Origin of the sequence: Accumulibacter sp. (assembly GCF_023806565.1) — a bacterium.
In the GTDB taxonomy this organism is placed as follows: Bacteria; Pseudomonadota; Gammaproteobacteria; order Burkholderiales; family Rhodocyclaceae; genus Accumulibacter.
On the sequence record NZ_JAMTDV010000020.1, the window covers coordinates 1 to 41,513 of the forward strand.

Here is a 41,513-nt window from a genome sequence, read left to right on the forward strand (position 1 = left end):
CATCCCAACAACCTGTATGCCCCAAAGTAAGGAAATAAAATCAGCGTTTCCCTAGGAAACTTACGACCCCCGATTACTCGGACGCCGCTTCCCGGTGCTAGAAAGGCGTACGGACAACTCCTTTCACGGGACTTGAACCCGCTGGATATACCGCCGATCACGGCGAACAACCGGTACCCTTTTGATGGACGCCAAGAGGCGAGGAGCGTTATCCACGGCCGGCCGGTTCGGTCGCTTGCGACGAACCGGAATCCGGCCGGCGGTGGATAACGCGGCGCTGCGAACTGATGTTGCCCGAGAGCTTGGCGCCTGACCTGCGCGAACAACTGGCGCGTGCCCGGGCATGGTGGCTGAAGGACCAAGCCGAAGGACGCAGCGGCGTTGCGCTTCCCGACGCTGTGGAGCGGACCGTCGCCGGGCCATCAAGGGCCCACATTGTTCGCGAAGGCCGGGTACCGGCACGCGGCCGCGCGCATTCGACGCGTACGCGGGCAAGCCCGATATAATGGCGGGCATTTGCCCTTTCCGTCGGACGCCCTGTTGCCTACTGCCCTCCGCTGGCTGATCTACCCGTTTGTCGTCCTCCTCGGACTGGCCGCCATGGTCGTCGCGATGGTGGTCATCGTTCTCAGCCTGACCTATCCGAACCTGCCGTCGCTCGAAATACTGACCGACTATCGGCCGAAGATCCCGCTGCGCGTTTTCACCGCCGACGGCCATCTGCTCGGCGAATTCGGCGAGGAGCGGCGCGCGGTGGTGAGCATCCAGGACGTGCCGGCGATCATGAAGCAGGCCATTCTCGCCGCCGAGGACGAGCGCTTCTATCAGCACGGCGGAATCGACACGCTGGGAGTACTGCGTGCCGTCTACACCAACCTGCTGAGTGGCGGCAAGCGCCAGGGAGCCTCGACGATCACCCAGCAGGTAGCCAAGAACTTCTTCCTCTCGTCCGAGAAAACCTACACGCGCAAACTCTACGAGGCGCTGCTGGCCTTCAAGATCGAAAACAACCTCAGCAAGGACCAGATCTTCGAGCTGTACATCAACCAGATCTTTCTCGGGCAGCGCGCCTACGGTTTCGCGGCTGCCGCGCACATTTATTTCGGCAAGCCGCTGGCCGATCTGACGATCGCCGAAGCCGCCATGCTCGCCGGTCTGCCGAAAGCGCCCTCCGCCTACAACCCGGTGGTCAACCCGAAGCGCGCCCGCATCCGCCAGCAGTATGTCCTGCGGCGCATGAACGAGCTCGGATACATCAACGACCAGCAGTACAAGGCGGCACTGGAACAGGCGCTGGTGATCCGGCGCGACGTCAATGAAACGCCCATGCACGCCGAGTTCGTCACCGAAATGGCGCGTCAGATGACCGTCGAGCGTTTCCCGGAGGACGCCTATACGCGCGGACTGCGAGTGTACACGACGATCCTCCGGGACGATCAGGAAGCGGCCTACCAAAGCGTGCGGCGTGGCGTTTTCGACTACGATCGCCGGCACGGTTACCGCGGTGCCGAGGCTTACGTTGACCTGGGCGAAATCAACTCGGAACAGGACGAGACGCTCGACGAGCTGTTGGCCGATTTCCCGGATAGCGAAGACCTGCATCCGGCGATCGTGCTGCAGGCGGACAGCAAGAAGGTTCGCGCCTACCGTCGCGGCGGCGACATCGTCACCGTCAGCGGCGACGGCCTCAAGTTCGCGGCCCGCATGATCGACGACAAGGCGCCGCCGAACAAGCGCCTGCGTCGCGGCGCGGTCATTCGCGTGCAGAGCGAAGACAAGAGCAACTGGCGGATCGTGCAGATGCCCGAAGTCGAGGCGGCATTCCTCGCCGCAGACCCGCACGACGGCGCGATCCGTGCGCTGGTCGGCGGTTTCGATTTCAACCGCAGCAAGTTCAACCACGTGACGCAGGCGTGGCGGCAGCCGGGATCGAGCTTCAAGCCCTTCATCTATTCGGCGGCGCTGGAGAGGGGATTCACCCCGGCATCGGTGATCAACGACGAACCGATCAGCTTCCCGGCAACGGTGACCGGCAGCCAGGCGTGGGAGCCGAAGAACTACGACGGCAAGTACGAAGGCCCGATGCGCATGCGAACGGCCCTCGCCAAGTCCAAGAACATGGTCTCGATCCGCCTGCTGCAGGCGAGCGGAGTGCACTTCGTGCAGGACTACATCACCCGTTTCGGCTTCCAGGCCAGCCGGCATCCGCCCTACCTGACAATGGCCCTCGGCGCCGGTTCGGTCACGCTGTGGGAGATGGTCACGGCCTACGCCGTCTTTGCCAACGGCGGCTATCGCGTACGCCCGTACATCGTGCGCGAAATCCAGGACGAGAAGAAGCAGGTGCTGGCACGTGCCGAGCCGCTCACCGCCGGTGACGAGAGCCTGCGTGCGATCGATCCGCGCAACGCTTTCCTGATGGACAGCATGCTGCGCGATGTGACGATCTACGGCACGGCGGCACGCGCTTCGGCGACGCTGAAGCGCAAGGATCTTGCCGGCAAGACCGGAACCACCAACGAGCACGTCGACGCCTGGTTCTGTGGCTACCAGCAGACGGTCGTCGGCTGCTCGTGGATAGGCTTCGATCAGCCACGCAATCTTGGCAACGGCGAGACCGGCGGCACCGCGGCGCTGCCTACGTGGATCGGCTACATGGCGAGAGTGCTGAAGGATGCTCCCGAAGCTTTCCTGCCGACGCCGGAGGGAATCGTCGCCATCGATTCGCAGACAAGCGGCAAGGGTCCTGCGCAGGAGCTGTTCTACAAGGAGAACGCCCCGAGCGAACTGGAACCGGAACCACCGGTGGATAACAGCAAACCCGAGGACTGAGCTGCAGGCGGCGTATGACCCGGCGCGGCAGACCGGAATGACCGCGGGTGTGCACTAGTTCCTTTTCCCGGCAGCACGGAATCGACGACACTGCCTCCATAGGTCAGTCGCCCTTTGACCTTCCGCCTTGACGTGAGCAGCGGGCGCCAAGACGGCTTCGAGCCGCTGGGAATCTGGCCCGTCTGTCGGTTGCCGGAGGCGGGCAACATGGAGGTCGAAATGAAAGTGATGATGGCTGTGGAAGGCGACGATTGCGCACTGTTGATCGAGCCGGAGGATGCCGAGGGCCGCGCTCTGCTGGCGGCCTTGGGTGTCCGTGGAGATTTCCGCAAGACCCTGGCAAGCTCGAAGGGAACGGCGGAAGTGACTGCGACCCCGGTCGCTGCCGTCTGCGCGGAGCTTGCCCCCGAAGTCGGCTGAAAGACGCTCGGGAGCTTGCGCCCGGCTGGCGGATCGCTCGCTCCGGCGCGGCCTGCCCGCGGGCGATGTTGTCGTCGGTGTGCCACTGCCGGGGCCGCTCGCAGCGCTCGCTGCGGCAGAAAGGGTGGAGGGGGGCGCGTGTTACACTCCGCGCCTTGAGAATTTCCGGTAGCGCCGACGAATGCCTCCTGCGACCACTCGTCCCGTCTCCTCGCTGCGCATCTATTTCCGGCTGCTCGGCTATCTGCGCCCTTTCGTCGGCCTCTTCCTGATCAGCCTGCTTGGTTATCTGATTTTCGCCTCGTCGCCGCCAATGCTGGCGGCCATCCTGAAATACTTCGTCGATGGACTGAACGCGCCGCGCGGCGCGATGCCACTGCCGCTTCCGCTGCTCGGGCAGGTCGACATGATCTATGGCGTGCCGCTGTTGCTGGTGCTGGTCGTCACCTGGCAAGGGATAGGATCGTATCTCGGCTTCTACTATCTGACACGGGTTTCGCTCGGACTGATCGACGACTTGCGGCGCGCGCTCTTCGACAGTCTGCTGTGCATGCCGAATGCCTACTTCGATCAGCGCAATTCGGGGCACCTGATCTCGCGCATCACCTACGACGTGACGATGGTGACGGGCGCTGCGACCGAGGCGATCAAGGTCGTGCTCCGGGAAGGGATGACCGTGATCTTCCTCTTCGGTTATCTGCTCTGGATGAACTGGAAGCTGACGATGGTGATGGTCGCGGTTCTCCCGATCATCGGCGTGATGGTAAGCCACGCCAGCCGGAAGTTCCGCCGACAGAGCCGCAAGATTCAGGCCGCGATGGGCGACCTCACGCACGTCGCATCGGAGACCATCCAGGGCTACCGGGTCGTACGCAGCTTCGGCGGCGAGGACTACGAATCGGCGCGCTATCGCGCGGCGAGTGCCGACAACACGGCCAAACAGTTGCGCATGGTGAAGACCGTCGCCAGCTACACGCCGGCCCTCCAGCTCGTCACCTTCGCCACGATGGCAGCGCTGCTGACGCTGGTGCTGCTGCTGCGCGGAGATTCCTCGGCCGGCGATCTGGTCGCCTACATTACCGCGGCTGGCATGCTGCCGAAACCGATTCGCCAGATCTCCGAGGTCAGCGCGACGATCCAGAAAGGACTGGCGGGGGCCGAGAGCATCTTCGCCCAGCTCGACGAAGAGCCCGAACCCGACCGCGGCACTGTCGAGAAGGAGCGTGTCAGCGGCCTCCTGGAAGTGATTGACCTCTCCTTCGTCTATCCCGGCAGCACCCAGCGCGTGCTCGACCACGTCAGCTTCTCGATCGAACCCGGACAGATGGTGGCGCTGGTCGGACGCTCGGGAAGCGGCAAGTCGACGCTGGCAAGCCTGATCCCGCGCTTCTACAACCACGACTCGGGCCAGATTCTGATCGACGGAGTGGACGTCGAAGACTACAGGCTGCGCAACCTGCGCCGGCATATCGCGCTGGTCACACAACAGGTCGTCCTCTTCAACGACACGGTCACGCGCAACATCGCCTACGGCGATCTCGCCAGCGCGCCGCGGGCGGCGATCGAGAAAGCGGCCGAAGCGGCTTTTGCCCGCGAATTCATCGATCGGCTGCCGAATGGCTTCGACACGCTGATCGGCGAGAACGGCGTGATGTTGTCTGGCGGGCAACGCCAGCGGCTGGCGATCGCCCGCGCCTTGCTCAAGGATGCACCGATCCTGATTCTCGATGAGGCGACTTCGGCGCTCGATACCGAATCGGAGCGCCACATCCAGAATGCGCTCGACCAGGTGATGGCCGGCAGGACGACGCTGGTCATCGCGCACCGCCTGTCGACCATCGAAAGAGCCGACTTGATCCTGGTGATGGAACACGGGCGGATCGTCGAGCGGGGCAGTCACGCCGATCTGCTCGCCGCCAACGGGCACTACACGCGCCTGCACGCCATGCAGTTCAACGAGGAAGCGGCGAAGGAAGCGGCGAACGAAGTCGCCTGAACGAGAGCCTCGCGGACTTCAGGCCGCCGGCAGGCGATCGTCCAACCAGCGATGGAGCGCCGACCCCGGCGACCAGTTGCGCAACAGGCGCGCACGGTCGCGCCGCCAGGCGCGCGCATGCGCGGCAGCCGTGCGATGCTGGACGACCGCGTCAAGATCGATGAGCAGCACACGGTTATCGTGCCACAGCAGATTCGTCGCCTTGAGGTCGCCATGACTGATGCGCTGTTGGCACAGGGACTCGAACAGGTCGAGAATCGCCCGCGCCTCTGCGGAAGGCGGCGCGCAGTCCGGAGACAGGTGCGTCAGCAGGTTCGGCCCCCGGCAGTACTCGCAGATCAGCCAGGCGCGGCGGCGCAATGGTCCGGCGCGTTCCTCGATCAGGGCGAGCGGCGCCGGCGTCGAAATGCCGAGAAACTGCAGGCGCTGCCCTTCCCGCCACGAGTGCCAGGCCCTGCTCGGACGCCACAGACGGCCCAGCGCATGGCGCAGGCTCTTGAGGTTGTAGCGCTTGATCACCAGTTCGCGGCGGTCGACCAGCACGCGGGCAACAGTACAGGTCGCACCGTCCTTGAGCAGCTCGCCGCCGTCGATCACAGCATCCGGCGAAGCGAGCACGACCGCCAGCGCCGCGGCCTCCTGACGCAGTACGGCGCGAAAACAGGTGGTGCTCTGCTCGACCGCGAACAGGGTGCAGTCGCGAACGGTCTTGGCGAGATAGTCGCGCAGGCGCCAGGCCCGGAAGCGAGCGATTTCCTCGCGTAGCCCGGCGAGTTCGCTCTCATCGGCGCCCGCCGCTGCGGCATACGCCGGCAGCAGCTCGCTCAGCCGGTCATCCCAGGCCGGCGGCAACTGCGCCAGCAGCATGGCCAGATTGGCACGAGCGCGCGCTGCCGGCAACGAACGCCGAGCGCTGACCTGCTGCACGGCATCGCCGTCGACGACCCACAAGTGACCGGCGTGGCACAGGAAATTGCCCAGATGCGGGTCTTCGTGCACCAGACCGGCGGCGTGCAGGCGCCCGTAAGCGGCCAGCAGCGGCACCAGGAGGGACAGTGCTTCACGCTCGTCCGCTGACCGCCCGGCGACCCGCGCCCACGCCTCGGCCAGACTCTCGACCGGTTCGAGAAAGGTGGTGAGCAGCGCGTAACCACCGCCAGCGATCGTCTTCGCGGCGATCAAGGCCGGGGTCGGAATGCCGGCCCGGGCGAGTGCATCGAGACCCGCTCGTTCCTGTTGCCAGCGCTTCCCGCCATGGCGATCGATGAACAGCTTGGCGAGCACGCGGCTGTCGTCGAGTTCCGCCTCGCCGACCAGCCGCTTGCCCGGCAGCACGCGCAACAGGCGGCGCATCGTCAGTTCGCGGCCGTCGTCCAGCGCGATGCGGAAAGGCAATTGCGGAGCGCGTCCGGCTGCCCGCAGGGCGCCGACCCCGGTCAGTGCGGGCTGGCTCACCGGCATTCGATCGGGCAAGCGTACCCCCACCCCATCAGCGCGCATCCCGGTTGGCGAACTTGCGGACATATCGCTCCTGCAGGCGCGGCACCGCCCGCGCCAAACGGGCGAGCAGCGGCGCCTCGTCCCGCAGGATCGAGCGCAGCGGGCGGGTGAAATACACTGCCAGAAAGCGCAGCAGGTCACGCTGCGTCAGACCGATGCCGAGCGCGGAAAAATGGAGCGCGGCGAGATCCTTGTCGCGCCAGCGGGCAGGCGTGCGGGCACGGACCTGGGCGCGATGCAGATCGATCAGCGACAGCCGGAGCCGGGCTGCCGTCGGCGTCGGATCGAGATGGAGAAGAAAGTGGCAGAGGTAGAAGTCACGGTGGTTGACACCGCCCGAGTGCAATTTGCGCGCCATCTCGGCGACGCGACGGATGAGCGCGCGCTTCAGGCGAACGGGCGGCGGCGTCTTCGCCCAGTCGCGGCAAAAATCTTCGAGGCTGATGGTCGGCGCCAGTTCTTCGGTAATCAGGAACGAACGCTGCCGCGCCGGGTTTTCGCCGCGCTGGCCAAAGGCGACAGCGCGCATGGTGTCGACACCGAGTTCGCCGAGGCGACGGATTGCTCGCCACTCGTTCTCGGCGCCGAGAACCGGCAGGCGCAGCGTGAGCAGATTCTTGGCGATTTCCGCCCAGCCAACGCCGCGATGAATCTTCACGAAATAGCCCTTTCCCGCCACTTCGGTGCGCAGGGTACGCCGCCCCTCGAGTTCACGGAAGATCTTGCCCTGGAGAGACTCGACCGCGACGAAGGGATCGCTTCCGGCCCACAGCGAGCGAAACGGTTCTTCGAGAAAGCCTTCGGGAGCGCTCACCGGCAACCCTTCACGATCACGTCGGCGGCACGTTCGGCGTTGCCGTAGATGTCGGCGTGCCGGGCGTAGGCCAGGCCATTGGCTTGCCAGCGCAAGCGCGCCTCGTCGTCGGCAAGCATTCGCGCCAGTGCCTGGTCGAGGTCCGCCTGTGAAAAAGGCTCGGGAACGACCAGACCCGCGTCGGCTTCGCCGATGTAATGCGCGTAGCCACAAACGGCGGTGGTCAGCACCGGCAGGCCGGCGACGACAGCTTCGAGGAGGACCGTACCAGTGTTCTCGCTGTACGCGGGATGCACCAGCAGGTCGGCGCCGAGCAGAAAGCGCGGGATGTCGCCACGTCCCGGCAGGATGCGCACGCGATCGGCGAGCGCCAGGGCTCGCGCCTGCACCTGGAAAGGCTTCGGATCGTCGTCACCGATGGCAAACAGCCGGCAGCGCTCGCGCAAGGCCGGGGGCAGCGCGGCCAGCGCCCGCAGGCTGCGATCGAGCCCCTTGGTCTTGAAACCGGATCCGAGCTGCAGCAGCAGCAGGTCGTTCGCCGCGAGCCCGAACTCGCGGCGAAACGCGGCCCGGATGGCCGGCGCGTCGACCGGCGCCCGCCGATCGGGCGAGATACCCGGTGGCAGCAGGTGGAAGCGATCATCCGGCGTGCCGTAATAGCGTTGAAACAGCGGCTTCTGCACAGGCGAGAGCAGCAGGATCTCGGTCCGGCTGTTCACCCCGAATACCGCCAGCTCATACTCGGAAAAATGGCGGTAGCGTGCCGACAGGCGGTACCAGCGGCTGCGCAGCGTGCGAGCCTTGTCTTCGTAGCAGGGGTCCGCGGCAAAATAGACGTCGAGGCCGGGCATCTTGTTGAATCCGACGACACGCTCGACCGGATGTCCGGCGAGATGATCCGCGACCCATCGGGAGAACTTCGCGTAGCGGACGTGATTGCTCAGCGCGCGAACCGGCACCCGCAGCAGTTCGAAGCCCTCGGGAACCTCGCCGCGCCATTCCAGCGTGTATACCCGCACGGCGTGGCCACGCGCCTGACAAGCCAGCGCAATGCGCAGGAAATCCCGCTGCAGGCCGCCGAAGGGAAAATACTTGTACAGACAGAAGGCGATGTGCATCATTGCCCGCCGCCACCGGCAACGGCGGGCCGCCGTTCAGTTGCCGCTGACATAGTGATAGCGCGTCTTGCCATAGTCGATCTGTGCTTCATCGCGGACCCTGGCGCGATCCACCAGCGCGGCTTCATCGAGCAGGACCACGGTATCGGGCGCTGCCGCCAGCGCCTGCTGCAGAGCCTTTTCGCCGACGAGGACCGGCACTTCGCGCTGCAAATAGAACGAGACCGCGCCCTCGATCCGTTCGGTCGGCTGATACAGCGCGATCGGCCGACCCGATGCTGCAAAATCGGCCAGTCGCTCGATCACCCGTCTCACCGACTTGCCCTGGTCGTCGTGCGGAACGACGAAGCTGAAATAGGCGACATAGGCCGTGCCGAGGATGCCGACGCAGGCTGCGGCAAAGGGAAAGATCCGCAACCGCACCGCCGATCGCCAGAGCACGAACAGCAGCGGCAGCGCCACCACGGCGCACAGCCCGGCGACCAAGGGAGCGTCGACTTTCACCAGACGAAAGACGACGTACAAGGGGATCGCCGAAACGATCATCGCCTGGATCCCCGCCAGCCAACGGGCTTTTCGCAGGCCGCTTGCGGAGACGCCGGCGGCAAATGTCTGCACGACGAAATGCGCGAGCAAGGCCGCCGCCGCCGGATAGAGCATCAGCAAATAGGAAGGACGCTTGCCCGCGGAAATGGAGAGCAGGACATACGGGGCGACCATCCAGCAGAACAGGAACAGCATCCGCCGATTCTTGCGGAGGAGCCTGATCGACTGCCAGATGGCCACATACAAGAGCACAGACCAGGGCTGGAAGGTTTCCGGCAATCTTTTCAGATAAAAGTAGAACGGCTCGGCATGCGCACCCTGCGAATACTCGCCTTCGAATCTTCCGACGCTGTTGGTCCACACGACTTCCCTGACCGCGTCGAAACCCTGCGCGGCGAACAGCGTCCAGAGCCAGGCGAGGATCGGCAACAAACCCAGCAGGGCGAAAGCCGCCGGATACAGCCAGTTGGCAACGACCAAGCGCCGGTCGAAACAGATCGATTCCGCCAGCAGATACACCAGGATGACCACGCCCGGGATCGCCAGCCCAACCACTCCTTTCGTCAGGGTGGCGATGGCGATGCCCGCCGAATAGAGCAGCCACAAGCCCGGCGAGCGGTCTTCACGGGTGAAATAAAACGACAGCAAAGCCAGTGAAACGCCAAAAGCGAGCATCGCATCCTGGCCGGCCGTTCGCGCGTACTCCACGAACGACGCCATGGTGATCAGCAGGCAGCCACTGAGCAGGGTCAGCCAGTCCTTCTCCGGTGACTTCCGGAAAAAGAAGACGAACAGCAGGACGGTGGCGATTCCCGCCAGCGCCGAAGGCAGGCGCGGCGCAAACGCCTCGTAGCCGAACAGCCAGATCGCCGCGCCCTGCAGCCAGTAACTGAGCGGCGGCTTCTCGAGAAATGGACGACCATTGAGCGTTGGCACCAGGAACTGGCCCTGCTGCAGCATGTCGGCGGCAATCCCCGCCTCACGCGGCTCGGTCGATTCCCGCAGATCCAGACGGTTCAAACCGCTGAAGGTCAGCAAGCACGCCAGCAGAAGCAAGACCAGTCCCGGCCTCAGCCAACCGGGTAAGCGAAAATCCATTGAAGATGATTCCACAGAACTCCTTGGGCCTTTACTAGTGTCGTTTACTCTTCAAAGGTTGGGGTGAAATCCTTCCTTTTGCCTCTTCTCTTGCGGAGAAAAGAAAGACCCGACCCGCTGCGCGCGCGCCAGCTCTTCTGGCCCGGCTTGCTATGGGTTATCACGTCTATAGCAAGGCAGTTTTCGCTATTCTCTGACAGGTCCTTCTGCTCCATCGGTCACTCAGGGGAACACCGTAGACAGTGCGAATCGGGAGCGTTCCTAGGGCTAGGCAAATCCGTAAGAGTTGCACACCTCCGCTGTAGCTAACGCGTAACACTGCCACCGAGCAATAAACCGAAAAATATGTTTGCCAAGCTGGCGTGGCAAACTATTTCTTCAACAAGGACCTACCCTTGATTTTGGAAAGCCTATGACGGCTTACTGATCCTTGAACTGTTACGATTGTAGACAATGCATTTCTCCAAGACGGATTCACCAAAAGTCTGGATGGCTCTTTCGCTACTGAGCAAATAGTAAGCAGCGCTTCGAGCGTTACCAACCCACTGGCCGTCTTCTACTTCCAGCGAAACGCCGGGATTTCGGCATTGATTGATCGCCGTAACCAAGTTTTCTGGTAGGTCAGACAGCAAACCACTCCCATGAGCAAATGAGTTTCTGAAGCTCTTAAGATCAACAAGCGTATTGCGGGTTTGTTGGCTATTAAATAAAGGCAGCCCTATCTGATCGCGGGTATATATTTCAGCGGATTTGATAAAATCTTTTCGCGGTAGGATTCTAAATTCGGCCGAGTGCCCAACGGTGGCTTGCCAATGCTTGAGAGTCCTCTTCACCCCATACTCGAATGCCGCGAATACCGATACTAATATGCCACCCCAAATAAGTCGAGGTAGAACCGTTGAGCCATCGCGAGTAACCGCCTCCAACTCTGCCTCCATTTCTGCAACTGACACAGGGTCTGACGCACGCTTGATACGAGCGGTGATCCTTACACCTTGTTGAGCGGTGACATGAGGAATGAAATCATTGGCGGCGCGAATATATCTTCGCAATTGTGCGAATGTATCGATAGCGAAGGGAAATTCGCAGATGAGATCAAACTCGGCGAATGGATCGACAATCGGAATGTTTGAACCGGGCATCGTGAGCGAACTGGATGAGAGGTCTAACAATTGCAAATGTCTTCGAGATTGAAATTAGTAGCGTATTGCAGCGCCGATTATTCTGCGTTCGGTGGCATTCGGGCCGACTCGGACTTGTGCTTGCTTCAGGATAATCACCCCATTGGCACCCATACTTGCAGCTTCCCTTTTTAGTGCACGAACCGCAAGTGCCATGTCCTCTTTTTCGCCGGGGCCATAACTTTCATTGGCAAGGGCCGCACCGAGTTGTGAAAGTATATCCAACTGGTCAAGAAGACCGGATTTTGCCATTCCGTGGGCTTCGATGGCCCCGATTACCTTGAACGGGACATTCGGCTTAAAAGCAAAAATCTTAACCTGGCTCTCGTCAATCGGACTATACGCTTCGTCTCCTTGTAGCACATGGGTGGCTTCGGATACGTCGGCAAAACACGGAAGGGCGGCCAAAGAAAGAATGACAGCAGAGAGAATTAACGACTTTGTCGTTCGCATGATTGCTCCCTTTACAGTTGATGCGGGTTTATGAGTAAAACTATAGCATTTTGTCATTAGAGCCTCTTGCAAAATTCGCCCTGCGGGGCTGATTTTTCGGGGTTCGGGGTCAGGTCTTCCCTTTTGCCTTGAGGGAACGGTGGGAGTCAAGTCTTTCCTATTGCCTTTTGTCTTGGGAAAAAAGAAAGACCCGACCAACAGCGCGGACCCCCGGCGACCCCAGAGTGAGTCAGAAGAACTGCTTTGCGAAATTGGCAATTGGAAGCTAGGCGTCAGTTCTCGCATTGGCACACACGTGCATGGGAAACTCGGCCAAATAGAGGGTTGTCGCTTCCTGAAGGTTGGCGATTGCCTCTTCAACCGTTTCACCTTGAGTAGTCGTTCCGGTCTCGGGATTCATGGCGACGTAGCCACCTTCTTCGACAGGGGTGAGTGCTGCGGTCATTTCCATTGTCTTCTCCACGATCGAGAGCTCAATTGTCGCTCATTCCGTCGATTGTGGTGACCAAAGTGGAACTAACCGGCGCGAGCCGGCTCTCTCGCGAAGCGTCCGTGTTGGGCGAAACGTTGGACGAAGCCGCTACGCGGAGGAAACGGCTGCGCTGTAGCCGTGTTTGAGTCACGATGTCGCCTCGCCACTCATCCGGGGGATCTTCATCACGAACGCGAGGTTAGCGCAAGATGGAGGACATGTCCGCCGCCGCAGCGACAGTTGGGGGTCATTCCTCGCGTGGCTTCGGGATCAGGTCTTCCCTTTTGCCTTTTCGCTTTCGGAAGCAAGAAAGACCCGACCTCCAGCAACCCCAGACTGGGTCAGAAGAACTGCTTTGCGAAGTTGGCAATTGCCAGACCCAGCACCGCCCCAAGCATCCACTTGACCAAGGTGAGCTCGCCGGAGACTTTCGCGTCGAGATGGTCGAACCGGTTCGCCAAGTGCTCGATGTTGTGTGGAGTCGCCACCTCCGAAGTCTGCGTAGCCACCGATAACGCAACCGCCTCAGCCCTGGTGTGCGCCTCGGGTACTCACGCAGCGATGAGCTGTTCCACAGACTTCAACGTATCGAGAGTCACCGTCGCCATAATAGTGGACATAGCGCGAAGCGAGCGCGCCAAGAATGGCCGTTTGTAGAATGCACGGGCGCGCCTCTTCTCAACGCTGCGCGACCTCGCCGGCGACGGGAGGCGCCTCGCTCCCCCGAGGCCGCTTGTAGCGATTGTAGCCCCAGAGGTACTGCTCGGGGCACTGGCGGATCAGATGCTCGATTTCGTGGTTGATCTGTTGCGCACGCTCTTCGATCGTCCCGCAGATCGGCTGCGTTGGCTGCTGCAGATGGAAGTGATAGCCGGCACCGCCCGGCAGGCGCTCGGCCCAGACCATGATCACGCTGGCGCCGCTTTCGGCCAGTCGCGCCGCCAGGGTCATGGTGTAGGCCGGCTTGCCGAAGAAGTCGAGCCAGCGTCCTTCGCCCGCCTTGGGGGCCTGATCGGGCAGCATGCCGACTGCTTCGCCGCGCTTGAGCGCCTTGAGCAGGCTGCGCACCCCGGACAGGTCGGCAGCAGCGATATGCAGTTGCTCGCGCGCCCGACCGGCTTCGATCATCGCTTGCAGCCAGGCCTGCCGCGGCGGCCGGTAAAGGACCGTGATCGGGGCATGGGTGGACAGGTACTGCGCAGTGACCTCGAAGCAGCCGAGGTGCGGGGTCAGGTAGAGTATTCCCTTGCCGCGACGGGTAGCGGCCTCGACCAGATCCCAGCCCGACACCTTGACGACCCTTGCCGCGGTCTCGGCGAGCGGCCGCAGCCAGATTTTCGCCAGTTCCAGTGCGCCCTTGCCCACTTCGGCGACGGCGCGGGCGTGAACACGCCTGGCCTCGTCGTCGCCGAGCGCGAGCTGCAGGTTCTCGCGCAGGTGGCGACGGTAGGTCGGCGAAAACAGCCAGGTCAGCCAGCCGAGAAATGCGCCGAGAGCATGCAGCCAGGAAAGCGGCAGGTGGCTGAGAAGACGGAAGACGGTGAGCACGTGCTGATCCGGTCGTGACAAAGTTGGCAACAGCTGGTGCAAAGGCTTTGACCAGCCGGCAAAGGAAAAAATATAATTATCCATCCGCCGAGTTAATCAGGACAACTTGCAGGGCGGAGGAGCCGCAGGAGCGGTCACCAAATACTGCTAAAGCGTCGTCTGCTCAAACCCCGGAGCCGGCTACGCGGCCGTTTCGGGGTTTTTCATTGGGAGCAGACCTAGCGTGAGCAAAGAGTACCTTTTCACTTCGGAATCGGTTTCCGAAGGGCATCCGGACAAGGTTGCCGATCAGATTTCCGATTCCGTCCTTGACGCCATTCTGGCCGAAGATCCCCCCGCGCGGGTCGCCTGCGAGACTCTGGTGTCGACCGGCCTGGTCGTCATCTCGGGCGAGATCACCACCAAGGCGCACATCAACTACCGTGAAATCGCACAGGATACGGTTCGTCGCATCGGCTACGACAACTCCGAGATCGGTTTCGACTACAAGAGCTGCGCCATTCTCACGGCAATCAACCGGCAGTCGCCGGATATCGCGCAAGGGGTCAATGAGGGACAGGGAATCGATCTCGACCAGGGCGCCGGCGACCAGGGACTGATGTTCGGCTATGCGTGCAACGAAACGGCAACGCTGATGCCGCTGCCCATCCATTACGCGCACCGCATCATGCAGCGGCAAGCCGAGGTACGCCGGGACGGTCGTCTGCCCTGGTTGCGCCCCGACGCCAAGAGCCAGCTGACCGTGCGCTACGTCGACGGCAAACCGACGTCGATCGACACCATCGTCGTGTCGACGCAGCACGATCCCGACGTCTCGCATGCGCAAATCTCCGAGGCAGTGATCGAGGAAGTCATCAAGCCGGTCCTGCCAAAGGAACTGCTGACCGCCAACACCCGCTATCTGGTCAACCCGACCGGGCGTTTCGTCGTCGGCGGCCCGCACGGTGACTGTGGCCTGACCGGGCGCAAGATCATCGTCGATACCTACGGCGGTGCCGCTCGCCACGGCGGCGGTGCGTTTTCCGGCAAGGACCCGTCCAAGGTCGATCGCTCGGCAGCCTACGCCGCACGCTACGTGGCGAAGAATGTCGTCGCCGCGGGTCTCGCCGAACGTTGCGAAGTTCAGGTCGCCTACGCAATCGGCGTCGCGCGCCCCGTCTCGCTGATGGTCAATACCTTCGGCACCGGCCGGATCAGCGACGAACGGATCGTCGAACTGATCAGCAGAAACTTCGACCTGCGCCCGAAAGGCATCATCCAGTCGCTCAACCTGTTGCGCCCGATCTACCGAAAGACCGCGGCGTATGGTCACTTCGGTCGCGAGGAACCCGAGTTCACCTGGGAAGCGACCGACAAGGCGGCGACTTTGCGCGCGGAAGCTGGCCTCTAAGGCAGCAAGGCGCACACCAGAGGGGCCGACGGCCCCTCGTTTTGCGGCCGAACGCGGAGCGGTGTAGACTGGCCGTCCGCAAATCTGCTGCGCCAGTCACCACATCGCCATGCTCAAACGAATCCGCGTCGAACAACTCAGGGTCGGCATGTATCTCAAGGAGTTCTGCGGATCCTGGATGGAACATCCGTTCTGGCGCTCATCCTTCGTCATCACCGACGCGAAGGATATCGATGCGATCCGCGCGAGCAGCATCAAGGAAGTGTGGATAGACAGCACCAAGGGCATGGATCTGCCGACGGCCGAGAGGGCGGTTTCCATCGCCGAAGCGCAGGCACAAGTCGATGCAGAACTCGCCAGCGCAGCCAGCCAAGTGCGCGAAATCGAGCGCGTGCCGAGCTCTGTCGAGTTCGCACGCGCAGCGAAGATCGTCGCCCGCTCGCGGCAGGCGGTCAAGTCAATGTTCGAGGAAGCGCGCATGGGCAGGGCGATAGACGCTCCTGGCGTGCAGAGAATCGTCGAATCGATTTCCGACTCGGTAAGCCGCAACCCCGGTGCCCTGATCAGCCTGGCGCGCCTGAAGAATGCCGACGACTACACCTACATGCACTCGGTAGCCGTCTGCGCGCTGATGACCGCACTCGCCAGACAGCTCGGGCTCGACGACGTGCAGACCCGTTCGGCGGGCATTTCCGGCCTGCTGCACGACCTGGGCAAGGCGGCAATGCCAATCGAAGTTCTCAACAAGCCGGGGAAGCTGACCGACGAGGAATTCGCGATCATCAAGTCGCATCCCCGGGAAGGTCATCGCATGCTGCTCGAAAGCGGCAACGCCGAATCGGTGGCGCTGGACGTCGTTCTCCACCACCACGAGAAGATCGATGGCTCGGGTTACCCGGAAGGACTGCGGGGCGAGGAGATCAGCCTCTTTGCCAAAATGGGCGCGGTCTGCGACGTTTACGACGCGATCACCTCGAACCGCCCGTACAAGAGCGGCTGGGACCCCGCCGAGTCACTGCGCAAAATGGCTGAATGGAGCAATGGCCACTTCGACCCGGCCATCTTTCAGGCCTTCGTCAAGAGCATCGGTATCTACCCGATCGGGTCACTGGTCCTGTTGAGCTGTGGGCGGCTCGGCGTCGTCATCGAACAGGGCGGCAAGTCGCTGCTCACCCCGCACGTCAAGGTATTTTTCTCGACCCGTGCCCAGGTGCGCATCGTGCCGCAGGTCGTTGACCTGGCGCAACCTGCGTGCAAACTCAAGATCGTCAGTCGGGAAGACCCGACCAAATGGAACTTCCCCGATCTCGACGAAATCTGGTCGGGGCTGGCAGGCGTGCGCAACTGAATTCACACGCAGCACCGGCCGATGCATTGCGCAGGCCGGCTCCAGGCAAGTCCGGGTTCCCGCAAAAGTGTCGGACATTCTTACACCGTCGCCAACGCAGCGTCGGTTTCTCCTGATAAGCCGTTGTTTTGCATTGAAGATCCGGATCAGCACGGAAATTGCTTGAACAGTTTCGCGGGTGGCCGCAGCAGACGACGAGCTTGCTGCCACAGCCAGAAACTCTCAGATCAACGCTTGCCCATGCGCGATTCGGAGAAAACCTATGGATCTCGCAAATGACCCAACACTCGCCCTTCTCGGCCGCTTCGTAGATCATTTCTCGAATCCGGATTTTTCCGAGGCGGAGTTCCTGCGGCAACAGCTCGCCGCGATCGAGAAATACGTCGAACGCTTTCCTGCGGCGGAGCGAGACTCTCGCGCACAGGCATGGATCGACGCCAACGCTCGGCAATATCGCCAGCGCTGGCAGATTCGGGCGGCCATCGACGCCCTGGCCAATGAACGTTGTGCTGCCTGCCCGCTGAGTTGTGGCGACGAGCGGACAAGCCCGTGCACGATGCACGCACAGTGGCTGGCGCTCCTGCGACACTACGCAGCCATCGACCTGTGCAGCGACGACTCCCCGGATAACAGCCCGGCGCCATTCGCGAACCGCCTGCACTGACGCCGGCCACCCGCGCGCACCGCTGGCGCAAGCCCCCGACTTCGGCACCGCAGTAGCGCCGCACCCTTCCATTGCCCGAAGCGGCAAACAGGCACGATGACTGAGGAGATCTCATGCATCACATGAGATCTGATCGTTTGCCAGCACTCCCTCTGCCCAATATAGTTGCCACGAATTCGCGGATATCGGGAAACACGGACGGTACTCCGAAACGAAATCGGCGTGCAAACGCAGGCAAATCTCAAGCATGAGGAGCAGAAAAATGGAAACAGGCATCCCTACGACAAGCGCAGGTCTTGTGATCCTGGCGCTGGTGGTCTTCTTGTCTTCACCGGGTATCGACTGGATCGCCGATTGGCTGACGCAACATCGCAAGCAGCACCCGCCGACCGGCGCCGGAACCGGTGGGCTCGACATGCCCTGAAAGCAGTTCCCGGAATCCGATCGACCGACCCCATTCCCTCCCCACGCGTTATGGCGAAACCGCAACCGCCGGAGAAAAGGTACGTTGCCGCCGGCGCGATGGGAACATGGGGGCGCCGGCAGCAGAAACTGCGCGCAATCGATCCGCCAGACCTTCCCGGTCGCGACCTGCCAGCGGCAGTGGCCTGCAGAATCAGCGACCGAACAGGCCCTTCAGCACATTGACCGGATTCGGCATTTCGTTCGCCTGAGGTCTCCCGCTGGCGGCGGCGTCGGCCCGAGCCGGCGCTTCACCGAGCATGGTCATGAAGGTCGATTTCACTCTCACCTTCGCCTGCCACTGCGGCTCCCATGCCGCCTTCGGGTTGCTCGGACGCGGCGGATGAACGAAGTAGGCTTCGCTGCCATAGGCGATCGCCCGCAACATCGCGCCCTGCCCGAAGATGCCCCGGGGAACGCTGCATTGCGTGGCGCTCGCGGGTAGCACCGATTTCTCCTTGATCCAGCGATCGATTGCCGTGTTCGTCTGGTAATCGATCAGGGCGAAGCCCAGTTCAGGAAGCTCGCTCGAAGTCCAGATCACCATGTCGGCGTCGCCCTTCTCGCCGGCACCGACCGCGGAGAGAAAATAGCCGCGCGCATTGCTCACGCTCGCCCATTGCAACTGGGTGGCGCCATCCGCGTTTTTCTGGGAGATGCGAAAGGCGGGCATGAAGTCCTGGCCGCTGCCGAGGGTGAATCTGAAATTCTCGACGATGCCGCTGCCGGTGAATTGATGTTCGCCGATCAGCGACGCTCCCTCGGGCACGCGTCGGTCATCGACGCGGTTCGGCCAAGCCGGATTGCCCGGTGCGGAACGCGCGCCGCGCGTGGTGCTGTTGCGGATCCGGCCGAAAAACTTCTGCAGGGCATCGAGGTCGGCATTGGCCGCATCGAATACGCGCGGCTGCCCGGCGCGAACGGCTTCGCCGCAACCCCAGTACAGCAGCACCCTGCCTTTGGGCTTTTCGTATCGGGGCTCGAGCGGTTCGTCATCCCTGCCCGGCGGGTCGTATTTTTCCGGCGGCGGTGCAAGCAGCCTGAGCGCGGCGTCCAGGCCGAGCGCCGGGGGAATGGCCTGTGTCGCCTCGGCCAGGTCGGGCTGGTTGCGCGTCATCACCGAGACATCCAGCCATTTGCCCGGGGACATCGTCATGCGCGTGTTGCCGAAGGTATTGCCACCCTTGCCACCTCCGAACAGACCGGCCATGCCGCCGGACATCCCACCCCCCATCATCGCCATGCCGGGAATGTCGCTATGGTGGGTCGCCACGTCGATCCAGGCCTGCGAAACGGGCGGTTTCGACGATGTCGGCAGTTCCTGTTGCGCGTACAGGGCCAACGGTGTCAGCGCGCCGGCGAACGCTGCCGCAGCGAAACGGCGGTAATGGAGATCGATACGCGAGAGCTTTCTTGGCATGAGATTCCCCCCTGAATGATCGTGGGTTGGACGACGCTACCGGAACGAGTATCTCCGGCGGCAGCGCTCGCCGTCAAGCGGCGATGTCGCGCCGGTATTCCCGCCAGCGAAGAACGCCGAAAAACCGTACGTGAACACCGGATTTCCCCGGCCAACCCGGGCTGCACTATCATCGCAGGTCGGAGGCACGATCCACCGACTGACTGACAGGCAAGAAGCATGCGCACATTGGGAACCGACAACCCGTCGGGCGACTTCTGGGGAGGACTCGCCGCGATGCTCGTCGCGCTACCCTCGGCGATCGCTTTTGGCGTCACCATCTACGCACCGCTCGGCGCCGCCGCCGCGGCGCAGGGTGCGCTCGCGGGAATTCTGGGGGCCACCGCGCTCGGCCTCGTCGCGCCGGCCATCGGCGGTGCCAGACGCCTGATCACCGCCCCCTGTGCGCCGGCGGCGGCGGTCCTTTCGGGCTTTGCGATCAGCCTGCAGCAACAGCTACCGGCCGCCACGATACCACTGCTGCTGGTCCTGCTCACGCTCTTCGCCGGCGCCCTGCAAGTGTCGTTCGGCGCGGTCGGGTTGGGCCGCCTGATCAAATACATGCCGTACCCGGTGGTCAGTGGCTACCTTTCCGGCGTCGGACTGTACATCATTGCCAGCCAGATCCCGAAGCTGCTTGGCACGCCCAAGGGAACCCCGTTCTGGGAGTCGCTGGTCGCGCTCAACAACTGGAACTGGCAGGGCATTGCCGTTGGCGTCGTGACGATGGTCGTCATGGCCGGCGCGGCGCGCATCACCAGGCTGGTGCCGGCGGCGATCCTGGCGCTGGCTGCCGGCATCCTGAGCTACCTCGTGCTCGGCGTGTTCGACCGCTCGCTGCTGCAGGTGAGCGGCAATCCGCTGATCGTCGGGCCGCTTGGCGGCGGCGACAGCCACTTTGCCGAGACGCTCGCCGGACGCTGGCAGGCGCTCGGCGGTATCGGCCTGCACGAGCTGCAACTGCTCATCGTTCCTGCGTTGACGCTCGCCGTCCTGCTCTCGATCGACACCCTGAAAACCTGCGTCGTGCTCGACGCGCTGACGCGCAGCCGCCACGATTCGAACCGCGAACTCATCGCGCAAGGTTTCGGCAACATCGCCGCGGCGGCTGTTGGGGGAATCCCGGGCGCGGGAACGATGGGAGCAACGCTGGTCAATATGTCGAGCGGCGCGACGAGCAGCCTTTCCGGGATCATCGAGGGAGCGCTCGCCCTGGTCGCCTTCCTGGCATTCGGCGCCCTGATCACCTGGATTCCGATCGCCGCGTTGGCCGGCATCCTGATCGTCATCGGCCTGCGCATGATCGACGTTGGCAGTCTGCATTTCCTGACCGCACGCTCGACGATGCTCGACTTCGCCGTGATCGTCTCGGTCGTGGCGGTAGCCCTGAGCGTCAGCCTGATTGCCGCGTCCGGCGTTGGCATCGTCCTCGCGATCCTGCTTTTCGTGCGCGAGCATATTGACGGCAACGTCGTTCGCCGCAAGACCTACGGCAACCAGATCTGTTCCAAGCAGGTGCGATTGCTGGAGGAAAGGCGCATCCTCGAGCAGCACGGGTCGGAAACGGTGATTCTGGAGTTGCAGGGCAGCCTGTTCTTCGGCACCACCGATCAGCTTTACAGCACCCTCGAACCCGAGTTGAAGGTACGCAACTACGTCATTCTCGACATGCGCCGCGTCCAGTCGGTGGATATCACCGCCGTGCACATGCTCGATCAGATCAAGGACATGCTGACCGAGCGCAACAGTTTTCTCCTGATCAGCCATCTGCCGAAAAATCTGCCGAGCGGCAAGGACATGCAGCACTACTTCGACCAGGTCGGCCTGGTCCGGGCCGAAAGTCCGGTGCGCGTGTTCAACGAACTTCACGATGCGCTCGAATGGGTCGAGGACCGGATCCTTGCCAGTGTCAGTCTCGCCAAGTCGGAGAATACGGCGCTGTCGCTCGCCGAGTTCGAGATCTTCTCCAACCGCAGGGAAGAGACGCTGGCCGCACTCGAATCAGGAATGGTGAAGCGCAGCTACGCCGCAGGCGAGAAGATTTTCTCGCTCGGCGACGCCGGCGACGAACTCTGCCTGATCCGTCGCGGCGAGGTGCGCATCGTCCTGCCGATCGACGCCAACCAGAGTCACCATCTGAGCACTTTCGGCCGCGGCGACTTTTTCGGTGAGATGTCGTTTCTCGACGGTGCCAGACGCTCTGCCGACGCCCTGGCCGGCAGCGACACCGAACTCTTCCTGCTCAGTCGCAAGGCCTTCGACACGCTCGCCGACGAACACAAGAAGGTGGCGATGAAGCTGCTCGAAGGGGTCGCCAGCGCCCTTTCGTCACGCCTGCGCTACGCCAACGCGGAAATCCGGGCACTCGAGTAGTGTGGAAAGCGTGTCCGGGTTGCGTGCACCCGATCGGGAAGCGGGGAATCTGGCGAAACGTTGACGCGGCTGAGCAGCCGACATTGACTGCGGCCCGACGCTGCGCGGATACTTCCCGAGTCATTTCGAGTTTCCGCACCCGATGCCCAGACCGCCGACCCCGACAGATGCACGCCAACGCCTTCGGCAACAGTTCATGGCCGTGCGCGCGCACAGCGTGGCGCTGGCCGCACCGCTCTCGCCCGAGGACATGGGGCTGCAATCGATGCCCGACGCCAGCCCGAGCAAATGGCACCTTGCGCATAGCACCTGGTTCTTCGAGGCAGTCGTACTGCACCCACACGCGCCCGGCTATCGCGTGTTCGACGAGCGCTGGCTGTACCTCTTCAATTCCTACTACGAAAGCCTTGGGCCCCGCCATCCGCGACCGCAGCGTGGACTGCTCAGCCGGCCGTCGATCGACGAAGTGTGGCGCTACCGCGCGACTGTGGACAAGGCGCTGCTCGACTTCATCGACGATGCCGACGCGACGATCTGGGACGCGACGGCAGCACTGATCGAACTCGGCCTGCACCATGAACAGCAGCACCAGGAATTGCTGCTCACCGACCTGCTGCACGCCTTTTCGCTCAACCCGCTGCAGCCGGCGTATTGCGCCGCGGCGCCGCCGCCGACCCGCGAAAAACCCGCCGCAAGCTGGCTGGAATTCCCTGGAGGAGACGCCACGATCGGCCACTTCGGATCTGGCTTCGCTTTCGACAACGAAACGCCGCGCCACTGCGTTCGCCTGCAGCCTTACGCGCTGCGCACCACGCTGGTCAGCAATCGCGAATATTCCGACTTCATCGCCGACGGTGGCTATCGCCGCCCCGAGCTATGGCTCAGCGATGGCTGGGCGGCGGTCCAGACGCATGGCTGGCAGGCACCGCTGTACTGGTCGCTGGACGGCGACCAGCCGCTCTCGTGTTTCTCGCTGTACGGTGCGCAAGCCTGGCAACCGGACGCTCCCGTGTGCCACCTGAACTTTTACGAAGCTGCTGCCTACGCCGAATGGGCCGGCGCGCGCCTGCCAACCGAATTCGAATGGGAAGCTGCCGCGACGCATCCCGACCTGCACGGGATGTTCGGCGCCGTCTGGCAATGGACGCGTTCGTCGTACGATCCATACCCGCGTTTTCGTCCGCTGGCCGGCGCCATCGGCGAATACAACGGCAAGTTCATGGTCGGGCAGATCGTTCTCCGTGGCAGCAGCGTGGCAACCCCCGCTGGCCACGCGCGCGCGAGCTATCGCAACTTCTTCCCACCGGCGGCCCGCTGGCAGTTCAGCGGCCTGCGCCTGGCACGCGACTGCTGATGGTGCGCAGCGAACGCCGCCGGAAGGGAGCATCGGCCGACGATTTCGCGCACGAATTGATCGCCGGCCTGCGCGCGCGGCCACGCAGGGTCAGTCCGAAGTGGTTCTACGACGAACAAGGCTCTCGCCTGTTCGAAGAGATCTGCGAGCTGCCCGAGTACTACCCGACGCGCACCGAACTCGCCCTGCTCGAACGCCACGCCCCCGAAATGGCCGGACTGATCGGCGCCAACGCCGAAATCATCGAGTTCGGCGCCGGCGCCAGCCGCAAGATACGGATGCTGCTCGCCGCCCTGCCGTCGCCGGCGCGCTATCTGCCGGTCGACATCTCGGGTGCGCATCTGGTCCAGGCAGCGCAGGCGCTTCAGGACGATCATCCCGGACTGCGGGTGGAGCCGGTAGTGGCCGACTTCACCGTCGCGCTCAGCCTGCCGGCGCCGGTCGGTACGCGCGTCGGCTTCTTCCCCGGCGGCTCGATCGGCAACTTCGATCCCGCTGCAGCGTCGCGGCTGCTGCGGCGCATGGCGGGCTGGCTGAGTGGCGGCAGTCTGCTGATCGGCGTCGACCTGATCAAGGATCCGGAACTGTTGCACGCCGCCTACAACGACGCACGCGGAGTCACCGCAGCCTTCAACCTGAACCTGCTGGCTCGCGCCAACCGCGAACTCGGTGCCGACTTCGACCTGGCGCAGTTTGCACACAGCGCGTTCTACAACCCGCCGCTGGCACGAATCGAGATGCACCTGATGAGCCGGTGCGTACAGACCGTCTCCTTTTGCGGCGAGTGCTTCGATTTTGCCGAAGGTGACAGTGTGCACACCGAATCCTCATACAAGTATACGGTGCCCGGCTTCCGGCAACTCGCGCGCGCCGCGGGCTGGTCGCCGCGCGCGCTGTGGGTCGATGCTGCACGGCAATTCTCGCTGCATTGGCTGCAACCCGCACGCATGGAGTGAGCAAGCCGAGGTCGTTGCCCGCACGCTTGCCACAAGTCTGCTGCCGGCACGGGCGAACGTTGCGGCGTTGGTGGATAATGTCGCCACGCAACAGTCCCTGAATCCCCATGCCTTCCCACACCTTGCCCGTTCCCGCGACGCTTGCGCGGCGCTGCCATCGTCGCAACGGTTCTGTCATTCCGATCCTTTGCCTGGCAATCGCGTTGGCTACCTCCTGCAGCCTCGCAGCGGCGACCGATACGCCGTTGTGGTTCGACGCGGAAAGCCCGCGGCCGATCGCCCGAGAGGCCGTCGAACTGCTCGCCACGGCACCCGCCGACGGGCTCGACGCACACGACTATCATGCCGATTCGCTGAGCCGGGCCATGGCAAGAGCGGTCAACGGACCACCACTGGCCGACGACCAGGTGGCCCAGCTCGATCGCGCGCTGACGCTGGCACTGCGGAGCTATCTTGCCGACCTGCATCGCGGACGCATCGAGCCGCAGCAGCTCGGCGCCAACTACAGTTCCGCCGCAGACACGGGTTTCGACCCCGAATCGTTGCTGGCTTCGGCCATCGCCGATGACGGGCTTGGCCAGGCCGCGCGCGCCGCGGCACCCTCGTCGTCGCAGTACGCGAACTTGCGCGATGCCCTGGCAGGCTATCGTGAACTCATCGGCAATCCGGCCTGGCAGAATCCCCTGCCGCCGTTGCCCGGCGACAAGCTCGCCCCCGGCGGGAAATATCCCGGCATCGCGTCGCTGGTGGAGCGACTGCGACTGCTCGGCGATCTGCCCGCCCCGGTCGCGCGACCGCAACGCTACGAGGGGCCGGTCGTCGAGGCCGTCCGTTCGTTTCAGGAACGGCACGCTTTGCCGGCGGACGGGGTGATCGGCAAGGACACCCTGGAGCATCTGAATGTGTCGCCGGCCAGACGAGCCCGGCAGCTCGCACTGGCGCTCGAACGACTGCGCTGGACGCCACGGCCGCAGGTTCCGCGCGCCATCGTGGTCAATGTTCCGGAGTTCGTGCTGCGCGCCCATGACACGCGCGACGGCGGCATCGCCAGGACGACGACGATGAAGGTGATCGTCGGCACGGCCGGCAAGACACCGACGCCACTCTTCGATGCCGAAATGCGCTTCATCGAGTTCAGCCCGTACTGGAACATCCCGCCGTCGATCGCGAAGGGCGAAACCGTGCCTCGACTGCGCCGCGACCCCGGCTATTTCGACCGTCAGGGCTTCGAATTCGTCGGCAGCGACGGTCGCGTCGTCGCTGGCTTCTCCACGGCCAACCTCGACGCCGTCGAGCGTGGCCAGTTGCGCCTCCGTCAGCGCCCGGGAGCGAACAATGCGCTCGGCGACATCAAGTTCGTCTTTCCCAACAATGACAACATCTATCTTCATCACACGCCAACGCCACAACTCTTCCAACGCGAACGACGCGACTTCAGTCACGGCTGCATTCGCGTCGAGGCGCCTGTCGAGCTGGCGAAATTCGTCCTTGCCGACGAACCCCAATGGAGCGAAGAGCGCATCGTGCAGGCGATGAACCGGGGAAAATCCGCGACCATCCGCCTGCACGAACCCCTGCCGGTGGTGATCACCTACCAGACGGCGATCATCCGTAACGGGCGGGTGCATTTCTTCCCCGACATCTACGGTCAGGACAGGATCCTCGAACAGGCCCTGCATCGCCACTCGCTTGCCGTCCGAGCTTCCCGCGCCGGCGAAATTCCAGCAGAATTCACAGAGTAGTGTTGCCTTGGAGCAAACATGGGAAAAATGCAAGAGCACTCGCGCCGCCGCTTTCTGGGTCATGCCGCGCGCCTCATCGTCGCCGGCGCCAGCCTGCCGCTGGCCAGGCCGGCGCTGGCAGCGCTGGCGAACACGCGCAGCCTCGACTTCGATCATACCCATACCGGCGAACGCGTCTCGATCGTCTTTGCCATCGGCGAGCACTATCTCCCCGATGCGCTGCAGCGGCTGAATCTCTTCCTGCGCGACCATTACTCGGGTGAAGTGGGCAGTATCGACCCGCTGTTGTTCGACCTCCTTTTTCAGCTCCGGCAGGAGCTTGGTTGCACGCAGCCTTTTCAGGTGATCTCCGCCTACCGCTGCGCCGAGACCAACCGCAGCCTGCGCAACCGCGGCGCTGGTGGCGTCGCCAGGCAGAGCCTGCACATGCAGGGAATGGCGATCGATGTCCGCGTTGCCGACGTGCCGCTGGTCGATCTGCGCGATGCCGCCATTTCTCTGGGTGCAGGCGGCGTCGGTTTCTATCCGCGCGACAGGTTCGTTCATCTCGATACGGGCAGGGTGCGCTACTGGTAGCTGCATGCGCCGCTGCTTCAGCCCGCCGCACGACGCTCGAAAAGGGCAATCGACTCGACATGCGAGGTCTGCGGAAACATGTTGACCACGCCGGCGCCGCACAGTCGGTAATCCTTCTGGGTGACCAGTATCGCCGCATCGCGCGCCAGCGTTGCCGGACTGCACGAGATATAGACAATCCTTCGCGGACCATCGACGGCGAGTGACTTGATCAGTTCGACCGCGCCTTCCCGTGGCGGATCGATCAGCATCTTGTCGAAGTGGCCGAGTTCCGCCAGGGACTCCGGAGTGGATTGTAAGAGGTTTGCGACGCGATATTCGACCAGCGCCCCCAGTCCGTTGGCAACGGCGTTCGCGGCAGCCCGGCGCAGCAGTTCGGGGCTGCCCTCGACCCCCAGAACGTGGGCCCCTGAACGCGCGATCGGCAGGGTGAAATTGCCCAGGCCACAGAACATGTCGGCAATGCGGTCGCCTGGCTGCGGTTCGAGCAGTGCCACGGCCCGCCGCACGAGGACACGGTTGATCGCGTGATTGACCTGAGTAAACTCGGTCGGCGAAAAAAAGTGTTCGACGGCAAAGTCGGGCAGCAGGTAGGAAAGCTGCGGCCCCTCCGCCGGATGGAAGCGATACGCCGTCGCCGGCCCTTGCGGCTGCAGGTAGAAGACCACCGCGTGGCGTTCGGCGAAATCTCGCAGCAGGATTTCATCGGCCGCACTGGGCGCTTCGAGAATGCGCAGGACCAGCGCGCTGACTCGCTCGCCGATTGCCACTTCGATCTGCGGCAGCCGATCGCGAATCGACATCGCACCCACCAGCTCGCGCAAGGGCAGGAGCAGCGACGACAGATGTGGCGGGAGAATTTCACACTGTCGCAGGTCGGCGACGTAACTGCTCTTCTTCTCGTGGAAACCGACGAGGACGCCGCCCTTCTTGACCACGAAACGCACCGAAAGCCGCGCGCGATGGCGGTAAGCCCAGGGCTGACCGTAGATCGGCGCGTAGAGCTGGTCGGGCCTGACGCGGCCGATATGCCAGAGATTGTCCTCGAGCAGGCGCTGTTTGGCGGCAACCTGCGCATCGGGATCGAGGTGCTGCATGCTGCAACCACCACAGACGCCGAAATGCGGGCAGCGCGGCGTCACCCGCGCCGGCGAAGGGGTCAGCACCCGAAGCGTGCGGGCCAGCTCGTAGCTGGGCTTGCGGCGGTAGCTAGCGTACTCGACGCATTCCCCCGGCAATGCGCCCTCGACGAAAACCGTCTTGCCATCGAGACGGGTCACGCCGCGTGCCTCGTGGTCCAGCGATTCGATGATTCCGGTAGACATTCGACGCTTCCCCTTCGAAAACGCGCGATTCTATCCCGAATGCGCGCAAGGCTGATCCGCCGCCAACGCCGGACATTGGGGTCGGCGGACGGTTGCGGCCTGCCCGACGAACGGCCTTGCCGACCGTCCTGGCAACCGCAGGGGCATGACACGGGGCGATCGATCGCATGCCACGATGGCCCCCCGGACATGCCGGCAAAGGCCTCCGCAGGCCTGCCGCAATCGCCTCGCAAGATCTGCGCCCAGGAAACAAGTGTATGATTCGACGACGTTTTTCGATTTCGAACGTGGCCTGTCCGCGGCCCGAGAAATCGCCCTTGCATGACGTAAAGATGTGCCATAATCAGCGCCTGGGTGCCCGTCAGTCGCTGCGCGGACGTCCGTTCCGGCAAGCAGCTCGATCAAGCGGCCAGGTACGACAAGGCAGGACGATCGGGCTGTCGACCGGCGCCCGCTCGGTGGTCTCTGGAGAAACATCCGGTGAATGGATTACTCAAGCTGGCGAGGCGGATCGATGGACTCACCGAGTTTGTCGGCAAGGCCATCATCTGGCTCGTTCTGGCGGTAACGCTGATCGCCGCCGGCAACGCGATCATGCGCTTCAGCGCGAACTACAGTTCGAACGCTTTCCTCGAGATTCAGTGGTACCTGTTTTCCGCAATCTTCCTCCTGGGCGCGGGTTACACCCTGATGCGCAACGAACATGTGCGCATCGATCTCGTCGCCGGCCGGCTTTCCCGGCGCTGCCAAGCGTGGATCGACATCTTCGGGATCGTCTTCTTTCTGCTGCCGATGGCGACCGCCATCCTGTCCCTGTCCTGGCCGATCTTCCTGCTCGCGCTACACAGCAATGAGCAGTCGAGCAATGCCGGCGGTCTGACGATCTGGCCAGTACGCCTGCTGGTACCGGCCGGTTTTTTCCTGCTCGTGATCCAGGCATTCTCGGAACTGATCAAGCGGATCGGTTTCCTGCGGGGTCTGTGCCCGGATCCGACCGAAAGGACCGAGCCCTCACCGACGGGAGAAGAAGCGTGATGCGCGAGTTCCTGATCGCCAACATGGCGCCGGTCATGTTCGCTTCGATGGTTCTATTCCTGCTCGTTGGCTTCCCGGTGTCGTTCGCCCTCGCCGCCAACGGCATCGTTTTCGGCCTGATCGGCATAGAGCTCGGTCTGCTCGGTCCGCAACTGTTCCAGGCGCTGCCGGATCGCATCTTCGGCATCATGAGCAACGACACGCTGCTCGCCATCCCTTTCTTCACCTTCATGGGGCTGATCCTCGAAAGATCGGGGATGGCCGAAGATCTGCTCGATACGATCGGTCAGCTTTTCGGTCCGCTGCGCGGCGGCCTCGCCTTTGCCGTCATTTGCGTCGGCGCGCTGCTCGCCGCGACGACAGGCGTGGTGGCCGCTTCGGTGATTTCGATGGGGCTGATCTCGCTGCCGATCATGCTGCGCTACGGCTACGACCGGAAACTCGCCGCCGGCGTCATCGCAGCTTCCGGCACGCTGGCCCAGATCATTCCGCCGTCTTTGGTGCTGATCATCATGGCCGACCAGTTGGGCAAGTCGGTCGGTGACATGTATTCCGGAGCCTTCGTTCCGGGCCTGCTCCTGACCGGTCTGTACATCGTTTTCGTCGCCCTGGTGGCGATCTTCCTACCCGGCTGGGTACCGGCACTGCCGCGTGCAGCGCGCAGCCTGAGCGGCGGCAGACTGCTGTTGCGCGTGCTGACGACGCTGCTCCCGCCACTGTTTCTGATCTTCCTGGTACTCGGCACGATCTTTCTCGGAATCGCGACACCGACCGAAGGCGGCGCGATGGGAGCGACCGGCGCCCTGATCATGGCCGTGGCGCGCCGCCGGCTGTCGTGGGAATTGCTCCGGCAGGCGATGGAAACGACCGCCAAGCTGACCACCTTCGTGGTGTTCATTCTGATCGGGGCACGAGTTTTCTCGCTCACGTTCTACGGCGTCGACGGTCACAAATGGGTCGAGGAACTGCTCACCGGACTGCCGGGGGGCAAGATCGGTTTCCTGGTCGTGGTCAACGTCATCGTCTTCCTGCTCGCGTTTTTCCTTGATTTCTTCGAACTCTCGTTCATCGTCGTGCCGCTGCTCGGTCCCGCGGCGCAAGCGCTGGACATTGACCTGATCTGGTTCGGCGTTCTGTTGGCGGTAAACATGCAGACCTCTTTCATGCATCCGCCCTTCGGCTTCGCGTTGTTCTACCTGCGCTCGGTGGCGCCTGCGTCGGTCAGGACGACGGACATCTATTGGGGGGCGATTCCGTTCGTCTGCCTGCAGATCGTCATGGTCGCGCTGTTGATCGCCTTCCCGGAGCTGGTGACGCTTGGTCTCGACCAGGAAGTCAAGGTCGATCTCGATTCGGTGCAGATCGAGGTGCCGACCTCCGACTATGGACCGCCTCCCTCCGCAGGCGCTGCGGACGACCACAAGGGATCGCCGCTCGACACGGAAGACGCCGCCGGCAGAGCGATCCGCGACGCGACCAAGCAGCATCCGCTCCGCTAACGCGGCGCAGCACGCCTGCCTGCCTAAGGCGCCGGCAGTTCCTCGATCAGTTCCGGCGAATCGTTGCGCACGCTGTTCACCCTGGTACTTACGCGGTGGGCAACGAAGTCCGCGCGCGAGCCGGCGATCATTGCCTCGACATCCCTGACGCTGCTCCGCGGCGAGAGCCATTCTTCGAAGTGCGACGGATCAAGGACGACGGGCATCCGCTGATGAATGGCAGCGATGCCGGCAGCGCTCGCCTCCTTGGTGAGAAGCGCGCAGGACAGAACCTCGGAGCCGTCTGGCGCCCGCCATCGCGACCACAGGCCGGCGATGGCAAGCACCTCCGCGTCGGGGCAGTGAAAGTAATACGGCTGATGGCCCCTGGCGCCAGACCCGGTCAGCACGGACTCGTTCTCGTTCCACTCGTACCAGCCCTTGGCGGGCATGAGACAGCGCGCCGACCGAATGCCGTGACGCCACATTGGCTTCGCTGCCGCCTCTTCGCTCCGGGCATTGAAGGTCACGGTGGGCGGGGCTTCCTTCTTCCACCAGGACGGGATCAGCCCCCAGCGAGCGATGTCGCCCAGCACCTCCGCCTGCGGCATGTAGACCAGGGGAACGGGCGTCGTTGGCCCGACGTTGTAACGCGCAATCCAGCCCTGCCAATGGTGGCGGCGGAGCTGGAAGCAACTCTCCAGCTCTCGTTCGTCGGGGGTGACGTATCTGCCGCACATGGTTGTTCGCTGTGACCCCTACGCCCGCACCGCGGCCGTCACGACCGTCGCGCCTGCAGCGCAGTGTCAGCCACTTCCCTGCCTGACATGAATCACCTTCTCCGTGTCGAAACCCTTTTCCTTCGCCAGCTCAAGAAATTTCCGCATCACTTCCGGCCGCACGGTCGGCGTTCGCGACAACAGCCAGAGATAGTCCGCATTCGGCCCGGAAATGAATGCATATTGGTATGCTTCGTGGTCCAGAGCAAAGATCACATACGAACCATAAAACGGTCCGAAGAAAGACACCTTCAAGTATCCCTCGGACGGGGAACCGACAAATTTCGCCTTGCCCCTCGCTTCCTTCCATATGCCTTCCGTGCGCAGGAAGCCTCGGTTGATGACGGCAACGGTACCATCGCTGTTCAGGTCATATTGAGCGGTCACCTGGTCCATGTTTCTCTCGAACGAATGGTCCAGCCTCGCTATCTCATACCACTTCCCCAGGTATCTATCCAACTGGAAATTGCCGACGGGTTGAACCGTTGCCGGCATGCCAAGACAGCCAGCCAGGAGAAGCAATCCGAAAATTGCAAGAACCGCTCTCATGAAGTTCTCCTGAAATATCAGACGACGTGGCCCGGAGGCGGCCGACTGTCAGGCAAACACCGGTTGGCCGCTGTCATGCCGCGAACGGAGTTCCGCGAGCATCTGCTTTTCCGTGATGCCGGCAGCCCACGTCGGTCGCAATTGAAAGTGGGGTTGATCGACGATGGTCTTCCAGCTTCCTCCCCATTCCAGTCCGAGATCCACTCCCAGGGCGCCCACCGCCTTGTACTTCGGGGAATCCGGCAGGTAGCGGTTGCCCTCGAATACTCCTACATCGAACGCGATGCCGAAGTTGTGATTGGAGTATCCGCCGCGGGCATTGGTGACGATATTTCCGGGGGCGCTTCGCCCCTGGGCATACAGGGCATTCTGTTCTTCGTAGGTTCGCAAACCGCTGATGATCTTTATCGCGATGCCTGCGGCCGAAGCTTTTTGCACCAGCATTCGAGCAATCGGCCGCACTTCCGGCAGCAGCGTCGCGATCACCTTCTCGCTGCGCGAATCCACCAATGCCAGCGCATCACACGGCTTTTGGCCGTCTATTTCCTTCTTGACAAGGCGCTCGTATATGGCTCCCCAAGTCTGTGGGCCCGCCTTTCCATCGACCTCGACGCCAAGCTCCTGTTGCACTGCCGCGATCATCTCATCTATGCGCATGACTGTCTCCCGGGTGGTTGTGATGGCCGACTCCAGACCTGGGCGCCGACTGCGGAAAGATGCCTCGCCCATGTGCCGGATGATGGACCAGCAGCGCCACGTGCGCAAGGCGGATTGCCCTGGCCTGTCGGTGCCGGCACTACGGCTTAGGCGACAACGGCGCCAGAGAAGACGCGTCCGACCCAGACCTGGAGCGCCCTGACAGGGCCAGATTGCCTGGCACAACGCGGTGAAGCCGTTCGCCACGTCCTTGGACCGGGCGACGTACGTGGGAATCGGTGTTGCGGTCTCGAAGTCGTACAGGCGTGAATTGAGGCTCAGACGATTCAACTGCACCGACCTCCCACGGCACGTGGTGGCACGCAGGACGCTACCTTGGTACGATGGCACCGATCTTTCGGGACACCGCCCCGACGCCCTCACCGCAAGGCGCGCCGCCCTGTTGCACGCGATCGCTCATTGCTGTGACGACACCTCGCATTGACCGCATGTTCACTACAGCCAGCATCAAGTTCCTCGACGACCTCGCAGCCAACAACAACAGGATCTGGTTTGAGGAGAACAGATCACGCTACGAAGCACTGGTGCGTGAGCCAGCATTGGCATTCATCTCGGAAATGTCACCGGTCCTGCATTCGTTTGCGCCGCACTTCCGCGCAGACGCGCGCAAGACTGGGGGCTCCCTGATGCGGATTTTCCGCGACACGCGTTTCTCCCGCGACAAGACCCCGTACAAGACCAACATCGGAATCCAGTTTCGCCACGCCAGCGGCAATGACGTGCATGCGCCGGGATTCTATGTGCATATCGCCGGCAACGACTGCTTCCTGGCCGTCGGCTGCTGGCATCCGGATACGAACTCGCTCGCGCGCATTCGTGACTGGATTGCGTGTGCGCCGGAAAAATGGTTTTCGGCTCGCGACCACGGCAGCTTCTGCGAAAAATGGACACACTCGGGGGAGAGTCTGACGCGACCTCCGCGCGGATACCAGGCCGATCATGCAGCGATTGAAGACTTGAAGCGGAAAGACTATGTCGCCATAGCGGCATTGTCTCTGGACGAGGTAATCGATCGCGATTTTGTGCAGTTGGCCGGGGCTCGGTTTGCCGTCGCCACCCCCTTCATGAGGTTTCTATGTGAGGCATTGCAGGTGCTGTACTGACAAGCCGTGCCCTCCGTCTCTACGACGTCACCGGAAATGGCGCCATCAGTTCCCTCAAGGTCGGATGCGTGGGCTGCTCTCCCGTGAGGACTGCTCTTGCGATATCCGGCGTCAGCGGCGCCAGCCGGATGACCGGACTGTCAAACAGCGTATCGATCTTCCCCACGTCGCCGACGGCCTTCACGATCATGCTGTCGATCCTCGGTGGCTGGACGCAGCGACACGAATTCACTCTGGCCTGGTCGACCGGGCGGAGATCCATCGCGCAAGTTCCGTGAGAACGGCGGCGTCACTGTACGCTTTGGAATGCCCGAGAAAACCATGCTCCGACTCGATATCCAGGAATTCGACATGGTTGCTGGTTACCGGCGTCACCGTGACGCTCAAGCGGACGAACAGGCTGTCGACCAGCTTGTCGAAACCGATGCCCATTGGCAATACGCGAAACATCAGGTTCACCAGCACGGCCGCGGAGAACAAGCCGACAAGCAGAGCCAGCATGTAGATACCCGTCGAGATCGGGTAGTCCAACACGAACCGGACCAGAAGGCGAACGAAGGGGGTCAGCGTCGGGTCGACGAGCGGCACCGTAAAGAGCGACGGAAATACCCCAAAGGCCTGCAGTCCATAGCTCACCACGAATGACAAGAGCAAACCCACGAAGCTCAGCGCGAGATAGGGCAGATTGGCCAGCGCATCGAGCAGACCGAAAGAGGAAATTACCTCGTCACCTGCTGTCCAGGCGCATAGCACTGGCACATCGGGGTTTGGCGGCAGGATCATGTCCTGCGAGATTGCTGAGCGGCGGGCCGCAGCCCAGGACGCCACGCGCTCTTCGAGCGTACGGCCATACATCAGCCCAGGAACGATCACGAGAAAGATCAGCAGGATCAACGCGGCGGCAAAGCCGAGACCAATACCGATCTGGGCGAGCAGACCCAAGTGCTGCAGGTCTGGGTCCGTACTCAGAGGGGCGAGCACGTGGAAGACTGCGTAGGCCATGAAGAGCAACACGAAGTAGGCTGCCATCCACGCAAAAATCTCGAGCATGAATTGCTTGGTGTTGCGCTTGAGGGCGCACAGGAACGGCGAGTTGAGGCAGGCGATTCCGTCCACATGTTGCCGCAGGGTGGCATCGGCCATTGCGTACAGCGCGACATTGCCGCCATGGCTGTGCGCCACGAGGAAATGGCGAGCGAGTGGATGATCGGCTATCGAATCCTTCAGTTGCGCACGCAGTTTCTGTGCCGCCTCTCGCCGTGCGCGGTGCGTGTTGGCTCCCGACCACTCCAGAGTTTCAAACGTGATCCGGTCGCCCAGTCGATCGGCAAGCGCCTTGCGCAATGGCGAGCCTGGTAGCGTCCACGGTGCGTGCCGCGCCCAAGTACCGTGGATCAGTGTCAGGACGATATCTGTCACTTTACTTGCCGGCGGTAACGCCGCACATCACGGACGCCGAAGCGCAATGGAGCGAACCAGGATGGCCGGCGTCCTGCCATCCTGTTGACGCACGCATCGGGCAGCTCGTTGGCATCCGCCATTCAATCCCCCGCAACGAAGTAGACCATGCGCCAGCCTTGCGGAAACTGCCGGAAGCCTGCCCGGTAGTTCATGGTGTCTGCCGGTGGGCACTGAATCAGGCCACGCTGCACCACAGCACACGGGCCGGCAGTAAGCCGGGCGAGAGTGGCAAGCCTGGCAGGGTGCGATTTCCAGTCCTGCAACGCCTGCTCCGCGCTGGCATCGCCACCGAAGCTCCATGTGAATTCGTGGGCCATCAGTGCTGACAGCGCCCCGAGGTCCTTCCTGGCGCTGGCGTCGTGCACTTGCTTCACGGTTGCGAGAGCCTCTTTCGGCAGAGATTCGGCACTGGCCACTGCCGCGAAGAGGAGCAGGGGACACAGCGGGAGTCGGCTGTAGCGCACTTTCCGCCTGACTTCCCCTCCCGGCGGCGCGCCGATCGCGCCGGGTCCACTGCTGTCAATCTCGCGCGACAAGGTCATTGCCCGTGCGCATGGGAAACGACACTTCCAGAACCACGCATCCGACATCGGTCAGGAACGGACCATGCAGTTCGCCAGCGGGACGGCTGGCGTAATGTCCGGCTTCGAGCCACAGAGCAAATGCCTTGTCGTAGAGGCGACCGCTGACAACGAAAACCTCTTCCGGGTACGCGTGCGTTTTCCCACCAAAGGCGCTGGTATCCGCCCCAGGAAGAAAGCGCGTCAGCCTGGTGTATTCCCCCGTGACCGGATCGAGGCTCAGTGTGAGTTCTTCGGCCATTTGCTCAAGTCCTTCGATCGGTGTCCAGCGACTCCGATTCGACGGCTCGAATACGTTCCAGTAGGTCGATGTGGTCTTGGTCATGACTTGCTCCGCAGCGAAACGCTCCTGTCGCCGAGCGTTTGCATTCCCCCGCCTGGCGCGGCCTTGAGCGGAAGGTCCGGAGGAATGAACTGCCATTCGGCACTTGCGTCAATCATATCCGAGTTGAATTGCTCGCCAACAGGATCGAATCGTCTATCGATGCAGGAAGTGGGCGTTCCGCTTCTCCATGAATGCGCTCACTCCTTCGCGGAAATCGTGTTCCTTGAAGCAACGGTGAAAACGATCACGCTCGGCGATCAATCCTGCCTCCAGGTTCACTTGCGTATCGTTGACCGAGGCCTTGATGCGACGAGCAACCGGGCCGGAAAAGGACGCCACTTGCCTTGCGACAGCCAACGCAACTTCCTCGAGTTGTTCGTCTGGCGCGATTCGGGAAACCAGGCCGGCGGCGAGAGCCTCGTCTGCACTCAGCGCCCGGCCAGTCAGGAGCAAGTCCATTGCAATGTGCTTGCCGACAGCCCGGGAGAGTCGCTGCGTTCCACCAGCGCCGGGCATTGCCCCCAAGGAGATTTCCGGATGGCAGAATTTCGCCGTGGCAGCCGCGATGACGATATCGCACATCTCGACAAATTCGCACCCACCGCCGGCAGCCAGGCCATTGACTGCAACGATTACCGGCTTCGCAATGTCAGGCAAGACCGAGACGCAGCCGGTGAACTGGCTTGCAGTTGCCTCTTCAGCGGTCATCTCAGCCATTTCCCGGATGTCCGCGCCGGCGCAGAAGTGCCTCAGTGCCGACGAAACGAGGATCGCGCGAATCTCCTCTGTATTGTCCAGGTCGCGCAGCGCGGCATCGATCTCTTGGCAGAACTCGCGGCTCAGCGCATTGAGCGCGCCGACCCGATGCAAAGTGATATGGCCAACGCCGTCATGCTGACTGACACTTAACGAGTTCATAGGTCATTCTCCATCAACAGGTCGCAGGCAATCGGTGCTGCCGCCCAGCGCCCCGCATCAGCGACGAAGTGCGGCGCCGTCCGCCGCATGGCGTTGTCTGACGCCACTTCTGCGGTTCTCCGCGGCTTCTTCCCATGGGATCCTACCGGGCAGTCTGCTGCCCGAGCCGTTGGGCCAGCCCGATGAAAATTCTTTCGGGACCCCGGATGTGGCAGCAACGATACAGGTTTCCATAGCGCGCCACCCTGCCGACGAGTATCGCGCCGCAGTGGAAGAGCAGGTTCAGTGAACGACTCGATTGCGATATCGATGTCTTCTGCCATGATGCCAACGCAACGTTGTCCGTGCACTTTGACTGCCTTGATGTCTGCGCGACGGCCAACGTGAGAACTCATGCGCGCGATGCGGCCTTGTCGCGAAGCGTCCCGTGGAGTGACGGCTCAGCCGTACTTCGGCTCAGCGCCAAGGCACGTTCTGCACGCACTTTGCTCCTCAAGTAGATGCGAGACCCAAAGAATGCGGCCAATGGAAAGAAGAAACTGAACCACGGAACCGGCAATGCCCAGCGACCAAACGGTCGGAGAGCGCTCCTCACCTTTTGCGTTGGGTCGAGTTCCACCTCTGCGATGGCGACGGCTTCTTCGTTGCTCAATTGGCAGGCGACCCGGCCATCCGCTGCGACAACTGTCGATAGCCCAGGGAAGCACGTGTCTTGAAATGGCAAGCCCGCCGGCATGGCCGTTACCAGCGGACCGCACTTGTTGGCCATGACCGTTGGTACACCCAGTGCACTGGCATGATTCGCCGCCAAGCCAAGCAGCATCCTGTCGTAAGCGATGCAATCCTTCTTGCGGATCGGGAAAGTCCGCGTGGGTGTTCCTGCCGACATGGGTATCAACAGGAGGTCGATACGGTTTCGTTGATGCTCGGCCAGACACTCATACAGGAGCGCCTCATAACAGATGCTGACACCAATGCGCCCGACGTCCGTGTCGATGAAATGCTCATCGTTTCCCGCATTGGAAAAATACGCCTCGGCGGATGCCGGAGGATTCTTCCGCACACGACCGGCAATCTCACCACCTGGGGTAGCCAGGACGAAGCTATTGAAGAAGTCTGCTTCCTCGGCCTCGAGGAAACTCATCCCGAGATAGATTTTCAGGCGCCTTGCAGTGGCCTTGAGCCAGGCCACGCTGGGTCCCTGCATGGTTTCTGCGGTATTCCAGATTTCTTCGGTAAGGACATAGCCACCGGGCGCAAGCTCCGGTAACAGGACGATGCGCGCACCTTGCGCCGCGGCCTTCGAAACCAACGATTCGGCGCGCGACAAATTATTCGGAATATCACCGAGATCAGCCCGGAACTGAATGGCGGCAACCTTGATGGTTCGAGAAGACATGGTCCTCCAGAATGCCTAACGACGAATCTGACCATCGCGCGGCGTGTGTCATCCCGATTGAAAACCGATGTGGCTCGGCCGCGTTCGTTCCAGTGATCTGGTTCGGCTCAGATCGCATCTTTCGAATTGACCAAAGCCACCCGTGTGGACACGGCATGAAGTGCAATCAGGTGGATTGGCTCACTGACGGTGGTGCAACAGTCAGTCAGAATGGACACCCGATACTTCTCGGCAGACTTCGAGATTGCCGTGTGCGTCACGCAGTTCTGCGTCATCATTCCACAAACAAGGAGTTCACCCACGCCATGCGCGGAGAGAACATCCTCGAGATCCGTCTTGATGAAGCTGTCCGCGAAGTGCTTGATCACTACCGGGGCGTCTGGAGCCGCCGCCACAATCTCGGAATGGATCATTGCGCCTTCCGTCCCGGCGTTGAAGAACGGGGCGATACCAGCTTCCGGGTCGGCAATATGCTGGATGAGAACCACCACGATGCCTGCTGCACGAGCGCGGGCGACTGCATCCCTTGTCGCCGCGAGTGTCTTCTGAGTGTTCCACAAGGGAAACAATCCGCCTGGAAAGTAGTTCTACTTTGTCAGATTCCCGATCAATCATCTGCTGACGTCATGTGCTATAATATAATCCATTGTTTTTCAACAATCTTATGAGGTCTTCCTTGTCCATGGTGGCCTCAATATGTCAACTGCATTACCTCCCTGGTCGCTACGGTCACCGACAGGCTTGAGGTGCACTTCTCCCCATTCCGCGAGTTGTTCCGCTCTTCGACGCGAAGTGTCGAGGACGGGGCGATGCGCTATCTGCGTGGCCTCTATCAGGCGCGACGACGCAACCTGGAACGTATGGCCGACGTCGTCGCGGGCAGCGACTACCAGCGGATGCACCACATGCTGAGCGCTTCGGATTGGGAGCACGCCGGCGTGGTCCGGCAAGTCGCCGTCGAAGCGCAAGCCCACTTCCCGAGGGGCGGCCGGGCGCTGATCATTGACGAGAGCGGCTTCGCCAAGAAGGGCGAGTGTTCTGCCGGGGTTGCCCGGCAATGGAATGGCCGGATGGGCAAAGTCGATAACTGTCAGATCGGGGTTTTCGCCGCTCTGGCGCACGGCGAGACGGCTTGCCTGATCGATGCCGAACTGTTTCTCCCCAAAGCCTGGGTGGCCCATAGCGAGCGCTGCATTGAAGCGGGCATTCCGGAAGAAGCCCGCATCTATCGGAGTAAGGCGGAAATCGCTCTCGGCCTGATTCGCCGCGCCCGGCGCAACGGTCTCTCCTTCGATTGGGTCGCCGCCGATGGCGGCTACGGGCACCTGCCGTGGTTCCTGACCGAACTCGACGACGATGGGGAGCGCTTTCTGATCGAGGTGCATTCCGATCAGCGCGTCTATCTTCAGGATCCGGCGCCGACGGTGCTGCAGCGTCACGGGAAAGGCCGGGCGCCTACCCGTCCGGTGACCGAGGTACCCTCCGAAATCGTGACCGCCTGGGCGACTGCACAGCCGCCGGGTGCCTGGCGTCGGATGAAGCTGCGCGACGGGGAGAAGGGCGAGGTCGTCGCCGATTTCCTGACGCGGCGCCTCTTCGTCTGGGACGGCAAGGCCATGCGAGCGAGCCACTGGCACCTGCTGGTCCGGCGCGAAATGGGCGGCGACAAGCTCAAATTCTGCCTGTCGAACGCCAAACCGTCGGCCTCCTTGCGCCAGTTGGTCACGATGCAAGCCTCGCGTCATTTCGTCGAACGCGCCTTCGAAGACGCCAAGAGCGCTTGCGGCATGGCCGATTATCAGGTGCGTGGCTGGCTCGCCTGGCACCACCACATGGCGCTGGTGCTGGTCGCTCATCTCTTCCTGGCCAAGGAACGCCTGGCGCTGCGTGACTCCCATCGCTTCTTGTCCTGCCTTGATATCGTCGCCATGCTGCGCCACAAACTCCCCCCAAAGATCGGCTCCGACGATGACCTGGTCCATTCCATCGCACAGCGTCACCGACGACGGTTCCAGGCCACCAAGCAACGCTATGAACAACAAGGCATTACCCCACCAGCATCGTTCGGGGCACTAATCTGACAAAGTAGAAGTAGTCGTTCTGCAAGTCGATAACGAGCAGTGCTTTCTTCATGAGTGTGCGCATTCTTCTATTGGACGAATAAACGACGAGCGTTTGTCTGCCGCATCGAAAGCACCCGGTCCGAGCTCTGGCGCATCTGCGGCAGATAAACCTCGTTCGACGAAAGCGCCTCGACGGCAGCACTCATGGGGATTGTATGCGTCGCGCGGCTTGGGTCAAGCCGCGCGCAGGTTCCGACGCGCTGTTGGGGGGCACGAGAGACTTTCGCGTCGTCGCGGCAACATCACCGGAGTCAAGCGGGGCGCCGGATTGCGGCAAACCCGGGACGCTGATTTCGGCGCCTCGCCGACGCGCCAAGCCCTGGCGGCCTCGACCCCCAAGCGGCAGCCCGCGGACGGCGAGGCCGGCCGTGGGCTGTCCGCTCGAGCGGCGGATCAAACCGCACACTGTACGCCGGCAGAAGCGAGCACCTATGGATGCGCGCCAGATCCTCTTCAAGGGACTCTCTCGCGACGGCTGTATCGTAGGCAACCTGGCCACGAAGCCACCACCCATCGCTCAAGCCAAAGTATCGGCAAAGGCGTAGGCGGTGTCAGCGGTGAGGGAACGTTTACCGGTAACGATCTCTCCGATCCGTTGAGCTCGCACACCGATGTCCTTTGCCAGACGGTACTTTGTCAGCTCGAGAGGCTTCAGGAATTCTTCCTCAAGCATTTCGCCCGGGGGACACAGGGCGAACGGCACGCATGTCAATCCCCTTCAGAACAGTGCCATTCGGGTCAGATCCGAACACGCTGCCGGCGCGGAGCGCTTTCGTTCAACGTGAAGCTCAGGGACGCGCCGCTTGCGGCGTGTCCGTCTGGAGCGCAGTGTTAGCCGACGCCTTTGAAACGAGAGGAAAGCGCTCCGCATTGCGAATGGACTCGACTGACAGATCCACATCCAGTTGGCGCCAATAAAGATGATCCCGGGTGGGCCACTCGACATCGCAAAGCTGGTCCACCGTGGCTTGACGAAACCACGGGAAGTGGGAGAACGGCAGCAAGAGTTCCTCATCTTCAAGCAACAACCAGACGCCATGCTTTGAGATGTGCGTGACGTCAACCGCCAAAGTGCGTGTTCCAGGCATCGATGATCTCGTGAAAATGACGGAGAACAATGTCTTCGGCTCCTGACAGCTCCTTCTGTGACAGACCGGTGTGTCCAGCCAATGCACCCCTGGTTCCAGCCAGAACTTCGCCTCTCCGTCCGGGTGAGCGACATGCACATGCATTCTCGGCTCTTCGCGTAAAAAGAAGAAGAGCCGGAAGGATCCATCGCGGACGATTGTTGGGACCATGGTCTTCTCTGAGGCTACCATCAAATTCAGCGGAGCGCCGCAAGCGGCGCTCCGCTGAAATGCCTTGTTGGACGAAGCCGCTACGCGGAGGAAGGAAAGGCGGCGCGCTCGAATCACAAT

General features: G+C 62.5%; 38 protein-coding genes and 2 pseudogenes. 17 read left to right on the top strand and 23 right to left on the bottom strand.

Going from position 1 to position 41,513, the window contains the following annotated elements:
- Positions 1 to 284 precede the first annotated feature (284 nt).
- The 4 genes and pseudogenes from NFV80_RS02235 to msbA all read left to right on the top strand — a co-directional run.
- Positions 285 to 407: pseudogene (locus NFV80_RS02235) on the top strand (integrase); the annotation flags it as partial.
- Positions 408 to 540: 133 nt separating this feature from the next.
- The gene (locus NFV80_RS02240; protein ID WP_295329451.1) at positions 541 to 2,832 is read left to right on the top strand and encodes a penicillin-binding protein 1A; all 2,292 of its coding nucleotides are present in this window, start codon (positions 541 to 543) and stop codon (positions 2,830 to 2,832) included.
- A gap of 207 nt (positions 2,833 to 3,039) precedes the next feature.
- Positions 3,040 to 3,252, top strand: a complete 213-nt coding sequence (locus tag NFV80_RS02245; RefSeq protein ID WP_295326174.1) for a hypothetical protein — start codon at positions 3,040 to 3,042, stop codon at positions 3,250 to 3,252.
- Between the two features lie 181 nt (positions 3,253 to 3,433).
- Entirely contained in the window at positions 3,434 to 5,248 is a 1,815-nt protein-coding gene (msbA, locus tag NFV80_RS02250) for a lipid A export permease/ATP-binding protein MsbA (RefSeq protein WP_296757692.1), read from the top strand.
- Between the two features lie 18 nt (positions 5,249 to 5,266).
- On the opposite strand, the gene NFV80_RS02255 is transcribed toward msbA, so the two are convergent.
- The 9 genes from NFV80_RS02255 to NFV80_RS02295 all read right to left on the bottom strand — a co-directional run bounded on the left by NFV80_RS02255 (position 5,267) and on the right by NFV80_RS02295 (position 13,978).
- Complete coding sequence (locus NFV80_RS02255; RefSeq protein ID WP_295326178.1) at positions 5,267 to 6,703, bottom strand: lipopolysaccharide kinase InaA family protein; 1,437 nt, start codon at positions 6,701 to 6,703, stop codon at positions 5,267 to 5,269.
- A 34-nt stretch (positions 6,704 to 6,737) separates the two neighbouring features.
- Entirely contained in the window at positions 6,738 to 7,562 is an 825-nt protein-coding gene (gene rfaP, locus NFV80_RS02260) for a lipopolysaccharide core heptose(I) kinase RfaP (RefSeq protein ID WP_295326179.1), read from the bottom strand.
- On the bottom strand, positions 7,559 to 8,680 hold the full coding sequence (locus NFV80_RS02265; RefSeq protein WP_295326231.1) for a glycosyltransferase family 4 protein: 1,122 nt from the start codon (positions 8,678 to 8,680) through the stop codon (positions 7,559 to 7,561). The genes rfaP and NFV80_RS02265 overlap by 4 nt, the downstream gene beginning before the upstream one ends.
- A gap of 36 nt (positions 8,681 to 8,716) precedes the next feature.
- Positions 8,717 to 10,324 (bottom strand): glycosyltransferase family 39 protein, encoded by a 1,608-nt coding sequence (locus tag NFV80_RS02270; protein ID WP_295326181.1) that lies wholly within the window; start codon positions 10,322 to 10,324, stop codon positions 8,717 to 8,719.
- A 410-nt stretch (positions 10,325 to 10,734) separates the two neighbouring features.
- Positions 10,735 to 11,466, bottom strand: coding sequence for a hypothetical protein (locus tag NFV80_RS02275; protein WP_295326182.1), 732 nt, complete (start codon positions 11,464 to 11,466; stop codon positions 10,735 to 10,737).
- A 54-nt stretch (positions 11,467 to 11,520) separates the two neighbouring features.
- Positions 11,521 to 12,015 carry a hypothetical protein gene (locus NFV80_RS02280; protein WP_296757695.1) on the bottom strand — a complete coding sequence of 165 codons (495 nt, stop codon included), beginning with the start codon at positions 12,013 to 12,015 and terminating at the stop codon, positions 11,521 to 11,523.
- 208 nt (positions 12,016 to 12,223) lie between these two features.
- Positions 12,224 to 12,409 carry a type II toxin-antitoxin system HicB family antitoxin gene (locus NFV80_RS02285; RefSeq protein ID WP_295326185.1) on the bottom strand — a complete coding sequence of 62 codons (186 nt, stop codon included), beginning with the start codon at positions 12,407 to 12,409 and terminating at the stop codon, positions 12,224 to 12,226.
- A gap of 362 nt (positions 12,410 to 12,771) precedes the next feature.
- Positions 12,772 to 12,918, bottom strand: a complete 147-nt coding sequence (locus NFV80_RS02290) for a hypothetical protein (RefSeq protein WP_295326187.1) — start codon at positions 12,916 to 12,918, stop codon at positions 12,772 to 12,774.
- Between the two features lie 190 nt (positions 12,919 to 13,108).
- Positions 13,109 to 13,978: a lysophospholipid acyltransferase family protein gene (locus tag NFV80_RS02295; RefSeq protein WP_295326188.1), complete on the bottom strand. Its 870-nt coding sequence runs from the start codon at positions 13,976 to 13,978 to the stop codon at positions 13,109 to 13,111.
- 223 nt (positions 13,979 to 14,201) lie between these two features.
- On the opposite strand from NFV80_RS02295, the gene metK reads away from it, so the two are divergent.
- From metK to NFV80_RS02315, 4 genes are all read left to right on the top strand, one after another.
- Positions 14,202 to 15,368 carry a methionine adenosyltransferase gene (gene metK / locus NFV80_RS02300; protein ID WP_295326190.1) on the top strand — a complete coding sequence of 389 codons (1,167 nt, stop codon included), beginning with the start codon at positions 14,202 to 14,204 and terminating at the stop codon, positions 15,366 to 15,368.
- A gap of 109 nt (positions 15,369 to 15,477) precedes the next feature.
- The gene (locus NFV80_RS02305) at positions 15,478 to 16,716 is read left to right on the top strand and encodes an HD-GYP domain-containing protein (RefSeq protein ID WP_295326192.1); all 1,239 of its coding nucleotides are present in this window, start codon (positions 15,478 to 15,480) and stop codon (positions 16,714 to 16,716) included.
- 262 nt (positions 16,717 to 16,978) lie between these two features.
- Positions 16,979 to 17,380 (top strand): hypothetical protein, encoded by a 402-nt coding sequence (locus NFV80_RS02310; RefSeq protein WP_295326193.1) that lies wholly within the window; start codon positions 16,979 to 16,981, stop codon positions 17,378 to 17,380.
- 262 nt (positions 17,381 to 17,642) lie between these two features.
- Positions 17,643 to 17,804, top strand: a complete 162-nt coding sequence (locus NFV80_RS02315) for a hypothetical protein (protein WP_295326195.1) — start codon at positions 17,643 to 17,645, stop codon at positions 17,802 to 17,804.
- Positions 17,805 to 17,996: 192 nt separating this feature from the next.
- On the opposite strand, the gene NFV80_RS02320 is transcribed toward NFV80_RS02315, so the two are convergent.
- Positions 17,997 to 19,262 (bottom strand): hypothetical protein, encoded by a 1,266-nt coding sequence (locus NFV80_RS02320; protein ID WP_296757698.1) that lies wholly within the window; start codon positions 19,260 to 19,262, stop codon positions 17,997 to 17,999.
- A 219-nt stretch (positions 19,263 to 19,481) separates the two neighbouring features.
- Here NFV80_RS02320 and NFV80_RS02325 point away from each other — a divergent pair, with 219 nt between their 5' ends.
- The 5 genes from NFV80_RS02325 (at position 19,482) to NFV80_RS02345 (ending at position 26,302) form a co-directional block, all read left to right on the top strand.
- Entirely contained in the window at positions 19,482 to 21,674 is a 2,193-nt protein-coding gene (locus NFV80_RS02325; RefSeq protein WP_295326198.1) for a SulP family inorganic anion transporter, read from the top strand.
- A 196-nt stretch (positions 21,675 to 21,870) separates the two neighbouring features.
- Positions 21,871 to 23,028 carry an ergothioneine biosynthesis protein EgtB gene (gene egtB / locus NFV80_RS02330; protein ID WP_295326200.1) on the top strand — a complete coding sequence of 386 codons (1,158 nt, stop codon included), beginning with the start codon at positions 21,871 to 21,873 and terminating at the stop codon, positions 23,026 to 23,028.
- On the top strand, positions 23,028 to 23,984 hold the full coding sequence (gene egtD, locus NFV80_RS02335) for an L-histidine N(alpha)-methyltransferase (RefSeq protein ID WP_295326202.1): 957 nt from the start codon (positions 23,028 to 23,030) through the stop codon (positions 23,982 to 23,984). The genes egtB and egtD overlap by 1 nt, the downstream gene beginning before the upstream one ends.
- Positions 23,985 to 24,187: 203 nt before the next feature.
- On the top strand, positions 24,188 to 25,726 hold the full coding sequence (locus tag NFV80_RS02340) for a L,D-transpeptidase family protein (RefSeq protein WP_295326203.1): 1,539 nt from the start codon (positions 24,188 to 24,190) through the stop codon (positions 25,724 to 25,726).
- Positions 25,727 to 25,744: 18 nt separating this feature from the next.
- Positions 25,745 to 26,302, top strand: a complete 558-nt coding sequence (locus NFV80_RS02345; protein WP_295326205.1) for a DUF882 domain-containing protein — start codon at positions 25,745 to 25,747, stop codon at positions 26,300 to 26,302.
- Positions 26,303 to 26,319: 17 nt separating this feature from the next.
- On the opposite strand, the gene rlmD is transcribed toward NFV80_RS02345, so the two are convergent.
- Positions 26,320 to 27,627, bottom strand: a complete 1,308-nt coding sequence (gene rlmD, locus NFV80_RS02350) for a 23S rRNA (uracil(1939)-C(5))-methyltransferase RlmD (protein ID WP_295326207.1) — start codon at positions 27,625 to 27,627, stop codon at positions 26,320 to 26,322.
- A 480-nt stretch (positions 27,628 to 28,107) separates the two neighbouring features.
- On the opposite strand from rlmD, the gene NFV80_RS02355 reads away from it, so the two are divergent.
- Both NFV80_RS02355 and NFV80_RS02360 read left to right on the top strand, forming a co-directional pair.
- The gene (locus NFV80_RS02355; RefSeq protein WP_295326208.1) at positions 28,108 to 28,662 is read left to right on the top strand and encodes a TRAP transporter small permease subunit; all 555 of its coding nucleotides are present in this window, start codon (positions 28,108 to 28,110) and stop codon (positions 28,660 to 28,662) included.
- Complete coding sequence (locus tag NFV80_RS02360; RefSeq protein ID WP_295326233.1) at positions 28,662 to 30,161, top strand: TRAP transporter large permease subunit; 1,500 nt, start codon at positions 28,662 to 28,664, stop codon at positions 30,159 to 30,161. Before NFV80_RS02355 ends, NFV80_RS02360 begins: the two co-directional genes overlap by 1 nt.
- A 23-nt stretch (positions 30,162 to 30,184) precedes the next feature.
- Here NFV80_RS02360 and NFV80_RS02365 read toward each other — a convergent pair whose 3' ends face one another.
- From NFV80_RS02365 to NFV80_RS02375, 3 genes are all read right to left on the bottom strand, one after another.
- A complete protein-coding gene (locus NFV80_RS02365; RefSeq protein ID WP_295326210.1) occupies positions 30,185 to 30,880 on the bottom strand; it encodes an SOS response-associated peptidase in 696 nt (231 codons plus the stop codon).
- Between the two features lie 66 nt (positions 30,881 to 30,946).
- Complete coding sequence (locus NFV80_RS02370) at positions 30,947 to 31,468, bottom strand: lipocalin family protein (RefSeq protein ID WP_296757703.1); 522 nt, start codon at positions 31,466 to 31,468, stop codon at positions 30,947 to 30,949.
- Positions 31,469 to 31,516: 48 nt separating this feature from the next.
- Positions 31,517 to 32,110, bottom strand: a complete 594-nt coding sequence (locus tag NFV80_RS02375; protein ID WP_296757705.1) for a M15 family metallopeptidase — start codon at positions 32,108 to 32,110, stop codon at positions 31,517 to 31,519.
- A 398-nt stretch (positions 32,111 to 32,508) separates the two neighbouring features.
- Between NFV80_RS02375 and NFV80_RS02380 the strand changes: the two genes are divergently transcribed.
- Positions 32,509 to 33,288 carry a DUF2461 domain-containing protein gene (locus tag NFV80_RS02380; RefSeq protein WP_366143392.1) on the top strand — a complete coding sequence of 260 codons (780 nt, stop codon included), beginning with the start codon at positions 32,509 to 32,511 and terminating at the stop codon, positions 33,286 to 33,288.
- A 19-nt stretch (positions 33,289 to 33,307) separates the two neighbouring features.
- Here the strand turns inward: NFV80_RS02380 and NFV80_RS02385 are convergent, their stop codons facing one another.
- The 7 genes from NFV80_RS02385 to NFV80_RS02420 all read right to left on the bottom strand — a co-directional run bounded on the left by NFV80_RS02385 (position 33,308) and on the right by NFV80_RS02420 (position 38,541).
- On the bottom strand, positions 33,308 to 33,478 hold the full coding sequence (locus tag NFV80_RS02385) for a hypothetical protein (protein WP_295326217.1): 171 nt from the start codon (positions 33,476 to 33,478) through the stop codon (positions 33,308 to 33,310).
- Between the two features lie 38 nt (positions 33,479 to 33,516).
- Positions 33,517 to 34,707, bottom strand: a complete 1,191-nt coding sequence (locus NFV80_RS02390; RefSeq protein WP_295326219.1) for a hypothetical protein — start codon at positions 34,705 to 34,707, stop codon at positions 33,517 to 33,519.
- A 122-nt stretch (positions 34,708 to 34,829) separates the two neighbouring features.
- Entirely contained in the window at positions 34,830 to 35,285 is a 456-nt protein-coding gene (locus NFV80_RS02395) for a hypothetical protein (protein WP_295326220.1), read from the bottom strand.
- Positions 35,269 to 35,655 (bottom strand): cupin domain-containing protein, encoded by a 387-nt coding sequence (locus NFV80_RS02400; RefSeq protein WP_295326222.1) that lies wholly within the window; start codon positions 35,653 to 35,655, stop codon positions 35,269 to 35,271. Before NFV80_RS02400 ends, NFV80_RS02395 begins: the two co-directional genes overlap by 17 nt.
- 153 nt (positions 35,656 to 35,808) lie before the next feature.
- Positions 35,809 to 36,573, bottom strand: coding sequence for an enoyl-CoA hydratase-related protein (locus tag NFV80_RS02405; protein ID WP_295326224.1), 765 nt, complete (start codon positions 36,571 to 36,573; stop codon positions 35,809 to 35,811).
- A 391-nt stretch (positions 36,574 to 36,964) separates the two neighbouring features.
- The gene (locus NFV80_RS02415) at positions 36,965 to 37,972 is read right to left on the bottom strand and encodes a carbon-nitrogen hydrolase family protein (RefSeq protein ID WP_295326225.1); all 1,008 of its coding nucleotides are present in this window, start codon (positions 37,970 to 37,972) and stop codon (positions 36,965 to 36,967) included.
- A gap of 107 nt (positions 37,973 to 38,079) precedes the next feature.
- Complete coding sequence (locus tag NFV80_RS02420) at positions 38,080 to 38,541, bottom strand: isochorismatase family protein (RefSeq protein WP_295326227.1); 462 nt, start codon at positions 38,539 to 38,541, stop codon at positions 38,080 to 38,082.
- A 177-nt stretch (positions 38,542 to 38,718) separates the two neighbouring features.
- Here NFV80_RS02420 and NFV80_RS02425 point away from each other — a divergent pair, with 177 nt between their 5' ends.
- On the top strand, positions 38,719 to 40,053 hold the full coding sequence (locus NFV80_RS02425; protein WP_295326229.1) for an IS701 family transposase: 1,335 nt from the start codon (positions 38,719 to 38,721) through the stop codon (positions 40,051 to 40,053).
- Between the two features lie 476 nt (positions 40,054 to 40,529).
- Here NFV80_RS02425 and NFV80_RS02430 read toward each other — a convergent pair.
- Positions 40,530 to 40,768, bottom strand: a pseudogene (locus tag NFV80_RS02430) (HigA family addiction module antitoxin); the annotation flags it as partial.
- A 115-nt stretch (positions 40,769 to 40,883) separates the two neighbouring features.
- A partial coding sequence (locus NFV80_RS17420; protein ID WP_366143394.1) for a DUF2442 domain-containing protein occupies positions 40,884 to 41,513 on the bottom strand: 630 nt, incomplete at its 5' end.

Bases quoted from the DNA above. Each gene is read 5' to 3' on its own strand.
- msbA (WP_296757692.1), top strand. From the start codon at position 3,434: ATGCCTCCTGCGACCACTCGTCCCGTCTCCTCGCTGCGCATCTATTTC.
- NFV80_RS02345 (WP_295326205.1), top strand. From the start codon at position 25,745: ATGGGAAAAATGCAAGAGCACTCGCGCCGCCGCTTTCTGGGTCATGCC.
- NFV80_RS02365 (WP_295326210.1), bottom strand. From the start codon at position 30,880: ATGTGCGGCAGATACGTCACCCCCGACGAACGAGAGCTGGAGAGTTGC.
- NFV80_RS02400 (WP_295326222.1), bottom strand. From the start codon at position 35,655: ATGACCAAGACCACATCGACCTACTGGAACGTATTCGAGCCGTCGAAT.
- NFV80_RS02405 (WP_295326224.1), bottom strand. From the start codon at position 36,573: ATGAACTCGTTAAGTGTCAGTCAGCATGACGGCGTTGGCCATATCACT.
- NFV80_RS02310 (WP_295326193.1), top strand. From the start codon at position 16,979: ATGGATCTCGCAAATGACCCAACACTCGCCCTTCTCGGCCGCTTCGTA.
- NFV80_RS02415 (WP_295326225.1), bottom strand. From the start codon at position 37,972: ATGTCTTCTCGAACCATCAAGGTTGCCGCCATTCAGTTCCGGGCTGAT.
- NFV80_RS02270 (WP_295326181.1), bottom strand. From the start codon at position 10,324: ATGGATTTTCGCTTACCCGGTTGGCTGAGGCCGGGACTGGTCTTGCTT.
- NFV80_RS02375 (WP_296757705.1), bottom strand. From the start codon at position 32,110: ATGATCGCGGCAGTGCAACAGGAGCTTGGCGTCGAGGTCGATGGAAAG.
- NFV80_RS02285 (WP_295326185.1), bottom strand. From the start codon at position 12,409: ATGGAAATGACCGCAGCACTCACCCCTGTCGAAGAAGGTGGCTACGTC.
- NFV80_RS02360 (WP_295326233.1), top strand. From the start codon at position 28,662: ATGCGCGAGTTCCTGATCGCCAACATGGCGCCGGTCATGTTCGCTTCG.
- rlmD (WP_295326207.1), bottom strand. From the start codon at position 27,627: ATGTCTACCGGAATCATCGAATCGCTGGACCACGAGGCACGCGGCGTG.
- NFV80_RS02315 (WP_295326195.1), top strand. From the start codon at position 17,643: ATGGAAACAGGCATCCCTACGACAAGCGCAGGTCTTGTGATCCTGGCG.
- NFV80_RS02275 (WP_295326182.1), bottom strand. From the start codon at position 11,466: ATGCCCGGTTCAAACATTCCGATTGTCGATCCATTCGCCGAGTTTGAT.
- NFV80_RS02385 (WP_295326217.1), bottom strand. From the start codon at position 33,478: ATGATCGTGAAGGCCGTCGGCGACGTGGGGAAGATCGATACGCTGTTT.
- NFV80_RS02325 (WP_295326198.1), top strand. From the start codon at position 19,482: ATGCGCACATTGGGAACCGACAACCCGTCGGGCGACTTCTGGGGAGGA.
- egtD (WP_295326202.1), top strand. From the start codon at position 23,028: ATGGTGCGCAGCGAACGCCGCCGGAAGGGAGCATCGGCCGACGATTTC.
- NFV80_RS02280 (WP_296757695.1), bottom strand. From the start codon at position 12,015: ATGACAAAATGCTATAGTTTTACTCATAAACCCGCATCAACTGTAAAG.
- NFV80_RS02305 (WP_295326192.1), top strand. From the start codon at position 15,478: ATGCTCAAACGAATCCGCGTCGAACAACTCAGGGTCGGCATGTATCTC.
- egtB (WP_295326200.1), top strand. From the start codon at position 21,871: ATGGCCGTGCGCGCGCACAGCGTGGCGCTGGCCGCACCGCTCTCGCCC.
- NFV80_RS02320 (WP_296757698.1), bottom strand. From the start codon at position 19,262: ATGCCAAGAAAGCTCTCGCGTATCGATCTCCATTACCGCCGTTTCGCT.
- NFV80_RS02380 (WP_366143392.1), top strand. From the start codon at position 32,509: ATGGCACCGATCTTTCGGGACACCGCCCCGACGCCCTCACCGCAAGGC.
- NFV80_RS02370 (WP_296757703.1), bottom strand. From the start codon at position 31,468: ATGAGAGCGGTTCTTGCAATTTTCGGATTGCTTCTCCTGGCTGGCTGT.
- NFV80_RS02245 (WP_295326174.1), top strand. From the start codon at position 3,040: ATGGAGGTCGAAATGAAAGTGATGATGGCTGTGGAAGGCGACGATTGC.
- NFV80_RS02265 (WP_295326231.1), bottom strand. From the start codon at position 8,680: ATGCACATCGCCTTCTGTCTGTACAAGTATTTTCCCTTCGGCGGCCTG.